At 75.6% G+C, this 55,481-nt stretch carries 56 protein-coding genes and 1 pseudogene (2 of these 57 running past the window's edge); 31 read left to right on the top strand and 26 right to left on the bottom strand.

From position 1 onward, the window contains the following. From rpe to ACQP60_RS05970, 4 genes are all read left to right on the top strand, one after another. Positions 1-514, top strand: the 3' portion of a protein-coding gene (rpe, locus tag ACQP60_RS05985) for a ribulose-phosphate 3-epimerase (protein ID WP_429729343.1). 149 nt of this gene lie to the left of the window's left edge; 514 of the gene's 663 nt are visible here — the last part of the coding sequence; its start codon lies beyond the left edge, outside the window; its stop codon occupies positions 512-514. A 147-nt stretch (positions 515-661) separates the two neighbouring features. Beyond that, positions 662-925, top strand: coding sequence for a phosphoribosyl-ATP diphosphatase (locus tag ACQP60_RS05980; protein ID WP_079575216.1), 264 nt, complete (start codon positions 662-664; stop codon positions 923-925). 117 nt (positions 926-1,042) lie between these two features. Then, positions 1,043-1,891: an ATP phosphoribosyltransferase gene (gene hisG, locus ACQP60_RS05975; RefSeq protein ID WP_429729341.1), complete on the top strand. Its 849-nt coding sequence runs from the start codon at positions 1,043-1,045 to the stop codon at positions 1,889-1,891. Positions 1,892-1,952: 61 nt separating this feature from the next. After that, entirely contained in the window at positions 1,953-2,399 is a 447-nt protein-coding gene (locus tag ACQP60_RS05970) for a PH domain-containing protein (protein WP_429729339.1), read from the top strand. 91 nt (positions 2,400-2,490) lie between these two features. Here the strand turns inward: ACQP60_RS05970 and ACQP60_RS05965 are convergent, their stop codons facing one another. Beyond that, positions 2,491-4,359, bottom strand: coding sequence for a DEAD/DEAH box helicase (locus ACQP60_RS05965; protein WP_429729338.1), 1,869 nt, complete (start codon positions 4,357-4,359; stop codon positions 2,491-2,493). Positions 4,360-4,592: 233 nt separating this feature from the next. Here ACQP60_RS05965 and clsA point away from each other — a divergent pair, with 233 nt between their 5' ends. The 8 genes from clsA (at position 4,593) to ACQP60_RS05925 (ending at position 10,688) form a co-directional block, all read left to right on the top strand. Further along, positions 4,593-5,204: a cardiolipin synthase ClsA gene (gene clsA / locus ACQP60_RS05960; RefSeq protein ID WP_429729337.1), complete on the top strand. Its 612-nt coding sequence runs from the start codon at positions 4,593-4,595 to the stop codon at positions 5,202-5,204. Further along, positions 5,201-6,148: a DUF881 domain-containing protein gene (locus tag ACQP60_RS05955; protein WP_429729335.1), complete on the top strand. Its 948-nt coding sequence runs from the start codon at positions 5,201-5,203 to the stop codon at positions 6,146-6,148. The genes clsA and ACQP60_RS05955 overlap by 4 nt, the downstream gene beginning before the upstream one ends. After that, a complete protein-coding gene (locus tag ACQP60_RS05950) occupies positions 6,145-6,477 on the top strand; it encodes a small basic family protein (RefSeq protein WP_079575212.1) in 333 nt (110 codons plus the stop codon). The genes ACQP60_RS05955 and ACQP60_RS05950 overlap by 4 nt, the downstream gene beginning before the upstream one ends. A gap of 7 nt (positions 6,478-6,484) precedes the next feature. Continuing rightward, positions 6,485-7,774 (top strand): DUF881 domain-containing protein, encoded by a 1,290-nt coding sequence (locus ACQP60_RS05945; RefSeq protein ID WP_429729333.1) that lies wholly within the window; start codon positions 6,485-6,487, stop codon positions 7,772-7,774. Between the two features lie 222 nt (positions 7,775-7,996). Further along, a complete protein-coding gene (locus tag ACQP60_RS05940) occupies positions 7,997-8,473 on the top strand; it encodes an FHA domain-containing protein (RefSeq protein WP_429729332.1) in 477 nt (158 codons plus the stop codon). Next, positions 8,470-9,213, top strand: a complete 744-nt coding sequence (gene ftsR, locus ACQP60_RS05935) for a transcriptional regulator FtsR (protein ID WP_429729330.1) — start codon at positions 8,470-8,472, stop codon at positions 9,211-9,213. The genes ACQP60_RS05940 and ftsR overlap by 4 nt, the downstream gene beginning before the upstream one ends. Positions 9,214-9,331: 118 nt before the next feature. Further along, positions 9,332-9,865: a bifunctional nuclease family protein gene (locus tag ACQP60_RS05930; RefSeq protein ID WP_429729967.1), complete on the top strand. Its 534-nt coding sequence runs from the start codon at positions 9,332-9,334 to the stop codon at positions 9,863-9,865. A gap of 235 nt (positions 9,866-10,100) precedes the next feature. After that, on the top strand, positions 10,101-10,688 hold the full coding sequence (locus ACQP60_RS05925; protein WP_429729328.1) for a MerR family transcriptional regulator: 588 nt from the start codon (positions 10,101-10,103) through the stop codon (positions 10,686-10,688). Positions 10,689-10,757: 69 nt separating this feature from the next. Here ACQP60_RS05925 and ACQP60_RS05920 read toward each other — a convergent pair whose 3' ends face one another. The 3 genes from ACQP60_RS05920 to ACQP60_RS05910 all read right to left on the bottom strand — a co-directional run bounded on the left by ACQP60_RS05920 (position 10,758) and on the right by ACQP60_RS05910 (position 13,879). Then, positions 10,758-12,035 (bottom strand): phospholipase D-like domain-containing protein, encoded by a 1,278-nt coding sequence (locus ACQP60_RS05920; RefSeq protein ID WP_429729326.1) that lies wholly within the window; start codon positions 12,033-12,035, stop codon positions 10,758-10,760. Between the two features lie 14 nt (positions 12,036-12,049). Next, entirely contained in the window at positions 12,050-13,213 is a 1,164-nt protein-coding gene (locus tag ACQP60_RS05915; protein ID WP_429729324.1) for a tyrosine-type recombinase/integrase, read from the bottom strand. Between the two features lie 108 nt (positions 13,214-13,321). Then, complete coding sequence (locus tag ACQP60_RS05910) at positions 13,322-13,879, bottom strand: methylated-DNA--[protein]-cysteine S-methyltransferase (protein WP_429729322.1); 558 nt, start codon at positions 13,877-13,879, stop codon at positions 13,322-13,324. A 1,191-nt stretch (positions 13,880-15,070) separates the two neighbouring features. Here ACQP60_RS05910 and ACQP60_RS05905 point away from each other — a divergent pair. Beyond that, positions 15,071-16,912, top strand: a complete 1,842-nt coding sequence (locus ACQP60_RS05905) for a glycoside hydrolase family 3 protein (protein WP_429729320.1) — start codon at positions 15,071-15,073, stop codon at positions 16,910-16,912. 44 nt (positions 16,913-16,956) lie between these two features. On the opposite strand, the gene ACQP60_RS05900 is transcribed toward ACQP60_RS05905, so the two are convergent. The 3 genes from ACQP60_RS05900 to ACQP60_RS05890 all read right to left on the bottom strand — a co-directional run bounded on the left by ACQP60_RS05900 (position 16,957) and on the right by ACQP60_RS05890 (position 19,749). Continuing rightward, positions 16,957-17,751, bottom strand: coding sequence for an SDR family NAD(P)-dependent oxidoreductase (locus tag ACQP60_RS05900; RefSeq protein ID WP_429729318.1), 795 nt, complete (start codon positions 17,749-17,751; stop codon positions 16,957-16,959). An 89-nt stretch (positions 17,752-17,840) separates the two neighbouring features. Beyond that, positions 17,841-18,650 (bottom strand): GNAT family N-acetyltransferase, encoded by an 810-nt coding sequence (locus ACQP60_RS05895; RefSeq protein WP_429729316.1) that lies wholly within the window; start codon positions 18,648-18,650, stop codon positions 17,841-17,843. Between the two features lie 52 nt (positions 18,651-18,702). Then, on the bottom strand, positions 18,703-19,749 hold the full coding sequence (locus tag ACQP60_RS05890) for a nitronate monooxygenase (protein ID WP_429729314.1): 1,047 nt from the start codon (positions 19,747-19,749) through the stop codon (positions 18,703-18,705). Between the two features lie 130 nt (positions 19,750-19,879). Here ACQP60_RS05890 and ACQP60_RS05885 point away from each other — a divergent pair, with 130 nt between their 5' ends. Then, entirely contained in the window at positions 19,880-20,554 is a 675-nt protein-coding gene (locus ACQP60_RS05885) for an ATP-binding protein (protein ID WP_429729312.1), read from the top strand. A 10-nt stretch (positions 20,555-20,564) separates the two neighbouring features. Then, entirely contained in the window at positions 20,565-21,023 is a 459-nt protein-coding gene (locus tag ACQP60_RS05880; RefSeq protein WP_429729310.1) for a pyridoxamine 5'-phosphate oxidase family protein, read from the top strand. A gap of 3 nt (positions 21,024-21,026) precedes the next feature. Here ACQP60_RS05880 and ACQP60_RS05875 read toward each other — a convergent pair whose 3' ends face one another. Next, a complete protein-coding gene (locus tag ACQP60_RS05875; protein WP_429729308.1) occupies positions 21,027-22,046 on the bottom strand; it encodes an LLM class flavin-dependent oxidoreductase in 1,020 nt (339 codons plus the stop codon). Positions 22,047-22,158: 112 nt separating this feature from the next. Between ACQP60_RS05875 and ACQP60_RS05870 the strand changes: the two genes are divergently transcribed. Beyond that, positions 22,159-22,962, top strand: a complete 804-nt coding sequence (locus ACQP60_RS05870; RefSeq protein WP_429729306.1) for an alpha/beta fold hydrolase — start codon at positions 22,159-22,161, stop codon at positions 22,960-22,962. A 36-nt stretch (positions 22,963-22,998) separates the two neighbouring features. Here the strand turns inward: ACQP60_RS05870 and ACQP60_RS05865 are convergent, their stop codons facing one another. Next, positions 22,999-23,799, bottom strand: a complete 801-nt coding sequence (locus ACQP60_RS05865) for a sulfite exporter TauE/SafE family protein (RefSeq protein ID WP_429729304.1) — start codon at positions 23,797-23,799, stop codon at positions 22,999-23,001. A gap of 356 nt (positions 23,800-24,155) precedes the next feature. On the opposite strand from ACQP60_RS05865, the gene ACQP60_RS05860 reads away from it, so the two are divergent. The 3 genes from ACQP60_RS05860 to ACQP60_RS05850 all read left to right on the top strand — a co-directional run bounded on the left by ACQP60_RS05860 (position 24,156) and on the right by ACQP60_RS05850 (position 26,693). After that, a complete protein-coding gene (locus tag ACQP60_RS05860) occupies positions 24,156-25,178 on the top strand; it encodes an ArsR/SmtB family transcription factor (RefSeq protein ID WP_429729302.1) in 1,023 nt (340 codons plus the stop codon). A gap of 81 nt (positions 25,179-25,259) precedes the next feature. Then, positions 25,260-25,790, top strand: coding sequence for a GNAT family N-acetyltransferase (locus ACQP60_RS05855; RefSeq protein ID WP_429729300.1), 531 nt, complete (start codon positions 25,260-25,262; stop codon positions 25,788-25,790). 9 nt (positions 25,791-25,799) lie between these two features. Next, entirely contained in the window at positions 25,800-26,693 is an 894-nt protein-coding gene (locus ACQP60_RS05850; RefSeq protein WP_429729298.1) for an alpha/beta fold hydrolase, read from the top strand. 4 nt (positions 26,694-26,697) lie between these two features. Here ACQP60_RS05850 and ACQP60_RS05845 read toward each other — a convergent pair whose 3' ends face one another. Next, positions 26,698-27,309 (bottom strand): Lrp/AsnC family transcriptional regulator, encoded by a 612-nt coding sequence (locus ACQP60_RS05845; RefSeq protein WP_429729296.1) that lies wholly within the window; start codon positions 27,307-27,309, stop codon positions 26,698-26,700. 157 nt (positions 27,310-27,466) lie between these two features. On the opposite strand from ACQP60_RS05845, the gene ald reads away from it, so the two are divergent. Next, positions 27,467-28,579 (top strand): alanine dehydrogenase, encoded by a 1,113-nt coding sequence (gene ald, locus ACQP60_RS05840; RefSeq protein WP_429729294.1) that lies wholly within the window; start codon positions 27,467-27,469, stop codon positions 28,577-28,579. Between the two features lie 36 nt (positions 28,580-28,615). On the opposite strand, the gene ACQP60_RS05835 is transcribed toward ald, so the two are convergent. Both ACQP60_RS05835 and ACQP60_RS05830 read right to left on the bottom strand, forming a co-directional pair. Next, complete coding sequence (locus ACQP60_RS05835) at positions 28,616-29,602, bottom strand: ribonuclease Z (protein ID WP_429729292.1); 987 nt, start codon at positions 29,600-29,602, stop codon at positions 28,616-28,618. Positions 29,603-29,621: 19 nt separating this feature from the next. Further along, entirely contained in the window at positions 29,622-29,876 is a 255-nt protein-coding gene (locus tag ACQP60_RS05830; protein ID WP_429729290.1) for a hypothetical protein, read from the bottom strand. Positions 29,877-30,076: 200 nt separating this feature from the next. On the opposite strand from ACQP60_RS05830, the gene ACQP60_RS05825 reads away from it, so the two are divergent. Then, complete coding sequence (locus tag ACQP60_RS05825) at positions 30,077-30,436, top strand: hypothetical protein (RefSeq protein ID WP_429729288.1); 360 nt, start codon at positions 30,077-30,079, stop codon at positions 30,434-30,436. Between the two features lie 12 nt (positions 30,437-30,448). On the opposite strand, the gene galE is transcribed toward ACQP60_RS05825, so the two are convergent. The 3 genes from galE to ACQP60_RS05810 all read right to left on the bottom strand — a co-directional run bounded on the left by galE (position 30,449) and on the right by ACQP60_RS05810 (position 33,394). Further along, the gene (galE, locus tag ACQP60_RS05820; protein ID WP_429729286.1) at positions 30,449-31,471 is read right to left on the bottom strand and encodes a UDP-glucose 4-epimerase GalE; all 1,023 of its coding nucleotides are present in this window, start codon (positions 31,469-31,471) and stop codon (positions 30,449-30,451) included. Positions 31,472-31,559: 88 nt separating this feature from the next. Next, positions 31,560-32,213, bottom strand: a complete 654-nt coding sequence (locus tag ACQP60_RS05815; RefSeq protein WP_429729284.1) for an FMN reductase — start codon at positions 32,211-32,213, stop codon at positions 31,560-31,562. Beyond that, complete coding sequence (locus ACQP60_RS05810) at positions 32,210-33,394, bottom strand: LLM class flavin-dependent oxidoreductase (protein WP_429729282.1); 1,185 nt, start codon at positions 33,392-33,394, stop codon at positions 32,210-32,212. Before ACQP60_RS05810 ends, ACQP60_RS05815 begins: the two co-directional genes overlap by 4 nt. 377 nt (positions 33,395-33,771) lie before the next feature. Here ACQP60_RS05810 and ACQP60_RS05805 point away from each other — a divergent pair, with 377 nt between their 5' ends. Then, positions 33,772-34,116, top strand: a complete 345-nt coding sequence (locus ACQP60_RS05805; protein ID WP_225566476.1) for an RNA polymerase-binding protein RbpA — start codon at positions 33,772-33,774, stop codon at positions 34,114-34,116. 131 nt (positions 34,117-34,247) lie between these two features. On the opposite strand, the gene lnt is transcribed toward ACQP60_RS05805, so the two are convergent. The 9 genes from lnt to ACQP60_RS05760 form a co-directional block, all read right to left on the bottom strand. Beyond that, the gene (gene lnt / locus ACQP60_RS05800; protein ID WP_429729280.1) at positions 34,248-36,092 is read right to left on the bottom strand and encodes an apolipoprotein N-acyltransferase; all 1,845 of its coding nucleotides are present in this window, start codon (positions 36,090-36,092) and stop codon (positions 34,248-34,250) included. Between the two features lie 124 nt (positions 36,093-36,216). Continuing rightward, entirely contained in the window at positions 36,217-37,881 is a 1,665-nt protein-coding gene (locus ACQP60_RS05795) for an amidohydrolase (protein ID WP_429729278.1), read from the bottom strand. 121 nt (positions 37,882-38,002) lie between these two features. Next, a complete protein-coding gene (locus ACQP60_RS05790; protein WP_429729276.1) occupies positions 38,003-40,990 on the bottom strand; it encodes a DEAD/DEAH box helicase in 2,988 nt (995 codons plus the stop codon). Between the two features lie 126 nt (positions 40,991-41,116). Next, entirely contained in the window at positions 41,117-42,172 is a 1,056-nt protein-coding gene (locus tag ACQP60_RS05785; protein ID WP_429729274.1) for a diacylglycerol/lipid kinase family protein, read from the bottom strand. A gap of 46 nt (positions 42,173-42,218) precedes the next feature. After that, on the bottom strand, positions 42,219-42,959 hold the full coding sequence (gene tatC / locus ACQP60_RS05780) for a twin-arginine translocase subunit TatC (RefSeq protein ID WP_429729272.1): 741 nt from the start codon (positions 42,957-42,959) through the stop codon (positions 42,219-42,221). A 36-nt stretch (positions 42,960-42,995) separates the two neighbouring features. After that, positions 42,996-43,304 carry a Sec-independent protein translocase subunit TatA gene (tatA, locus tag ACQP60_RS05775; protein ID WP_429729270.1) on the bottom strand — a complete coding sequence of 103 codons (309 nt, stop codon included), beginning with the start codon at positions 43,302-43,304 and terminating at the stop codon, positions 42,996-42,998. 335 nt (positions 43,305-43,639) lie between these two features. Continuing rightward, positions 43,640-44,035: a hypothetical protein gene (locus tag ACQP60_RS05770; protein ID WP_429729269.1), complete on the bottom strand. Its 396-nt coding sequence runs from the start codon at positions 44,033-44,035 to the stop codon at positions 43,640-43,642. Between the two features lie 5 nt (positions 44,036-44,040). Further along, positions 44,041-45,066, bottom strand: a complete 1,026-nt coding sequence (locus ACQP60_RS05765; protein ID WP_429729267.1) for a helix-turn-helix transcriptional regulator — start codon at positions 45,064-45,066, stop codon at positions 44,041-44,043. Further along, complete coding sequence (locus ACQP60_RS05760) at positions 45,059-46,177, bottom strand: helix-turn-helix transcriptional regulator (RefSeq protein WP_429729265.1); 1,119 nt, start codon at positions 46,175-46,177, stop codon at positions 45,059-45,061. Before ACQP60_RS05760 ends, ACQP60_RS05765 begins: the two co-directional genes overlap by 8 nt. 130 nt (positions 46,178-46,307) lie before the next feature. Here ACQP60_RS05760 and ACQP60_RS05755 point away from each other — a divergent pair, with 130 nt between their 5' ends. From ACQP60_RS05755 to ACQP60_RS05720, 8 genes and pseudogenes are all read left to right on the top strand, one after another. Beyond that, entirely contained in the window at positions 46,308-47,507 is a 1,200-nt protein-coding gene (locus ACQP60_RS05755; RefSeq protein WP_429729965.1) for a DUF3866 family protein, read from the top strand. A gap of 9 nt (positions 47,508-47,516) precedes the next feature. Beyond that, positions 47,517-48,254 carry a DUF4129 domain-containing protein gene (locus tag ACQP60_RS05750; protein WP_429729263.1) on the top strand — a complete coding sequence of 246 codons (738 nt, stop codon included), beginning with the start codon at positions 47,517-47,519 and terminating at the stop codon, positions 48,252-48,254. Continuing rightward, positions 48,251-48,802 carry a hypothetical protein gene (locus ACQP60_RS05745; protein WP_429729261.1) on the top strand — a complete coding sequence of 184 codons (552 nt, stop codon included), beginning with the start codon at positions 48,251-48,253 and terminating at the stop codon, positions 48,800-48,802. Before ACQP60_RS05750 ends, ACQP60_RS05745 begins: the two co-directional genes overlap by 4 nt. Beyond that, entirely contained in the window at positions 48,799-49,785 is a 987-nt protein-coding gene (locus ACQP60_RS05740) for an AAA family ATPase (protein WP_429729259.1), read from the top strand. The genes ACQP60_RS05745 and ACQP60_RS05740 overlap by 4 nt, the downstream gene beginning before the upstream one ends. Before the next feature lie 7 nt (positions 49,786-49,792). Continuing rightward, positions 49,793-51,136: a DUF58 domain-containing protein gene (locus tag ACQP60_RS05735; protein ID WP_429729257.1), complete on the top strand. Its 1,344-nt coding sequence runs from the start codon at positions 49,793-49,795 to the stop codon at positions 51,134-51,136. Beyond that, positions 51,133-51,720: a hypothetical protein gene (locus ACQP60_RS05730; RefSeq protein WP_429729255.1), complete on the top strand. Its 588-nt coding sequence runs from the start codon at positions 51,133-51,135 to the stop codon at positions 51,718-51,720. Before ACQP60_RS05735 ends, ACQP60_RS05730 begins: the two co-directional genes overlap by 4 nt. Before the next feature lie 51 nt (positions 51,721-51,771). Beyond that, a pseudogene (locus ACQP60_RS05725) lies at positions 51,772-52,326 on the top strand (Dps family protein); the annotation flags it as partial. A 216-nt stretch (positions 52,327-52,542) separates the two neighbouring features. Continuing rightward, on the top strand, positions 52,543-53,232 hold the full coding sequence (locus ACQP60_RS05720; RefSeq protein WP_429729253.1) for a GNAT family N-acetyltransferase: 690 nt from the start codon (positions 52,543-52,545) through the stop codon (positions 53,230-53,232). Between the two features lie 125 nt (positions 53,233-53,357). On the opposite strand, the gene ACQP60_RS05715 is transcribed toward ACQP60_RS05720, so the two are convergent. Further along, on the bottom strand, positions 53,358-54,080 hold the full coding sequence (locus ACQP60_RS05715; protein ID WP_429729251.1) for a tyrosine-type recombinase/integrase: 723 nt from the start codon (positions 54,078-54,080) through the stop codon (positions 53,358-53,360). A 75-nt stretch (positions 54,081-54,155) separates the two neighbouring features. On the opposite strand from ACQP60_RS05715, the gene ACQP60_RS05710 reads away from it, so the two are divergent. Further along, positions 54,156-54,851 carry an IMPACT family protein gene (locus tag ACQP60_RS05710; protein ID WP_429729249.1) on the top strand — a complete coding sequence of 232 codons (696 nt, stop codon included), beginning with the start codon at positions 54,156-54,158 and terminating at the stop codon, positions 54,849-54,851. Between the two features lie 91 nt (positions 54,852-54,942). Here ACQP60_RS05710 and ACQP60_RS05705 read toward each other — a convergent pair whose 3' ends face one another. Continuing rightward, positions 54,943-55,481 carry the 3' end of a UTP--glucose-1-phosphate uridylyltransferase gene (locus ACQP60_RS05705; protein ID WP_429729247.1) on the bottom strand. Its footprint extends 889 nt past the window's final position, so only the last 539 of its 1,428 coding nucleotides appear in the window; its start codon lies beyond the right edge, outside the window — the gene reads right to left on this strand; its stop codon occupies positions 54,943-54,945.

Raw genomic sequence — 55,481 nt, 5'->3', positions numbered from 1 at the left:
CGAGCGCCTGGCGCAGATCTCGCCGGTGCCGCTCGACGCGCACCTGATGATCGAGGACCCGGACCGCTGGGCGCCCGCGTACGCGGAGGCCGGTGCCGCCTCCGTGACGTTCCACGCCGAGGCCGCCACGGCCCCGGTGCGCCTCGCGCGCGAGCTGCGGCGCCTGGGCGCACGGGCGGGCGTCGCGCTGCGGCCCGCCACTCCCGTGGAGCCGTTCCTCGACCTCCTGCCGGAGATCGACATGATCCTCGTCATGACCGTGGAGCCGGGCTTCGGCGGCCAGTCCTTCATCGAGGGCACGCTGCCCAAGATCCGGCGGGCCCGGCAGGCGGTGGGGGAGTCGGGGCTGGACGTGTGGATCCAGGTCGACGGGGGAGTGTCACGCGACACGATCGAGCGCGCGGCGGACGCCGGGGCGAACGTCTTCGTCGCGGGCTCCGCGGTGTACGGGGCGGAGGACGTCCCGGCGGAGATCGAGGCTCTGCGCGGCCTGGCGTCGGCGCACGCCCACTGATCTCTCGAGGTGGTCGGACGGTGGGCGATCCGTCTCTCGACTTCTTCTGAAAAATAGTGTGCCAAGCGCCTTGGACATCCAGGACTCACCGTCCCGAGGACCGGAACCCGGCCCGGAGCCCGGGGTTCCGGCGTCTAGGCTGAGCGGGTGAAGACGTTCGACTCCCTGTTCGCCGAGCTGACCGAGAAGGCCACGACCCGCCCCGCCGGGTCGGGGACCGTGGCCGAGCTGGACGCCGGCGTGCATGCGATCGGCAAGAAGATCGTGGAGGAGGCGGCCGAGGTCTGGATGGCCGCCGAGCACGAGACCGACGAGGCCGCCGCGGAGGAGATCTCGCAGCTGCTGTACCACCTGCAGGTGCTCATGCTGGCCAAGGGGCTGACGCTCGAGGACGTGTACGCGCATCTGTGAGCGCCCGGACCGGGGCCGCACCGTCCGCGGTGCGGCCCCGTCGTCCGTCGCGCGCGCCCGGTCGCCCGACACGTCCCGCCCTGAACCACCAGCCCTGATCCGAGCGAGGTAACCGCAGTGCTCCGTATCGCCGTCCCCAACAAGGGGTCCCTCTCCGTCCCGGCCTCCGACATGCTGCGCGAGGCGGGCTACCGCCAGCGCCGTGACACCCGCGAGCTCGTGCTCGCCGACCCGGACAACGGCGCCGAGTTCTTCTTCCTGCGTCCGCGTGACGTCGCGGTGTACGTGGGGTCCGGCACCGTCGACGTCGGCATCACGGGCCGCGACCTGCTGCTCGACTCGGGCGCCGACGCCGTCGAGCACCTGCCGCTGGGCTTCGCCGCCTCGACGTTCCGCTTCGCCGCACCGGCGGGCACGATCACCGACGTCGAGCAGATCAACGGTCGCCGGGTGGCGTCGTCGTACGACACGCTGGTGCGCTCGTACCTGCGCGAGCGGGGGATCGAGCCGTCGGCGGTGGTGCACCTGGACGGCGCGGTCGAGAGCTCCGTGCGCCTGGGCGTCGCGGACGTCATCGCCGACGTCGTCGAGACGGGCACGACGCTGCGTGCAGCCGGGCTCGAGGTGTTCGGGGAGCCGATCCTGCGCTCCGAGGCGCTGCTCATCCGCCGCAAGGACGTCACCGAGCCGGCGGGGCTGGACGTGCTCACCCGTCGCCTGCAGGGCGTCATCACCGCGCACGAGTACGTGCTGATGGACTACGACGTTCCGATGGAGCTCGTGGACGCCGCCGTGGCGGTGACCCCCGGGTTCGAGTCGCCCACCGTGTCGCCGCTGCACAACGGCGAGTCGGCGGCGGTGCGGTCGATGGTCAAGCGCTCGGAGACCAACCGTGTGATGGACGCCCTGTACGAGGTGGGGGCGCGCGGCATCATCGTGACCTCCATCCACGCCAGCCGGCTGTGACCGGCCGGGTCGGCGCCCGCCGGCCTGTCGAGCACGCACCGGCGGTGGCAGCGTGGTGCGCATGAGCACGCCGCAGTTCCGTACCTTCCGCCCGCTGTGGGGGCAGGTCGCCGCCTGGTTCGTGTGGGTGGTGGCGGCCGTGGGCAGCGTGGTCGTGGGCCTGGCGTCGAACGGGCCCATGGGCGCGGCCGCGGTGAACAAGGTCTCGTTCGTGGTCTTCGCCCTCGCGGTCACCTGGCTGCTGTGGCGGCTCGGCGGCGTGCACGCCGTGCCGTCGGAGGAGGGCCTGCGGGTGCGCAACCTCGTGCGTTCGCGGACGCTCGCGTGGCCGGAGATCGTCGAGGTGCGGCTCGGCCCGAACGACCCCTGGGTGCGGCTCGACCTCGCCGACGGCGGCACGATCGCCGTCATGGGCATCCAGCGCGCCGACGGCGAGCGCGGGATGGCGGAGGCGCGGCGGCTGCGGTCCCTCGTCGTGAGCCTCGGCGAGGCGCCGGACCGCTCCTGACCCCACGTCGGCGCCGCCGGAACGGACGACGCCCCGCGAGCCGTGCGGCTCGCGGGGCGTCGTGGTGTCTCGGGCCGTGCGCCCGGCGTCGTCAGGCCGTGCGGGCCGGGCGGCGGTCGGTGCGGGGCCGCTCGGTGCGCGGGGCGCGCCGCTCGGGGGCGCCCTTGTCGACGGAGATGCGCAGCGCCTTGCCGGCCACGTGGGCGCGGCCGATGCGGTTCATGTCGGCGTCGTCGAGCGGCCGGGTGATGTCGACCAGCGAGAAGTTGCCGAAGATGTCGATCTTGCCGATGTCGCTGCCGGACAGGCCGCCCTCGTGCGTCAGCGCCCCCACGATGCCGCGCGGCTGCGCGCCGTGCGAGTGCCCGACGGAGATCCGGTAGCGGGTGCCGGCGGCGGGACGGCGGATGCCGCGGCCACGGTCGTCCCGGTCGCGGTCGGAGCGGGGGTGGCGGCCGGTGCGGTCGCCGTCGCGCTCGGTCCGCTCGGCGCGGTGCGTCTCGCGCGTGCGCCCGCCCTTGGCCTCGGCCCGCTCGCGCTCGTGCTCCTCCTGCGCGGCGCGCTGCTGGGGGCCGTCGTCCCCGACAGCGAGCGCCAGGAGGGCGGCCGCGACCTGCAGGGCGTCGTCGGTGCCCTCGGCGGGGGCGGGTGCGCCGTCCTCGCCCTGGGCGGTGGTGGCGGCGCGCTCCTGGAGCATGCGGGTGTACAGGTCGAGGCGGCCGGCCTCGATGCGCGTGCCGACGGCGTCGAGGAGGCGGCGGGCGCGGTGCTCGGAGACGTCGCGCGGCGAGGGGATCTCGACCTCGGTGAGCGTGGTGCGGATGGTGCGCTCGATGTGCTTGAGCTTGCCGCGCTCGTGGGGCGTGACGAACGACAGGGCACGGCCGGTGCGTCCGGCGCGGCCGGTGCGTCCGATGCGGTGCACGTAGGCCTCGGGCTCGCGGGGGATGTCGAAGTTGACGACGAGGCCGATGCGGTCGACGTCGAGGCCGCGGGCGGCGACGTCGGTGGCGACGAGCACGTCGAGGGCGCCGGACTTGAGGCGCTCGACGATCTTCTCGCGCTCCTTCTGGGCGACGTCGCCGGAGATGGTGGCGGCGGAGGTGCCGCGCTCCACGAGGGCGGCGCCGACCTCCTCGGCGTCCTTGCGGGTGCGGGTGAAGACGATGGTGGCGTCGGCGTCGGAGGTGGCGAGCACCCGGACGAGGGAGCCGATCTTGTGCCGGAAGGGCACGACGGCGTAGGTCTGCTCGACGGTCGACACGGTGGAGGACTGCCGGGAGACGGCGATCGCGACGGGGTCGGTGAGGTGGGTCTCGGCGACGGCGCGGATGGCGGGCGGCATGGTCGCGGAGAACAGGGCGACCTGTCGCTTCGCGGGGGCCTGCCCGAAGATCGTCTCGACGTCCTCGGCGAACCCCATGCGGAGCATCTCGTCGGCCTCGTCGAGGACGAGGAACTTCACGCCGTCGAGGGAGAGGGTGCCCCGCTCGAGGTGGTCCATGACGCGGCCGGGGGTGCCGACGACGACGTGCACGCCGTCGCGCAGGGCGCGCTGCTGGGGCTGGTAGGGGGAGCCGCCGTACACGGAGGTGACGCGCACTCCGGGCAGGTGGGTGGCGAAGGACTCGACGGCCTCGGCGACCTGGAGCGCGAGCTCGCGGGTGGGTGCGAGGACGAGGGCCTGCACGTGCCCGCCGGCGACGGGGGCGTCCGGGTCGAGGGCGGCGAGCAGCGGGATGCCGAACGCGGCGGTCTTGCCGGTGCCGGTCTGGGCGACGCCGGTGATGTCGCGGCCGGCGAGGAGCTCGGGGATGGCGCGGGCCTGGATGGGCGACGGCGTGGTGAACCCGAGGTCGTCGACGGCGGCCTGCAGCGGTGCGGGGAGGCCGAGGTCGGCGAAGGTGGGGTCCTGCCCGGCGGGCTGTTCGGTGGGCAGGGTGGAGTCAGGGGTGCTCAAGAGCGGTCACCGTTCTGTGGGTGGTGGGGGAGGAGTCCTGCGCCGCCTGGGGCGGCGCGGTCGCTCGGTCCCGGACACACACCAGCCCCGCTCTGAGCGGGGCACAACGAACACGCGGGAGGCACGACGAACTCCGAAGGTGGTCCCAGTCTACCGGCCGGGGCCGGGTGAGGTCCGGCGGGGGCCGGTGAGTTCGGCCACTGGGTGCGGGGCGCGTGCGTAGGATGTGGCCCGTGCAGGAGGGCCAGGAGATCAGCAGCCGGGTCTTCACGATCCCGAACCTGGTGAGCTTGCTGCGTCTGGCGATGGTGCCGGTGTTCGCGGTGCTGATCGTGGTGGGCGAGGACGTGTGGGCCCTGGCCGTCCTGGCCTTCTCCGGCTTCACGGACTGGCTGGACGGGGTGCTCGCGCGGCGCCTGCACCAGGTCACGCGGCTGGGGCAGATGCTGGACCCGGCGGCGGACCGCCTCTTCATCTTCGTCACCCTGGTCGGCCTGACCTGGCGGGACGTGATCCCGCTGTGGATCCTCGTGGTGATCGTGGCCCGGGACGTGATGCTCGCGTGCCTGCTGCCGGTGCTGGCACGGCACGGGTACGGTCCGCTGCCGGTGAGCTTCGTGGGCAAGGCCGGGACGTTCGCGCTGCTGTACGCGTTCCCGCTGCTCCTCCTGGCGACGGTGCCGGGCGGGGTCGGTGCGGCCGCGCACGTCGTGGGCTGGGCGTTCACGTGGTGGGGCGTGGGCCTGTACTGGGTGGCGGGCGTGCAGTACGTGCGGCAGGCGCGCGAGCTGCTGGGGTCCGCGAGCGCCGGGCCGGCCGTCGGGGGCACGGAGGGCGACGCGTGACGGCGCCGGTGCGCACGCCGGGGCGCCGCCGCCCGGACGAGTCGATGACCCTGCTGGTCGAGGTGATGGAGAAGCCTCTGGACCCGGGGTACGCGGAGGAGGCCGAGCGGCGCGCGGAGGCGGCGCGCGCCGGACGTCCGACGGGGCGCCGGGGATACTCGGTCGTGCTCCTGCTGCTGCTGGCGGCCCTGCTCGGTCTGCTGACCGTGTCGGCGGCGCGGCAGCTGCGTGCGCCCCAGGCCGACGTGGCGGCCGCGCGCGAGGTGCTCGAGAACCAGATCGTGGACCGGCGCGCGGAGGTGGACGCGCTGCAGGCGCGGTCGGTCGCGCTGAGCGACGAGATCGAGGAGCTGCAGCACACCGCGCTCGCCAGCGAGGACCCGGGCCTGCTGCAGACGCTGCAGCGCGACGGCGTGGTGAGTGGCTCGGCGGCGGTGAACGGTCCTGGGCTGGTGGTCTCCTTGTCGGACGGCGACGCGGCGCAGTCGGAGTCGGCCCCGGACGCGAGCGCCCGGGTGCGGGACGCGGACGTGCAGACCGTGGTGAACGCGCTGTGGGCGGCGGGTGCCGAGGCGATCTCGGTGGACGACCAGCGGCTGACGTCGCTGTCCGCGATCCGGAACGCGGGGGACGCCATCCTGGTGGACCTCGTGCCGCTGCCGGGGCCCACGTACACGATCCGCGCGATCGGCGACCCCGACGACCTGCAGACCGCGTACGCTCGCTCCGGCGCCCCGGCGTACCTGCAGCTGCTGGGGTCGCGCTACGGGATCCAGTCGAGCGTGACCCCGCAGAGCGACCTGTCGCTGCCGGGCGTGGGGAACCAGACCCTGCGGTACGCGTCGCCGTCGGGTGCGGGGGAGTCGTCCTCGCAGCCGGGTGACGGTGCGCAGGAGACACCGCAGGGGACGTCGTCGTCCGACACCGAGGAGGAACGCTCATGATCGCCGCGATCGGGCTCGTGATCGGCGTGATCGCCGGTCTGGTGCTGCAGCCGACCGTGCCGGTGGCGTTGCAGCCCTATCTGCCGATCGCGGTGGTGGCCGCGCTGGATGCCCTGTTCGGGGGCCTGCGCGCCAAGCTGGACGGGCTGTTCGACGACAAGGTGTTCCTGGTGTCGTTCCTGTCGAACGTGGTCGTCGCGGCGTTCATCGTGTTCCTCGGCGACCAGCTGGGCGTGGGTGCGCAGCTGTCGACGGCGGTCGTCGTGGTGCTGGGCATCCGGATCTTCTCGAACGCGGCGGCGATCCGTCGCCACCTGTTCAAGGCGTGAGCGGCGGATGAGCGACCCGAAGGGCGACCGCCCCGACACCCCCGAGATCCCTGACGGCCCCGTCGGCGAGGGGGCCGAGGACGTGACTGCCGGGACGCCGTCGTCGGACGGCCCGGACACGGACGACACGACTGAGGTCGGCACGGACGCTGGCGCGAGCGCCGAGCCCGCGGGCGCGACGGACGACACCTCCTCGGAGCCTGCCGCGGCAGAGGCCCCGGCGTCGTCGGAGCAACCGGAGCACGTGGGCGCGCCTGCTGGCGGCGACTCCACCGCGGGTGCCGACGCTCAGGAGGGCGCTCAGGAGGGCTCGGTCCCGTCCGAGGAGACCGCGGCAGACGTCGAGCCGCCCACCGCCACGGGCCCGCCGCCCGCGGAGGTCCCGGACGCCGTCGACGGTGACGGTGATGAGGGACAGCCGTCGCAGGAGGATCCGACGCCCGCCGGACCGGTGGACCCGGCGCCCGACGACGCCCCGGTGGGCGAGGGCCTCCGGACCGTTCCCCCGGACGAGCGAAACGGCGACCGGGACGAGGACCAGACGGACGCGGACGGCCCGGTGGCGGCGCCCGCCGCACCGAGCGGGTGGCGTCGGCTCGGGGCGGCGCTGCGCCCCCGGGCGAGCCGGTCGCAGGTGCTGGCGGGCGTGCTGTGCGCGGCGCTGGGGTTCGCGCTGGTGGTGCAGGTGCAGCAGTCGGCGTCGGACCAGCTGTCGTCGGCGCGGCAGGAGGACCTGGTGCGCCTGCTCGACGAGGTGACGGACCGTGCCCAGCAGCTCGGGGACGAGGTGTCCGGGCTGGAGGCGACGCGCGACGAGCTGGAGTCCGGGTCCGGGCAGGCGCGGTCGGCGCTGGAGCTCGCGGAGCAGCGTGCCGAGTCCGAGGGGATCCTGTCGGGTCGGCTGCCGGCGCAGGGCCCGGGGGTGCGGGTCACCATCCAGGACCCGGAGGGCGCGCTCAAGGCCTCGCAGATGTTCAACGTGCTGGAGGAGCTGCGCAACGCCGGCGCGGAGGTCGTCGAGCTCAACGGGGTGCGTCTCGTCACGTCGACCTGGTTCGAGGACGAGGGTGGCGCGATCGTCGTCGACGGGACCGCGCTGTCCTCCCCGTACGAGTGGACCGTCGTCGGCGACCCCGAGACGATGGACCGCGCCCTGGAGATCCCCGGCGGCGCCCTGGCCACGGTGCGCACCGCGGGGGCGGAGGCGTCGACGGCCCTCGAGGACGAGGTGAAGATCACGGCGGTCGCGCCGCCGCAGGAGCCCGAGTACGCCCAGCCGGAGCGCGGGCGCGACTGACGCGTCCCGCGCGGTGCGTCCGGACTGGTCCGACGCGTGACCGACGTGCGGTCCGACGTGCCCGCCGGCGGTGCGCGGGCTTCCCGCCCGTGCCCCGGTCGGGGTAGGTTTGTCGGACGACGGCGCACGTCGGACGCACGGTCGGCCATCCGGGGGCACCGGTCTCCCGGGCCCGGTCGGCAGCGTCGCCCGACCCACCGGCCCGACCTCACAGGAGGACTGATGACGGACCCCCGCTCTCTTCCGCCGCACCAGGCGGCCGCGGACACCACCGCGCACCTGGGGCGCGTGGGCGCGCCCGCGGAGGAGCAGGCGTTCCGGATCCCGCTGACCGCGGAGGAGGCGGCCGCCGTCGCGGCGCTGCCGCGGCACTCGGCGCTCCTCGTGGTGCAGTACGGCTCCGGCGCCGTGGGGGAGCGTTTCCTGCTGGACTCCGACCGGGCGGTCGCGGGTCGCAGCGAGCAGGCGGACATCTTCCTCGACGACGTGACCGTGTCCCGCAAGCACGCGGAGTTCGCCCGCGAGGGCGACCGCTTCGTCGTCCGCGACATCGGCTCCCTCAACGGCACGTACGTCAACCGGGAGCGCATCGACTCGGCGCCGCTCACCACCGGTGACGAGGTGCAGATCGGCAAGTTCCGCATGTCGTTCCACGCCAGCCCGCAGGCGCCGCGGGACCCGCAGGCGCCCGCGTCGTGACGGCGGCGCAGGCCGCGCAGGGCGAGGAGCCCGCGGGCGCGCCCGAACCCTGGCCGCGGGGGATCTCGCGTCAGGCGACGATGCGGATCTCCGACGTCCTGGGCCAGCTGGGCCCGGAGTTCCCGTCGGTCTCCCACTCCAAGCTGCGGTTCCTCGAGGACCAGGGCCTCATCGACCCGGTGCGCACGCCGTCGGGCTACCGGCAGTACAGCCCGGCCGACGTCGAGCGGCTGCGCTTCGTCCTCACCGAGCAGCGGGACTCGTACCTGCCGCTGAAGGTCATCAAGGAGCGCCTCGCCGAGATGGACGCGGGGGAGCCGGCGCCCGGTCCGGCGCCGCGGCTCGCGGACGCCGCGGCGGTCGCCGAGGTGTCCCGCCGGCGGTGGACGGTGGAGACCGTCGCGGAGGCGACCGGCACGTCCGCCGCGTTCGTCCACGAGCTCGTGTCCGCCGGTGTGCTCCAGGCCCGCGCAGGCAGCCGGCTCGACGACGGCGCACCCGACGTGGTGCGCATCGCGGCCCGGCTCGCGGAGCACGGCATCGAGCCGCGGCACCTGCGGTCGCTGCGGGCGTCGGCGGACCGGCACGTGGGCCTCGTCGACCAGCTGGTGGCCCCGTACCGCAGCCAGCAGACGCCGTCCGCGCGCGCCCAGGGCGCGGAGCTAGCCGCCGAGGTGGGTGAGCTGCTCGCTCGGCTGCACTCGACGTGGGTGCGGCAGGGGTCCAACGACCTCGTCTGAGGCACCCGCGGCGGCCACGTCGGGTCTCGTGACGATCCGGCACCCTCCCCGGGCGACGTGCGGCACCTTGCGGACGTACCGTGGATCGGTGGACGCCGACGACGCGAGCGACGCACCGATGGTCCCCGTGGAGGTCCTCGGGGTGCGGCAGCAGCAGCACGACCAGGAGATCGTGGTGCTGCTCCTGGACGCCGCCGCAAACCTCGCGGTCCCCATCGTCATCGGCGCGCGCGAGGCGTCGGCCATCGCGATGGCGCAGGCCGGGCTGGTCACCCCCCGCCCCATGACGCACGACCTGCTGCGCGACCTGCTCGGCGCGGTGGGCGTGGAGCTCGACCGGGTCGAGATCGTGGCGCTCGACGGCGGGGTGTTCTTCGCGGAGCTGGTGCTGTCGAACGGCACCCGGCTCGACTCCCGCGCGTCGGACGCGATCGCCCTCGCGGTCCGCACGACCAGCCCGGTGCTCTGCTCGGCCGAGGTGGTCGCCGTCGCCGGCGTGGAGGTGGTCGACGTCGAGCAGCAGCGCGAGGTGGAGAGGTTCCGCGACTTCCTCGACCACGCGACCGCCGCCGACTTCACCGCCCCGGGAGGTCCGCACGAACCCGGCACCCCGCCCAACGGTGGGGAGCGACCGGACGACGCCCCACCCTGACGGGGTCGCCCGCCACGCCCGGACGGACCCTCGACCTCCGGTTGACGGTCAGACTCGGCTACCGTAGGAGTCGAACCCTCAAGTCGTGGTCGAAAGTTCGGCCGGCGGTCGAGGGAGGGGCGCGACGCCCCCGGGGCGGGGGCAGGGCGCCGCGACACGCGGTCCCGCTCGGCGCCGACGTCGTTGACGACCCCCCAGGGGCGTCCTAGCGTGGAGTCGAACACCAGGAGGCACAGTGAACAGCAGCGGTGAGGCAAGCGTCCCCACGGGTGCTTCGGTGCCGCACGGCGCCCAGGGGCTCCTCTTCGGCGAGGACCTCACGGAGCAGGACGCCGCCACCGGGTACCGCGGCACCACGGCGTGCCGGGTCGCGGGGATCACCTACCGCCAGCTCGACTACTGGGCCCGCACCGGCCTCGTGGAGCCGTCCATCCGGCCCGCGACGGGCTCGGGCACGCACCGCCTGTACAGCTTCCGCGACATCCTCGTGCTCAAGGTGGTCAAACGGCTCCTCGACACCGGGGTCTCGCTGCACCAGATCCGCAGCGCCGTCACCCACCTGCGCGAGCGCGGCGTGGAGGACCTGGCGCAGATCACGCTCATGAGCGACGGCGCGTCCGTCTACGAGTGCACGTCACCGGACGAGGTCGTGGACCTCGTCCAGGGCGGTCAGGGCGTGTTCGGCATCGCCGTCGGCCGCGTGTGGCGCGACATCGAGGGCACCCTGTCCGAGATGCCGACCGAGTCCCTCGAGGACGAGGAGCCCGCCGCGCACGAGGGCGACGAGCTCGCCGCCCGCCGTCGCGCCCGCTCCGCCGGCTGACGTCGCGCCCGCATCGACGCACGCCCTCGGTTCACGGTCCTCAGCCCGTGAACCGAGGGCGTGCGTCTGTCAGAGGAAGGGGCGCAGCGGCGACATCAGGCGCTCGGCGACCTTCGACAGCGGGTGCCGGCGCCGCCACTCGTCCAGGGTCAGCTCGCGCGAGTTGGACTCGTCCATGCGGAACGCGTCCTCGAGCTGGCCCGCGAGCCCGTCGTGGACGACCTCGAGGTTGATCTCGTAGTTGCCCGTGAGGCTCAGCCGGTCGATGTTCGCGGTGCCGACCGTGGTCCAGCGCCCGTCGATCGTCGCGGTCTTCGCGTGGATCATCGCCCCCTGGTACAGGAAGATCCGCACCCCGCCGCGCAGCAGCGTCGAGTAGTGGCCGCGGGCGAGCCAGTCCGCCACCACGTGGTTCGACCGCTCGGGCACGAGGACGCGGACGTCGACGCCGCGCGCCGCGGCCGCGAGGAGCCCCGCCTGGATGTCCTCGTCGGGGATGAAGTACGCCTGCGTGATGTACACGTGCGAGCAGGCACGGTCGATCGCGTCGAGGTAGATGCCCCGGATGGGGAAGACCAGCTCCGAGGGCGCGTTGCGCGCGGCCCGCAGCTCGGGCAGCCACAGGGACGACCCGACGTCCTGCAGCACCGGCAGCCGCGGGCCGCGCCACCGGTTCCAGAAGTCGACGAACGCGTTCCGCAGCTCCCACGCGGAGGGCCCCGTGAGGCGCAGGTGCGTGTCCCGCCACTGCGTCGCGTAGAGCGAACCGATGTTGTAGCCGCCGACGAACGCCGTCTCGTCGTCGACGACGAGGATCTTGCGGTGGTCGCGACCCGAGCGGCGCACGTCGAGCATCAGCAGCCCCGGCCGCATCGCCGGGAAGCGCAGCACGTGCACGCCGGGCAGGTCGTAGAAGCGTCGCGAGACCACGAGGTTCGCGAAGCCGTCGTAGACGACGTACACCGCGACGCCGCGGGCGGCCGCCTCGACGAGCGCCTGCTTGAACTGGCCGCCGACCTCGTCGTCCTTCCAGATGTACGTCTCCAGGAAGATCTCCCGCTGCGCGCCGCGGATCGCCTCGAGCATCGCGTCGTAGAGGTCCGCGCCGTACGTGTAGAGCGTCGCCGTGGTGTCCTCGACCTCGGTCGACGACGGCGGGGCCGTCGGGAACGGCTCGTCCAGCGGGTACTGGTGGCGGCGGAAGCGCTCGAGCCCCATCACCGTGGCCGCGGCCGCCACCGGGACCGCCGCGGCGAGCACCGCGCCACGGGTCGCGTACCGGCGCAGGGCGGGCCAGTCGATCTGGACGCGGACGGGCTTGCGGAGGCGGGGGAGGCGAGGCGGCACGAGGCTCACCGTAGTCAGGGCGCGTCCGCGCCGCGCGCCGAACTGTCGGGTACGTCGCTGATGTCACCCGTCGCCGGGGCCTCGGCCGCGGACGTCGTCGGTGCGGCGAGGCCGGCGGAGAGCGGGTGCGACCGGATGGCCGCCGCGAGCTCGCCCTCGATCCGGTCGAGGTACACGCCGGTGGTGGCGATGGACCGGTGCCCGAGCAGCTCCGCGACCACCTTGACGTCCCACCCCTCGGCCACCAGCAGCGTGGCCGTGGTGTGCCGCAGCGCGTGCGGCGTCGCCGGCCGGCGGTAGGGGGCGGGCATCCGCTCGACGGCGCGCGCGAGCAGGGCGCGCACCGCCTGGGTGTCGACACGGCGCCCCCGCCAGGTCAGGAGCAGGGCGCGCTGCGCGTCCGGGTCGTCCGGCCGGCGCGCGGCGAGCCGGGGTCGCAGCTCGTGCAGGTAGTCCTCGAGCGCCGCGGCGAGGGGCGGGGAGAGCGCGACCGTCCGGATCGACCCGCCCTTGCCGACGATCCGCCAGCGCGTCTCCTCCGGCTCGCGGGTGAAGTCCGCGACGTCGGCGCGCGCCAGCTCCGACACCCGGGGCCCGAGCACGAGGAGCAGCGCGACGACCAGGCGGTCACGCAGCGCCAGCGCCTGGTCCGACCGTGCGGCGCGCGTCCCGGAGCCAGCCGCGGTGGCGGGCCGGTCGGGCACCGCGGACGCCTGCAGCAGGGCGCCCGCCGCCGACGCCGACAGCGCGGTCCGCTCCACCCGCAGCCGGTCGCGGGAGCGGGCGGGCGGCGCGGCCCACTGCATCGGGTCCGCCTGGACCCAGCACTGCCGGGCGGCGTGCGCGAAGAACCGGCTCACCGACTGTCGGAACCGGTTGACCGTGGCGACCGACCGCCCGGGAGCGCCCTTGCGGCCGGGGTCGCTGTACCGGCCGTCGGGGCTGGCCTGGTAGCGCACGAGCGCGTCGTCGACGTCCTCGCCCGTGACGTCGTCGAGCACGCGGTCGCCCCCGACGAGGGCGGCGAACTCCCGCACGTCGCGCTCGTAGCTGCGCGCCGTGGCGGGGGAGAGGACGCCGCGCACGCTCTCCACCCGGACCGAGGCCAGGTACCGGTCGACGGCGGTCGCGACGGCGACGCGGTCCAGCCGGGGCGGGGCGACCATCACGTCCTCCATGGCGTCTGATGCGAACGGGTGCGGACCGTCCGCACGCACGTGACCTGCGGCGACGCCCGCCGCACGGCCCGCCCCAGCGTAGGCGCGCGCACCGACAGCCCGGACCCGTCAGACGTCGAAGAGGGTGGGGTGCTCGAGGTGCACGCCCTCGGCCTCGAGCATGCGCAGCTTGGTGCGCCGTCCGCCGCGTGCGGAGAACCCGCCGACCTGACGGCCCGCGGCGAGCACGCGGTGGCAGGGCACGATCGGCGGGAACGGGTTGCGGCCGAGGGCCTGGCCGACGGCCTGCGCCGCGCCCGGGGCTCCGAGCCGTGCGGCCACGTCGCCGTAGGTCAGGGTGGCGCCGGCGGGGATGTCGCGCACCACCTCGTACACCCGACGGTCGAACGCGGGGACGGCGGCCAGGTCGAGGTCGACGCCGGACAGGTCGCCGGTGCCCGTCTCGAGCAGGTCGGCGACCTGGGCCACGACCGCGGCGACGTCGGCGCCCGGGGTGGACTCGCGGGCCTCCGGGTACCAGCGCGCGACGGCGGCACGCGTGCTCTGCGGCGAGCCGTGGGGGAGCGCGGAGCCCACGACGACGCCCGGCTCCCGCCACACGAGAGCGCAGTGCCCGATCGCGGTGGGGAAGACGCAGAACTCGAGCCCGCCGGGGGGAGTGGCCATGGTGCTCACGGTAGCCACGCCGTCCGACAGCCGGCGCGGAGCCCTGGGGCGAGCGAGGGGCGACGTCACGCCGTGCTGCGCGAGACCACTGTGTTGTGCCATACACAATGGTTTGGGCCTAATGTCCGAATCAGCCTATCGCGAGCAGGCACCCTTGGCCAGGGCCGGCCGGGCGATCCGGGTGAACGTTCGTGCCACGTACTGGCGGCCTCGACGGCGTTGCCGGGCGCGCCGGTGTGGCGGACGGAGGGCCGTCCCGGGGGATCGGACGGTCGCGTCCAGGGTGCACCAGAGGCGGCACGGGCCCACGAGGCGTCGCTGGTGCTGAAGCGCGTCGGGCGCACGAGGCGACTCGGCGAGCCCGAGGCGGATCGTCCAGGACGTCGCGCACGAGCTCAGCATGCGCGCGACGTCGCACGCCGGGCGCGCCGACCTCGCCAGGCGGCGTCAGGTCGGCCGCGGCAGGTCAGCGTCGGACGCCGCCGTCGAGGAGACTCCGTCGGCGCGGGCTGTGGGCAGCCACGGGGCGCACGCAGACCGCTGCGAGGCGTGCGACGACGAGCGTCCGGGCTGCCTCGTGAGGGAGGGGGCCTCAGGGCGTCCGTTCCGCACGTAATGACATAATGTGCATTATCGGTTCACCCACAGAGGCCCGCACAGCGACCCGGAGTGCTGGATCCGCCCGGCCGGATCTCCGTATTCAGGCGTTCTCAGCGACGACACCCTGGGTGTCGCCGGGCGTGTCCGCGTCGGGCGGTGCTGTCACGACGACGCCCCGGGCCGCTACCGCCGTCGGTGTCCGCGGTGGCGACGACGGGCCGTCGGGACGCGCTGCCTCCGGGCCTGAGCTCTATCTCTGCCGGCCAGGCTTCGACGGCCGCACCGGGCGCGTTCTCGCTCGACGGCCCCGAGCCGAATCGTCTTTCCGCCATACGAAATAGAGGGGGCCCCGGCGTCAGAGGGCGCCGCTCCCCTGCCGCGCGAGCCGATGGGCGAAACCGCGGGCGCCGCGTACACGACGGGCATGTCGCCCGCCCGGGCATCCCATGAAACTTCCTTCACTAAGCAGGGCTGCCTGTGGCAACCCTTGACGTGACCACGGGGCGGTTCTAGCGTCCAGCACAGGCGCACCGGGACAACGACGTCCCCACGGTCTCGCACCGTCGCGCCGTCCGCACCGAGGAGGACCTCGTGAAGGATCCAGGAGCAAGGCGCCTGGTGCGCGCCACGGCGGCGGTCGCGGGCGCGGGCCTGCTGCTCGCCAGCGTGACGCCCGCCCAGGCGGGCACGGTCCACACACCGGCCAGTACTCCGGCCGGGACCCCGAGCGCCGACATCGGCGCGATGGTCGACGCGATGACGCTCGACCAGAAGATCGGCCAGATGACGTGGACCCACGTCTACGGCTCGTCCGCCGACGACACGTCGATGGCGGCGAGCAACCGGGCCCGTTACGGCGTGGACACCCCGGCGCAGGTCGTGCAGAAGTACGACCTCGGCGGCGTGCTCTACTTCGCCTGGTCGGGCAACACCGCCAACCCGCAGCAGGTCAACGGGCTGTCCAACGGGCTCCAGGACGCTGCGCTGGCCGACGACGGCCCCGGCATCCCGCTGGCCGTCACGATCGACCAGGAGGGCGGCCTCGTGGCCCGCGTCGGACCGCCGGCCACAGCATTGCCCGGCAACATGGCCCTCGGTGCCACGTTCGACGTCGGGCTCGCTCGGGCGCAGGGCGACGTCCTCGGCTCCGAGCTCGCGGCGATGGGCGTCAACGTCGACTTCGCCCCGGTGCTCGACCTCAACACCAACCCCGACAACCCGGTCATCGGTATCCGCTCGATGGGCGCCGACGCCGACGCCGTGAGCGAGCTCGGCGTCGCGCAGATCGAGGGCCTCCAGCGGCACGTCGCCGCCACCGCGAAGCACTTCCCGGGCCACGGCGACACCGAGACGGACTCGCACTACGGCCTGCCCGAGGTCACCTACGACCGGGCCACCCTGGAGAAGCACCTCCAGCCGTTCCAGGCCGCGATCGACGCGGGGATCGACATGATCATGACGGCGCACATCGTCGTCGACGCGATCGACCCCGACCTGCCCGGCACCCTCTCCCCCAAGGTCCTCACCGGCCTCCTGCGGGAGGAGATGGGCTTCGACGGCATCATCACCACCGACGCGCTCGACATGGAGGCGATGACCGACAACTGGTCGCAGGAGGAGATGTCGGTCATGGCGATCCAGGCCGGCTCCGACATCCTGCTCAACTCCCCCGACGTCGACGCCTCGATCGCCGGCGTGAAGCAGGCCGTGGCCGACGGGACGATCACCGAGGCGCGGCTCGACGAGTCCGTGACCCGCATCCTCGAGTGGAAGGAGGAGCGGGGCATCCTCGCCGACCCTTACACCGACCCCGCGCAGGTCGGTGACGTCATGGGCTCCCCCGAGCACCTCGCGACGGCGGCGACGATCGCGGACCGTTCCATGACCCTGGTGCGCAACGAGGACCGTTCGCTGCCGCTGCGGCCGGGCGAGGACTCCGTGCTCGTGGTCGGCGCGGGCGCCGCGTGGCCCGAGCGGCTCGCCCCGAGGCTCGCCGACCGCGGGTTCGACGTCACCACGGAGCTCGAGAACGGCACGTCGCCGTCGCCGGCCTACCGGGCCCGGGCGGTCGCGGCCGCCGCGAGCGCCGACGCGGTGGTGTTCACGTCGTACAACGCGAGCGGCAACGCGGCGCAGCAGGCGATGGTGCAGGCGCTAGCCGACACGGGCAAGCCGTTGATCGTGGTGGCGGCGCGCAACCCGTACGACGTCAACGTGCTGCCGGGCGCGGACGCGGTGCTGAACAGTTACGGGTACGGGGTGGTCAACTACGCGGCGGTGGTGCGTGCGGTCGCTGGTGACATCAACACCCTGGGCAGGCTCCCGGTGGCGGTGCCGACGGCGGAGGGCGACGAGGTGCTGCTGCCGCTCGGGTTCGGGCACCGGTACCCGGGGTGGCCGCACGTGCCCGGGTCGGGCAGGCCGGGACGCTGAGGGGACGCGCCCGTCGGTCGTCGTGCACGGCCGACGGGCGCGGTTCAGCGTTCTTCCCCGCCTCCGAGGGACTCGAAGCGGGCGAGCGGTCCGGCGAGGACGCCGCCGTCGACGGGCAGCGTGACGCCGGTGATCCAGGCGGCGTCGTCGGAGGCGAGGAACGCGATGGCGGCGGCGACGTCGTCGGGCTCGCCGATGCGGCCGAGGGGGTAGAGGGTCGCGAGCCGGTCGGGGTCGGAACGTTGGTCCCAGGAGCGGGTGCGGACGGTGCCGGGGGCGACGACGTTGATGCGCACTCCCCTGCTGCCGAGCCGTATCGCGAGGTTCTGCGCGAGGGAGACGAGCCCGGCCTTCGCGGCGGAGTAGTCCTCGTCGCCGAAGGCCTGGAGGCCGTTGACGGAGCCGACGAGCACGATCGCTCCCCCGCGCGGCAGGTGCGGGGCGGCGGCGCGGACGCAGCGGGCGGGGCCGGCGAGGTTGAGGTCGACGCCGGCGGCCCAGGTGGCGTCGTCCATGCCGTCCAGGAGGCCGGGGTGGACGCCGGTGCCTCCCGCGACGCCGACGAGCACGTCGAGGCGGTCGTGCCGCTCGAGGGTCGTCGCGACGGCGGCCTCGACCGACGTCGTGTCGGTGATGTCGCACGCGACGGCGGAGGCGGGCGGCCCGCCGGCGGGGAGGTCGGCGACGGCGCGTCGGGCGGCGTCCTCGTCGAGGTCGGCGACCACGACGGTGGCGCCCTCCGCGTGCAGGCGTCGTACCGTGGCCGCGCCGATCCCGTGCGCGCCGCCGGTGATCAGCGCCACGCGGCCGTCGAGGCGTCCTGCCGAAGGTCCTGTCACGTGTCCGTCCTCCTCGTCGAGTCGTGGGTCGTCCCGGTCACCGCGCGTCAGGGCATCGCGTGGCGTCGCGTCAGAACGTGAGCCGGTAGTCAGAGCGTGAGCCGGTAGTAGTGCTCCTCGCCGTACCGGTCGAACCCTGCGCGGCGCAGGAGGCGGGCGGAGGTGCTGACGCGGCCCTTGACGAGGGCGAGCGACGCGCCGGCGGTGGCCGCCAGGCGCAGGCGCTCCTCGAGCACGGCTCGGTAGGCGCCGCGGCCGCGACGGTCGGGCATCGTGCCCGCGCCCCAGAGCCGTGCGACGGTGCCCAGGTCGGGGCGGGGCGCCGGGGCGAGGGTGACGCCGGCGGACGCCACGGGCTCGCCGTCCTGGTACGCCACGACGCGGAGCTCGCGGCTGTCGTCGGCCAGGAGGGTGCGCGCGGCGTCGGCGAGGCGGTCGTCGTCCAGGGGCTGCTGGTCCCACACCGCGGTGTCGACGCGGTCGGCGTCGCGCAGCCCGGCCACGTCGGTCACGCGCCGCACGACGAGGCGTCCGTCGCGGGCCGGTGCTTCGCGGGGCTCGGGCTCGAGTCGATCGACCGGGAGGGCGAGCACGTCCACGGAGTCCTCGAGCCGGGCGCCACGGTCGAGGAGCAGGTCGGTGAGGTCGGGGGTGCTGCTGCCCGAGACCCAGACGCCGAGGGTGTCGCTGCCCCAGCCGCGCGCTCGCTCGACGGCGTCGCGCAGGACGTCCTGGGGCGCGCGCTCGGACGCGAGCCCGGTGAGCACGACGCGGCCCTGCGCCCAGGCGGGCCACCGGGTGAGGGTGACGTCCGTGACGACGCACTCCGCGTCGGGAGGCACCCACGACCACTCGGCGGCGGCGCGCAGCACGGTCGGCGGGTCCCAGGTGGCGGTCATGACGGCAACGTAGCGAACGGGCACCGCGTCGCGGCGGTGCCGCGCGCGGGGGTCACAGGTCGGCGGCGAGGGCGCGGACGACGTCGGCCGCGGGACCGGTGGCGGCGTGACGGTGCCCGGTCCCGGCCCACAGGTGCAGCCGTTCGGCGTCCCCGGCGGCGGCCGCGCGGCGGCGCAGCTCGCGGGTGAGGTGGTGCACCTGCGGGTAGGCGACGGGGGCGTGCCCGTCGTGCCGGGTGAGGAAGCCGTTGACGAGCGCGCGGGCGGGGCGGCCGGTGAACGCGCGGGTCATCGCCGTCGCCCCGTACCGCGGGTCGGCGAGGGCGCCCCGATGGGTCGGGGAGGTGCCGGCCTCGTCGGTGCGCAGCAGCAGCGTGCCGACGGCGACCGCCTGCGCCCCGGCCCGCAGCAGCCGGGCGACGGCGGCGGGGCCGTCCACTCCCCCGGCGGCCACGACCGGGAGGCTCGTGCGCGCGACGACCGCCGCGACCACGTCCTCGGTCGTGCCGTCGACGACGGTGCGACCCGGGTCCCACGTGCCGCTGTGGCCGCCGGCCCGCGGGCCCTGCACGACGAGGCCGTCGGCCCCGAGCTCCTCGGCGGCCGCGGCCTCCTGCGGGGTCGTGACGGTGACGAGGACGGCGGAGCCCGCCGCGCGCAGGGCCGCGACGTCGGCGGCGGGCGGCGGCCCGAACGTGCACGACACGACGGGCACCGGGTCGCGGAGCAGCAGGTCGACCTTCGCCGCCCAGCCGTCGTCGTCGTCGACCGGGACCGAGGGCAGCAGGGCGTCGAGGTCGACACCGTGTGCCGCGGCGTCCGGAGCGATCTCCCGTGCGTAGGCCGCGAGCGCCGCGGGGTCGGGGCGGGGTGCTGAGGGTGGCGCGGGGACGAAGAGGTTGACGCCGAACGGGCGGTCCTGGCGGTGGGCGCGGCGGACCTGGTCGGCGAGGGTGTCGGGTTGCTGGTAGCCGCCGGCGAGGAAGGCGAAGGCTCCGGCGTCGGTGGTGGCGGCGAGGAGGCCGAGCGTGGTGGCGCCGCCGGCCATGGGGGCGGCGACGAGGGGCAGGTCGGTGCCGAGGAGGGTGGTGCGGGCCATGTCGTGCATCGTCCCACCGGGCGGGCACCGTCTTCGGGACGGTCTCATCTGGCCCTCATGCGGGCCTGGCACGCTGGGCGCCCCGCCGGACGGCGGTGGAGGTCGCGGCAGGAAGGGGTGTGGTCGCCGCATGACGGCGGTGGTGCGGGAGCGTGGGACGGCGCGCTCGGCCGGGGTGGGGACGTTCGTGCTGGTGGGCGGTGTGCCGGGGGCGGGCAAGAGCACGGCGCTCGCGCGGGTGGCGGGGTGTCGTCCCGGGGTTCGGGTGCTGGACAGCGAGGCGGCGCGGCGTGACCTGCGGGGGCGGGTGCCGCGCGGGGTCCCGTACGGGGTGTACCGGCCGGTGGTGCACGTGCGGCACCTGGCGGGGGTGGTGCGGGCGGTGCTGTCGGGCCCGGGGTGCGGCGTGGGCTGCGCGGACGGTGCCGGCAGTGCCGGCAGTGGAGACGACGGCGCGGGCGTGCTCGTGGTGCACGACCCGGCGACGTCGCGGGCGCGGCGGTGGTGGTGGGCGTGCCTGGCGCGCCGGGCGGGGTGGCGTCCGGTGCTGGTGATGGTGGACGTGGGGCGCGGCGAGGCGTTGTCCGGGCAGGAGGCGCGGGGCCGGGTGGTGCGGGCGCGGGCGTTCGCGCGGCACTGGCGGCGGTGGGCGGCGCAGCGTGCGGGCCTGGTCGCGGTGTCCGGCGGGTCCGCCCCGTACCGCGGGTGGGCGCAGGTGCACGTGGTGGGTCGGCGGCAGGCGGTGGCCGCCCTGGTGGGCGTGGTGGACGCGGCGGCGCCGGTCCGGGCGGGTGACGCCCGCTAGGGTCGCGGTCATGACGACGTCGGGCCTGTCGGGTGGGGCGCTGGAGCGGGTGGTCGGGCACGTGCGCGGCGTGGGCGACGGGGTGGTCTCGACGCTCGGCCCGGACGGTGGCCCCCAGGCGGCGTACCTGACGCTCGCGGTGACGGTGCGCGGCGAGCTGGTCTTCGACGCGCGGGAGGGGTCGCGCAAGGTGGCGAACCTGCGGCGCGACCCGCGGGTGGCGGTCGTGGTGGGCGGCGCGGACGGGACGACGTTGCAGGTCGAGGGGGTGGCGGACGTGCCGGTGGGCGTGGACCGGGCCCGGTGCGCGGAGGCCTACGCGGAGGCGTTCCCGCGCTTCGCGGCGTCGTTGGTGGACCCGGGGATCGTGGTGGTGCGGGTGGTGGTGCGGTGGGCGCGCTGGGGCGACTACCGCACCTCTCCCCCGGTGGTGGAGCGCCTCGTGGGCGACGCGGGTGGTGCGGGCTGAGTGTCAGCGCCAGCCGAGGGCGGGCGCGACGTGCCGGACGACGTTCTCGATGACGTGCGCGTTGTACTCGACGCCGAGCTGGTTGGGCACGGTCAGCAGGAGGGTGTCGGCGGCGGCGACGGCCTCGTCCTCGGCAAGGTCCGCGACGACGTCGTCGACCTCCCCGGCGTACGTCTTGCCGAACCGGGCGCGGACGCCCTCGAGGACGCCGACCTGGTCGGTGCTGGCGGTCTCCATGCCGAAGTAGGCGCGGTCGCGGTCGTCCGTGATCGGGAAGATGCTGCGCGATACGGACACCCGGGGCTCCCACTCGTGGCCGGCGGCGGCCCACGCGTCGCGGAAGCGCTGGATCTGCTCGGCCTGCAGGCGGTGGAACGGCACGCCCGTGTCCTCGGACAGCAGGGTGGAGCTCATGAGGTTCATCCCCTGGACGGCGGCCTGTTCGGCGGTGGCGCGGGTGCCGGCGCCCCACCAGATCCGCTGTCGCAGGCCTTCGGAGTACGGCTCGACCCGGAGCAGGCCGGGCGGGTTAGGGAACATGGGCCGCGGGTTCGGCTCGGCGAAGCCCTCGCCGTCGAGCACCTCGAGGAGGCGGGCGGTGTGCCGGCGGGCCATGTCGGCGTCGGTCTCCCCCGCTTGAGGCTCGTGCCCGAAGTGGCGGAACCCGTCGATCACCTGCTCGGGTGACCCGCGGCTGATGCCGAGCTGCAGCCTCCCGCCGGCGATGAGGTCGGCGGCGCCGGCGTCCTCCGCCATGTACAGGGGGTTCTCGTAGCGCATGTCGATGACGGCGGTGCCGATCTCGATGCGGCTGGTGCGCGCGCCGACGGCGGCGAGCAGCGGGAACGGGGACGCGAGCTGGCGGGCGAAGTGGTGCACGCGGAAGTACGCGCCGTCGGCGCCGAGCTCCTCGGCCGCGACGGCGAGGTCGATCGACTGCAGCAGGGCGTCGGACGCCGAGCGGGTGGCGGACTGCGGGTGCGGCGTCCAGTGGCCGAAGGACAGGAATCCGAGGTGCTTCACGGACAGGTCAACCTCCTGCGGGTCACGGTGCTTCCCGGGGCGTCACCCCGATACTCGCCGTGGGGGCCCGCGCTCGCCCGCCGGGCCGCACCGCCCGGTCTAGCCTGTGCGCATGACTCTCGCGCACGACGTCGCCGGCGACCCCGGCGCCCCCGCCGTCGTCCTGCTCCACGCCGGGGTGGCGGACCGGCGCATGTGGGACGCCGTCGCCCCCGCGCTCGCGCACACGTTCCGCGTGGTGCGACCGGACCTGCGCGGCTTCGGGGACTCCCCGCTGCCGCTGGACGGCGGCCCGTACACGAACGCGGGCGACGTCGTCGCCCTGCTCGACGGGCTCGGGATCGCGGACGCCGCCGTCGTGGGGTCGTCGTTCGGCGGGAAGGTCGCGCTCGAGCTCACGACCGCGCACCCCGACCGGGTGCGCGAGCTCGTGCTCCTGTGCCCCGCCGCGCCCGGCGTGCCCGACACGGAGACGTCCGACGCGTTCGACGCCGAGGAGGGCCGCCTGCTGGCCGCGGGCGACGTCGACGGTGCGGTGCGGCTCAACGTCACGACCTGGCTCGGCCCGGAGGCCGGGCCGGACGCGGCGGCGGCGCTCGCCGTCATGCAGCGCCGTGCGTTCGACGTGCAGCTCGCCGCCGACGCGGCCGCGAGCGCCGCCGGCCTGCCCGAGCCGGGCCCGGACGGAGTGGAGGTGGACCTCGCGGGGATTCACGTGCCGACGTTCGTCGTCGAGGGGGCGCACGACATGGACGCGCTGCGGGCGTGCGCGCGGCACGTGGCGGCGTCGGTGCCGGGGGCGGAGCTGTCCCTGCTGGACTGGGCGGGGCACCTGCCGGTGCTGGAGCGGCCGGACGCGGTCCTGGCGCTGCTGCTGGACGTGCTGCGCGACGACCCCACCGTGCACGCGCCCTGACCCGCGACGGGGCACGGCCGGTCGGCCCCGGGGTCGTCAGGCGGCGAGCCACTGGTCGTGGGCGATCTTCGCGACGAGGGCGACGACGACGAGCAGCAGGACGGCGCGCACGAACCCGCCGCCGCGGGACAGGGCGGTGCGGGCGCCGACGATGCCGCCGGCGACGTTGGCGACGGCCATCCCCGCGCCGAGCAGCCACAGCACATGCCCGAGCGCGCCGAACAGGGCGAGGGCACCGAGGTCGCTGCCGATGCTCACCACCTTGGCCATCGCGGACCCGCGCAGGAAGTCGGTGCCGAGCGCGGTGACGAACAGGGCGACGAGCAGCACGCCCGTGCCGGAGCCGACCACGCCGCTGTAGAAGCCGACGGCGCTCGCGCCCCCGGCGAGCACGAGCGTGGTCCGCCGGGCGGGCGTGCAGCGGGCCGGGGCGGGTGTCCCCGCGCAGGGCGCGGCGCCGGGGCGTGCGACCACGGCCCACACCCCCACGCCCACGAGGGTGGCCGCCACGACGAGGGTGATGACGTCGCGCGGCAGGTGGGAGGCGGTGACGGCGCCGACGACGGCGGTGGGCAGGCCGAGGGCGGCGGCCGCGAGCGCCCGGCGTCGGTCGAGGCCGATGCGGCTCACGTAGGTGACGGCGGCGCCGGAGGTGCCGGTGATCGCGACGAGCTTGTTCGTGCCGAGCACGGTCGCGACCGGCACGGACGGCAGCACCAGCATGAGGGCTGGCACCTGCACCAGTCCTCCGCCGCCGACGACGGCGTCGAGCCAGCCGGCGGCGAACGCGACGGCGACCAGCAGGCAGACGGCGGTGGGGTCGACGTGCAGGCCCATGGGGTGCTCCTCGGTGCGGTCCGCTGTGGTGCGGTGTGGGTGCCGGGTGGGTGCTGCTTCGCCGGGGTCTCGAGCCTGGTCGTCCCCGCGTCCTCGCCGTGAGGCTCGGTCGGGGGGGCTCGGGGTCCACCGGTCGGTGGACGGGCGGCGGGTACGGCGTTGGCGCCGGTCGTGCGGCGTCGTCGTGCACCCTGGCGGAGGGCCGGGCCCCGGGCGGGGACACCGGCGGGGCGGACATTGCGCGTGGGTGCAAGGTGGGCGCCAGCCCGGGTGCGGGATGCCGGGGGCGACTAGCGTGGGTGGCCGACACTCAGTGGACGCTGGGTTGACCCGAGTGGACCCCGAGGTGGTGGCCCGTGCTCACGATCGACCTGTCGGCGGAGGACCTCACGCGCCTGCGCGCGCCCGGGCGCCCGGACCCGATGTGGGACACCGTGCTGAGCCTGCACCTGCTGCAGAACCGGCAGGCGGCCCTGGCGTTCGACCCGTGGCGACGTCAGGTGCGTGCGCGGATCGTGCAGGCGGGCCTCACGACGACGGTGGCCGCGCTCGCGCGGCTGGCGCCCTTCGCGTCGTACTTCCCGGACTTCCTCACCCCGACCCCGGTCGCCGGGCCGCGTCCCGACGGCAGCCGTGAGGAGGGCATCGAGGCGGCGGCCGACCGGGTGGCGGGCACCCCCCGGGCGCGGCTCGCGCGGGAGCTGGCGATGACGTTCCCGTCGGGGGCGCCGTCGTGGGTGCGGCGCATCGCCTCCGGCGAGGCGGAGGCGATGCGCTGGCTCGCGGGCGCGCTGTGCCGGTATCACGCGCTGGCGGTCGCCCCGTACGCGCCGGTGACGCGGGCGGCGCTCGCGGCCGACCAGGACGCGCGGGACGCGGCGCTGCGCCTCGGCGGGATGCAGGGGCTGATGGGCAGCTTCGACCCGTTGCTGCGGCGCACCGAGGGTCGGTGGACCGGCTGGTACCCGGTGACGCAGTCGCTGCCGTTGCGGGGGCGGCCTCTGACGGTGGTCCCGTCGGTGTTCTGCGTGCTCGCGCCGGTGGTGCTCGCGGACGACGCCCTGGACCCGGTGCTGGTGTACCCGGTGGACCCGGCGCCCGGCTGGGTGGCCCGCGGCGACGAGGCGGGCGCGCCCGACGACGGGGCGCAGGTGGCGCACCTCATCGGCCCGACCCGGGCCCGCGTCCTGGAGGTGCTGGACACGAGCCGCACGACGACTCAGCTGGCGCGCGTGCTGGGCCTCACGCCCGCGACGGCGAGCCGGCACGCGACGGTGCTGCGCGAGGCGGGCCTGGTGTCCTCCGAGCGGCAGGGCAACCGCGTGCTGCACACCCGCACCCGGCTGGGGGACGCGCTGCTGGCCGGCCACCTGGGCTGACACCTGCGCGGACACGTGCCTGGACCAGTGCCCGGAGGGTCCGGACACGTGCGCGTAACACTCCGGCGCGAGGATGCGGGGGTGATCATCGCCCCCGAGTCCCCGACCGCCGCCGACGTGCGCGCGCTGCTGGACGAGCACCTCGCCGACATGCACGCCACCTCGCCCGCGGAGTCCGTCCACGCCCTCGACCTGAGCGGCCTGCTGGCGCCCTCCGTGACGTTCCTGACCGCGCGCGACGACGACGGGACCCTGCTCGGCTGCGGCGCGCTCAGCGAGCTGGAGCCGACGACCTCGACGTCCGCCGGGCGGGGCGAGCTGAAGTCGATGCGCACCGCCCGTCCCGCGCGCGGGCGCGGCGTCGCGAGCGCCGTCCTGGAGCGGCTGGTGGCGCTGGCCCGCGAGCGCGGGTACGCGGCGGTGAGCCTCGAGACGGGGCCGCAGGAGTACTTCGCGCCCGCGCGGCGCCTGTACGCGCGGCACGGCTTCGTGCCCTGCGGGCCGTTCGGCTCCTACTCCCCCGACCCCTGCAGCGTGTTCTTCACGCTCGACCTCACGGGCACGGCGGGCAGTGCGGGGCCGGTGGGCGCCGTTGTCGGCCCCGCCGCCTAGCCTCGCTGGATGACCGACTCGACGGGTGACACGGGCACGGCGCCCCTGCTGGAGCGGCGGTTCGCGTGGCGGGGCCGCGACGTCGCGTGGACCGTGTTCGGCTCCGGCCCGCCGCTGGTGTTCTGCCACGGCACGCCGTGGTCGTCGTGGTTGTGGGAGCCGTACGCGCGAGCCCTGGCGGCCGAGTTCACCGTGCACCTGTGGGACATGCCGGGCTACGGGGCGTCGTCGAAGGACCCCGCGCACGACGTCGACCTCGGCACGCAGGGCGAGCTCTTCGCCGACCTGCTGGCGCACTGGCGGCCCACCTGGACCGACGGTGCCGACGGTGCAGAAACCGGCTCGCCGCCGCTGCCGCACGTCGTCGCGCACGACTACGGCGGGGCGGTGAGCCTGCGCGCCGCGCTGCTGCACGGCGCCCGGTACGCGTCGCTGTGCCTCGTGGACGTCGTGGCGCTGCGCCCGTGGGGCTCGCCGTACTTCGCCCTGGTGCGCGAGCACGCGGACGCCTTCGCGGCCACGCCAGCCGCCGTGCACCGGGGCGCCCTGGAGGCGTACGTGCGCACGGCGGCGCACCGGCCGCTGCGCGAGGAGCACCTGGCCGCGCTCGTCGAACCGTGGACGGACGCGGCGGGCCAGGCCGCGTTCTACCGGCAGATCGCCCAGGCCGACGAGCGGTTCACCGCGGAGCTCGAGCCGCTGCTCGGCACCCTGGACGTCCCGGTGCGCGTGCTGTGGGGCGAGGAGGACACCTGGATCCCGCCGGACCGGGCACGCCGGCTGGCGGACGCCGTCCCCGGCGCCGACGTGCGGCTGCTCCCGGGCGCCGGGCACCTCGTGCAGCTCGACGCGCCCGTCGCGCTCGGGATCGAGCTGCAGCGCTGGTTGTCCGCGGCCCGCTGACGGGTCAGTACCAGCTCGCCCGCGCGTGCTGGAAGATGAGGTTGGTCTCCGTGAGCGCCACGTCCGGGTCGGTCGACAGGTGCTCGATGACGAACTCGTTGAGGGCGTCGGAGTCCGCGGCGGCCACGTGCACGAAGAAGTCGTGCGCGCCGCCCAGCAGGAACACGTTCAGCACCCCGGGCAGCTCGGCGAGGCGCTGCAGGTAGCCGGAGAGGCGGGTGCGGGCCGCGCCGCGCATCTGCACCGCGATCATCGCCTGCAGGGGGTGCCCGGTCCGCGCCGGGTCGACGTCCGCGTGGAAGCCGCGGATCACGCCCCCCTCGCGCAGCTGGCGCACCCGCGTCAGGCACGTGGACGGGGCGACGCCCGCCCGCGCCGCGAGCGCGTTGTTCGGCAGGCGTGCGTCGTCCGCGAGCGCCGCGAGGATCCGCTGGTCGACGTCGTCCAGCCGCGCCGGCGCCGGGCCGCGTCGTTCGAGGCCCCACGACGGGTCCGGGCGGGCGTCCGCCGGTCGCACCTCCTGCGTGCGGACGTCCGGGCCGCGCCGCTCCCCGGATCGAACATCCTTCGCGCGCGGCTGGCGTGGCACGGGCTGAGACGGGTGTCGTGTCGACATCCTGGCAATCTACCGAAGGATGTACGGATTCGTGGCGCAGCGCCGAATCCGCCCGTCAGACTGGGACGTGAGCGGGGTCACACGCCCCGCGCCACGCACCCGCCGTCCCCCTGCCACGAGCCGGGGGCCGGTGCCGAGCCACGAAGGCGGACTCACCATGCGCATCGGCGTCCCGAAGGAAGTCAAGAACCACGAGTACCGGGTGGCGATCACGCCGGCCGGCGTGCACGAGCTGGTCTCCCGGGGGCACGACGTCGTCGTGGAGGCGGGCGCCGGCGCAGGGTCCGCGATCACGGACGACGAGTTCCGCACCGCCGGCGCGGACGTCGTCGCCGACGCGGACGAGGTGTGGGCCGGCGCCGAGACGGTGCTGAAGGTCAAGGAGCCGGTCGCGCAGGAGTACCACCGCCTGCGGCCGGGGCTGGTGCTGTTCACCTACCTGCACCTCGCGGCCGACAAGGCGCTCACCGAGGAGCTGCTGGCCCGCGACGTGACCGCCGTCGCGTACGAGACGGTGCAGACCCCCGACGGGCGCCTGCCGCTGCTGGCCCCGATGTCGGAGGTCGCGGGGCGCCTCGCGCCGCAGGTCGGGGCCGCCACCCTGCTGCGGGCCGCGGGCGGGCGCGGCGTCCTCCTCGGCGGGGTACCCGGCGTGCCGGCCGGGCACGTGGTGATCGTCGGCGCAGGCGTCTCGGGCATGAACGCCGCCCGGATCGCGGTCGGGCTGGGCGCGCGCGTCACCCTCCTGGACACCAGCGCGGACGCGCTCAAGGCCGCCGACCGCGAGCTCGGCGGCCGGGTGCAGACCCTCGCCTCGAACCGGCTCACCCTCACCGAGGCCGTGCTCGAGGCCGACCTGGTGATCGGGGCCGTGCTGGTCCCCGGCGCCAAGGCGCCCGTGCTGGTGCCGAACGACGTGGTGGCGCGCATGCGTCCGGGCGCCGTCCTCGTGGACATCGCGATCGACCAGGGCGGCTGCTTCGAGGACTCCCGCCCCACCACCCACGCCGACCCCACGTTCCGGGTGCACGACACGGTCTTCTACTGCGTGGCGAACATGCCCGGCGCGGTGCCGCGCACGTCCACGTACGCGCTGACCAACGTGACGCTGCCGTACGCCGTGGCGCTCGCTGACCACGGCTGGCGCGAGGCGCTGCGCCGCGACCCGGTGCTCGCCCGCGGCCTCAACGTGCACGACGGCCGCGTCACCAACGCGGGCGTCGCCGAGGCGCACTCGCTCGAGCACGTGGACGTGGCCGCCGTCCTGTAGCCCCTCCTCGAGGTCGTCGCGGGCGCCCCCGCCGGCTCAGGGGCGGCGGCGCGGCGGGAGCGGGACGCGGTCGAGGTCGGCCGCGACGGTGAGCCCGCCGTCGAACACCTCGCGCGCCTCGCGCTCGAACTCGTCGGGCAGCTCGTCCGGCACGCGGTAGCGCTGGGAGAAGTGCGTGAGCACGAGGTGGCGCACGCCGGCCCGGGCGGCGACGATCGCGGCCTGCCGGCACGTGAGGTGCGCCCAGCGGGCCGCGAGGTCCGCGTCGCGGTGCAGGAACGTCGACTCGACGACGAGCAGGTCGACGCCGTCGGCGAGGGCGAGGACCGCGTCGCACAGGCGGGTGTCCATGACGAACGCGACCGACTGCCCGGGCCGCGGCACGGACACGGCCTCGCGGCGCACGGTGCGCCCGTCGTCGAGCACGAGGACGCCGTCGCGCAGCAGCCGCCCCACCGCCGGGCCGGACGGGACGCCCGCGGCCGCGAGCGCCGCCGGGTCCAGGGACACGCCGTCCGGCTCGTCGAGGCGGTACCCGACGGCGTCGACGCGGTGGTCCAGCGGGCGGGCGGTGAGGACCGGTGCGCCGGTCGCGTCGCCGCCCGCGCCACGCTCGCCGTCGACGCGCGGCAGGGTCACGACGCGAGCCCCGGCCGGGAACGCCACGGGCTGCAGGGCGACGCGCTCGTGGTGGTCGTAGGCGCTGGCGTCGAGCAGGTGGCGCACCCACGGCTCGCCGGAGGCGGGGAAGGAGATCGGCACCGTGTGGCGCACCTGGTCCCCGGACAGCCGCTGCGCCACACCGGCGAGGCCGAGGGAGTGGTCGCCGTGCAGGTGGGTGATCGCGATGCGGGTGAGGTCGGTGGCGGAGACGCCCGCGAGCGTCATCTGCCGCTGCGTGCCCTCGCCCGGGTCGAACAGGATCGCGGTGTCGTCGAAGAACAGGACGTACCCGTTGTGGTTGCGGTGGCGGGTGGGCACCATGCTCGCCGTGCCGAGCACGACCAGCTCGCGTCGTGACACGTCCAGGCGCGCCCGGCGCTCAGCGGCCCAGGGCGCGCCCGACGACGCGCACCAGGCCCGTGGTCACGTGCTGCACGGGCCGCCACAGGTCGCGGTCGAACACGGCCGTGCGGGCGACCGGGCCCCGGCGCAGCCGCCCCGCGAGGCAGGTCGTGGCGACGGTCGGCGCGACGGGCGCGGGCTCGAGGGACGGCAGGCCCGCGAGCGCGGACGGCCGGTACCGGGCCCCCGGGTCCCACCGCTGGTGGGGGCGCTGCGTCGCGTCGTCGGGCATGGGGTCATCCTCGCCCGCCGCGCCGGGGCCCGCAAGGGGCCGCCGGGGCGCCCCGAGCCCCATCCCCATTCCCACGAACCTCTCAGGCTCGCACCAGGTCGGGGCCAGCCGGCGTCGACAGGGTGGCCCCAGGGCGAGCGTCGACGGAGAGGCTCCCCGCCGGGCACCACGGCCCGGTCCCCTCGACATGGAGGCAGCGCATGAGCACCCTCAAGGCAGTCGCCGGGTGGGCCGGGATCGGGGTCACCGGGGCGTGCGGCGTCGTGCTGCTCGGCGGTGGCAAGATCTGGTCGGGCACGCTGCTGATCGCGACGACGTTCCTCATGGTCCTGCCGGTCTGGCGCCGGGTCCCCCGCTGGGCGCGGCTCGCGCTGCTCGTCGCAGTGGTCGCCCTGGTGGTCGCGAACATCTCCACCACGCAGCTCCCGGGCCCGTCGACCGGGATGGTCACCCGGTGCGGCGACGAGGAGGCCGCCACGTTCACGCCGACGGGCATCCGGTTCCTGGACCAGCTGCGGTACATCCTCGGCAGCTTCCTGACCCAGGCGGCGCCGTCCTAGACCGCCTCGGGCTCAGGCGTCGGGGAAGCCCTGCGGGTTCTCGGACTGCCAGCGCCAGGTGTCCGCGCACATGTCGTCGATCGTCTTGACGGCGCGCCACCCCAGCTCGGTCTCCGCGCGCGTCGGGTCGGCCCAGAACGCGGCGAGGTCGCCCGCGCGGCGCGGCCCGATCTCGTACGGCAGCTCGCGGCCCACGGCCCGCTCGAACGCGTGCAGCATCTGCAGCACGGACGTGCCGGTGCCGGTGCCGAGGTTGAAGGCGCGCACGGGCTCCGCCATCGCGTCCAGGTGGTTCAGCGCGGCCACGTGCCCGGCGGCGAGGTCCTCGACGTGCAGGTAGTCGCGCTCGCACGTGCCGTCGGCGGTCGGGTAGTCGTCGCCGAAGATCACGAGCTTGTCCCGCTTGCCGACCGCGACCTGCGCCAGGAACGGCATGAGGTTGTTCGGGATGCCCTGCGGGTCCTCCCCGATCCGGCCGGACGGGTGCGCGCCCACCGGGTTGAAGTAGCGCAGCAGCGCGACCTTCAGCCCGCCGACGGCGACCGCGGCGTCGGCCATGATGCGCTCGATCATCACCTTCGTCTGCCCGTACGGGGACGACGAGGACAGGTACTCGTAGTCCTCCCGGTACGGCACGGGCGCCTTCTCCCCGTACACGGTGGCCGAGGAGGAGAACACCAGGCGCGGCACGTCGTGGCGGCGCATCGCCTCCAGCAGCGACAGCGTCGAGTCGAGGTTGTTGCGGTAGTACTCCAGCGGCTTGGCCACCGACTCCCCCACGGCCTTGAAGCCCGCGAAGTGCACGACGGCGTCGAACCGCTCGTGCGCGAACAGCCGCTCCGTCTTCTCCGCGTCCGTGAGGTCGATCGCGTGCACCGGCACGTGCGCCCCCGACAGCGACTCCAGGCGGCCCATCACCGTGGGCTTGCTGTTCGAGAAGTCGTCCACCACGACGACGTCGTGCCCGGAGGCGACGAGGGACAGGACCGTGTGGGAGCCGATGTAGCCGGCGCCGCCGGAGACCAGAACGCGCATGGCCCCAGCCTAGGGCGTCGGTCGCCGTCGTCGGACGGGCGTCCGCACCCCGGGCCGGGGCCGAGCGTGTCGCTGGACCGAGCTGCTCTCAGCTCCCGCCGAGGAGCTCGGTGAAGCTCGGCGTCGCGGCGAACGGGTCCACCGGGCCGTCGTTCTCGCGGCGGGCCACCCGCTGCGCCAGGTCGCGCCCGGCGCGGGCGATCCGCTTCGGCAGGCCCGCGCCCGGGTCGTCGGCGCTCGCGGCCCAGTCGTCGGTGGCGGCGAACACGCTGGTCGGCACGACGTCGGCGCGCAGGTAGGTGAACAGGGGTCGCATCGTGTACTCGAGCGCCAGGGAGTGGCGGGCGGTGCCGCCGGTGGCGCCGAGCAGGACCGGCATGCCGGTGAGCGAGTCCGGGTCGACGACGTCCCAGAAGGACTTGAACAGCCCCGAGTAGCTCGTGGTGAACACGGGCGAGACGGCGATCAGGCCGTCCGCGCCCGTCACGGTCTCCAGCGCCCGGGCCAGGTCGCCGGTCGGGAACCGGGTGAGCATCGCGTCGACGACGGCGTGCGCGAGATCGCGCAGCTCGATCGTCTCCACCCGCACCGTGTGACCGGCGTCCTCCAGCTCCCGCACCGTGGCGTCCGCGAGCCGGTCGGCCAGCAGGCGCGTCGACGACGGCTGGGACAGGCCCGCCGACACGACGGCGAGGGTGCGGGTAGGGGTCTGGATGCCCGAGGGCCCCGAGGACATGGTCATGCGCGTGCCTCCTGCGATGCGGCGGGCTGGGTGCCCTCGGCAACGGTACCGGTGTAGGGGTCGGCGGTGTCGCCGACGTGGGTGGCGCCGGCCTCGCCCGCCGCGCGGGCGGCGGCGACGCGCTCGGCGTGGGTCGGCGGGTTCAGCGGGACGTCGTCGGCGGGCCGCTTGGCCTCGACGATCTTGCGCAGCTCGGGCACGACCTCCTCGCCGAGCAGGTCGATCTGCTCGAGCACCGTCTTCAGGGGCAGGCCGGCGTGGTCCACGAGGAACAGCTGGCGCTGGTAGTAGCCCACCTCGTCCACGAACGACGCGTACCGGTCGATGACCTGCTGCGGCGAGCCCACCGTCAGCGGCGTCTCCCGCGTGAAGTCCTCCATCGACGGGCCGTGCCCGTACACGGGCGCCTCGTCGAAGTACGGCCGGAACTCGTTCCACGCGTCCTGCGACCGCTTGCGCATGAACACCTGCCCGCCGAGGCCGACGATCGCCTGGTCGGCGCGCCCGTGACCGTAGTGCTCGAAGCGCTGGCGGTAGAACCGCACCATCTGCCGGGTGTGGTGCATCGGCCAGAAGATGTTGTTGTGCAGGAACCCGTCGCCGTAGAACGCGGCCTGCTCGGCGATCTCGGGGCTGCGGATGGAGCCGTGCCACACGAACGGCGGCACGCCGTCCAGCGGGCGCGGGGTGGAGGTGAAGCCCTGCAGCGGGGTGCGGAACTTGCCCTCCCAGTCCACGACGTCCTCGGTCCACAGCCGGCGCAGCAGCGCGTAGTTCTCGATCGCGAGCGGGATGCCCTGGCGGATGTCCTGCCCGAACCACGGGTACACGGGGCCCGTGTTGCCGCGGCCCATCATGAGGTCCATGCGCCCGTCGGAGATGACCTGGAGCATCGCGTACTCCTCGGCGAGGCGCACCGGGTCGTTGGTCGTGATCAGCGTCGTCGCCGTCGACAGCGTGATGTGCTTCGTGACGCCGGCCAGGTAGCCGAGCATCGTCGTGGGCGACGACGCCACGAACGGCGGGTTGTGGTGCTCGCCCGTGGCGAAGACGTCCAGGCCCGCCTCGTCGGCGTGCCGGGCGATGGTGAGCATGTTGCGCACCCGCTCGGTGTCGTCCGGGGTGTGGCCCGTCGTGGGGTCGGTGGTGACGTCGCTGACGGAGAAGATTCCGAACTGCACGGCTGCGCTCCCTGCTTCGTGGTGGCTCGTGGTGGTGCGTGAGGCTCGCGAGGGGCCCGAAGACCTCACCCGATCCTAGTTCCATGCGTTTGCATGTACATGCCGGTGAACCGTGCACCCCTCCCGGTTGTTCCCGGCCCGCTCGCGCCGTCGCGGGTGACGTCGCGCACAAAGGACCCCGCAGCGGCGGTCTCGAGTTGCGCACGGCGCGCCGACTGGCGAGCCTGGGGTGGCAACCGCCGCGTCCACCGCCACCGCCTGTCTCCGGCACCGGCGTGGACCGTGCTTCACGGGACCTTCACGGACCGCCGGAACATCCCCCGGCAGGGCCGCGTTGGAACCTCAGGCCCCTTCCCACCGACCTCCAGGAGGACGACATGCCCGACCGGTCCCTGCGCGGCATGAGCATCGGCAGCAAGAGCATGGAGTCCGACGAGGGCGTGGACTTCGCCCCCCGGTTCCAGGCGCACTACGACTGCCCCAACGGCCACACCATCATCCTGCCCTTCTCCACCGAGGCCGAGGTGCCGCCGGTGTGGGAGTGCCGGTGCGGCGAGGAGGCGCTCCTGCGCGACGCCGAGAAGCCGGAGCCGAAGGCCACCAAGCCGCAGCGCACCCACTGGGACATGCTGCTCGAGCGCCGCACCGTCTCGGAGCTCGAAGAGCTGCTCGACGAGCGCCTCGAGCTGCTGCGCGCCGGCAAGCTGCGCCGCAGCGCCTGACGCTCGGACGTCCGAACCACGCCGAAGGGCGGGCACCCGGTGGGTGCCCGCCCTTCGTGCATCCCGGGCCCGTCCCGGGTTCCTCGCAGTTCGTCGCGGCTCGGATCGCCCCGACCCGTGGCTCCGACGGCTCAGCGGCGTCGCGCCCGGGCCGCGGACACGATGCCCCCGACGACGAGGACGACCGCCGCCGCCCCCACGACCCACCCCGGCCAGTAGCCCGCCCGCACCGCCGGCGTCAGCTCCGTGCGCAGCGGCAGGTCCGCCACCCAGTGGTCGGGCGTGAACAGCTGCGTGCGCGCCACGAGCGTCCCGTCCGGCGCGACGACGCCGCTCACCCCCACCGTCGACACCTGCACCGCCGCCCGGCCCGTCGTGATCGCCTGCAGGCGCGTCATCGCGAGCTGCTGCGTCGACTCCGCCGTGTACCCAAACGACGCGTTGTTCGTCGGCACCACCAGCACCTGCGCGCCGCGCTGCACCGCGTCCCGGACGATCTCGTCGTACGCCACCTCGAAGCAGATCACCGTCGCCATCGGCACCGTCGTGGGCCCCGTGCCGCGGCCGATCGCCGCGCCGTCGACCGGCAGCCCGACCACCGCCGGCGCCGTGCCGGGGATCATGTCCGTCGTCACCCGGTCCACCTGCGCGCTGAACAGCCGCACGAAGGACCGGATCGGGATGTACTCCCCGAACGGCGCCGGGTGCTGCTTCGCGTACCGCTGGGTCACGCCCTTCCCCGGCTCCCACAGCAGGGCCACGTTGTACCGCCCGCCCGTGGCGGGGTACTCCTGCGCCCCCACGAGGATCGGCGCCCCCACCGCGCGGGCCGCGTCGTCGATCGCCGCGCCCACCTCCGGCGTCGTCTGCGGGTCCAGGTCCGAGCCGTTCTCCGGCCACAGCACCACGTCGACGGCGTCGCCCGGGGCGTCGCCGAACGCGCCCGACGCCTGCTCGTCCGCGATCGCGTACGTGCCCTCCAGGTGGTTGTTCAGCACCTCCGCCCGGTTCGCGAACGACCCCTCCCCCGGCTCCGACACGTTGCCCTGCACCGCCCCGGCGCGCAGCACGCCCGACTCCGCGGTCCCGGTGCCCGCATCCACCACCGTGCCCGCGCGCCCCGGGTCGGCGGCGTCCGTCACCTCGCGCGTCCCCGGATCGTGCGCCAGCGGCAGCAGCAGCGGCGCGACGACGAGGGCCGCCGCGGCCAGGACGAACGCGCCGGCGCTCGCGGCCGACCGGGCGCGACGCCCAGCGTCGCGCCACGGGGCACGCAGCAGGCGCCCGACGGCGAGCGCGAGCAGCACGCCCGCCACCGCGACCAGCAGGGACACCAGGGTGGTTCCTCCGAGCCAGGCGGCGCGCCCGGTCGGCGCGCCCGCCATCGCCCACGCGAGGCGGCCCCACGGGAACCCGCCGAACGGGATCTCGGAGCGCCACTGCTCCACCGCGACGAACAGGACCGCGAACACGGCGGCCTGCGCCACGGCGTGCCCGCGCACCCAGCCCCACCGGCGCGCCCACGTCCACAGCGACCCGAACGCGGCGAGGAACAGCGTCTCCAGCACCGACAGCGCCACCCAGGGCACGGTGTCCGTGGCGAAGTTCGCCCACCAGATGTGCGGCAGCCAGAACGTCAGGCCGGCGACCAGGCCGACCAGGAAGTTCCAGCCGGCGGCCCGCCGGCCGTCGCGGCGCAGGGCGGCGAACAGCAGCGCGACGCCGACGAACGCCAGCGGCCACGCCCCGACGTCCGGGAACGAGGCCCACAGCGCCGCCCCGGACGCGACCGCGAGCAGCAGGGTCGCGGGGCGGCTCGCCCACCGGTCCGTGGGCGTCGTCGTGCGCGGCGCGCCGGCCTCGGCGCGGCCGCCGTCCCCTCTGCTCTCCCGGGCGCCGTCGGCGTCCGGTCCGGCGCCGGGGCCGGTTCCACCGTCGCGGGGCTCGCCGACCGGGCTCGGGCTCACGTGCAACACCCCCGCAGGGTACGTGACCGCGGGCGGTCGCCGGGCTCTCCGCCTGCGGTCGAGCGAGCGACCCGTCGCGGCGTCCTCGCGGTTGCCGCGACGGAACGCTTGCTCGACGGCATCGGCGGGGGCGTCAGTCGAACGTGTCGTGCAGGACGACGCCGTCGCGCACGGTCTGAAGGCACACGGGGTCGGGCTCGCCCTCGGACAGGTCGGGCAGGAGCGGCTGGCCGGCGCGCGCCTCGGGGTTCCACGCGGACAGCCGGTCCCCGGGGGCCTGGACGGACAGGGTGTCCGCGCGCCAGACGGCCAGGTGCGCGGGGGCACCGACCCGCAGCTCGCCCGCGCCGGTGTGGTCCAGCCCGGCGAGCCGCCACCCGCCGCGGGTGTGGGCGCGGAACGCGGCCCGCGCGGAGATGCGCTGCATGGCGTCCTCGTGGGTGAGGGTCGCGCGCACTGCCTGCCAGGGGTCGAGCGGGGTGACGGGGGTGTCGGAGCCGAACGCGAGCGGCACGCCCGCCCCGGCGAGGTCGGCGAACGGGGACAGGGTCGACGCGCGGCCCGGCCCGAGCCGGGCGGCGTACATGCCGTGGCTGCCGCCCCACGCGGCGTCGAACGCGGGCTGCACCGACAACGCCACCCCGTACAGCAGCAGCGCGGCGAGCGCGGACGCGTCCACGAACAGGGCGTGCTCGAGCCGGTGGTGGCCCGAGCGCAGCAGGCTCGCGCCGTGCTCGGTGGCGGCGAGCTCCAGCCCACGCACCACCTCGTCCATGGCCCGGTCCCCGATGACGTGGAACCCGCCCTGCGTGCCCGCGGCCGAGCAGGCGGCGAGGTGCGCGGCGATGTCCTCGCCGGTGAGGAAGAGCCTGCCCGTGGACTCGGCGCCGCCCGGCGCGGCGAGCAGGTCGCTGTACGGGTGGCGCAGCGCCGCGGTGCGCGAGCCGATCGACCCGTCGGCGCACAGGTCGCCGGCGATGCCGGTGAGGAACGGCAGCTCGGCGAGCATCTGCCGGGCGTCGTCCGCCGTGGCGCACAGCTCGCCCCGGTAGGCGACGACGTGCGGCAGCGCCCCCGCCGGGTCCGCGGTGAGGGCGACGAGCTCCGCGAGCCCCTCGCGGGTGTCCATGTTCGGCTCGCTCATCTCGTGCACGCCGACGATGCCGCGCGCGGCCGCGTCGGCGAGGGCGCGCCGGTACGCGCGGGTGCGGCGCGCGGGCGAGACCTGCCGCACCGCGGCGGCCGCGGCGTGGTGGGCGTCGGAGGTGACCATCCCGGACGCCTCCCAGCCGACGACCCGGTCGATGCCCACGGCGCGGGCGAACGACCCGGACACGACGGCCGAGTGGCCGTCGACCCGCGCCGCGTACACGCGCCGGCCACCGCAGGCCGCGTCGAGCTCGTCCGCCGTCGGGGCGCGTCGCTCGGGCCAGGTCTGCTCGTCCCACCCGAACGCGAGCAGCACCTCCTCGCCGCCGGGGTCGGCGGCGTCGAGCTCGCGCGCCCCCCGGGCGAGGGCCTCGAGCGCCGCCGCGAGCGACGTCGCGCCGCCCGCGGCCGTGAGGTCGACGGACTCGGCCGCGAGGCCGGTCTCCAGCAGGTGCACGTGCGCGTCGACGAACCCGGGCGCCACGAGCGCGCCGTCCAGGTCGATCACGCGGTCGGCCCGGGCCGCGAGCCCGGCGGCGGTGTCCTCCGCGCCGAGCCACGTCACGACGCCGTCGTCGACGAGCAGGGCCTCGGCGAAGGGGTCGGCGGGCGAGTGGACGACTCCGTTGCGGTACAGGGTGGACGTCACGGCCTGCACTCTATGGCACCGCCGCGCGCGGACGCCCACCACGCCGCCACACCGGCCGCACGGATCCCTCACATCCGGGCCTCACTTCCGGCGTCACACGCCGGAGGTCACACGCTGGAGGTCACACGCTGGAGTAGGCGACGACGCCGCGCAGGACGGCGGTCTGCGCCTTGCGGGCCGTGGCCCGCAGGGCCGGGCGCGGCGCCGCCTTGGCCAGCTGGTCCAGCACGTCGAGCACCTGCTTGCACCAGCGCACGAAGTCGCCCGCCGCCACGTCCGTGCCCCGCAGCACCGCGTCGAGGTTCTTCCCCGACGCCCACCGGTGCACCGGCGCCACCAGACCCAGGTCCAGCGGGCCCGTCGCCTCCAGCCGGTGCTCCGCCTCGAGGTCCGTCACCTGGGACCACGCGCGCGTCGTGGCGTCCAGGACCTGCGCGAGCCGCCCGTGCGGACCGCCCGGCACGAACGGCTCGGACGCCTCCTCGCGGCGCCCCGAGTACACGACCGTCGACACCGCCGCGGCCAGCCCGGGCGCGTCCAGGTCGTCCCAGATGCCGCGGCGCAGGCACTCCGCGAGCAGCAGGTCGTCCTCCGCGTACAGGCGGCCCAGCCACCGGCCGTCGTCCGTGACCGCGAGCGAGCCCGGGGCCGCGCCCTGGCGCGCCCCGTCGGTGCGCGCCAGGTAGCCGAGCCGCTCCAGGACGTCGCAGGTGCGGTCGAACGTCCGCGCGATCGACCCGGTGCGCCCCTCGACCCGCCGCACCAGCTGCTCGTGCTCGGCGCGCAACCGCTCCCACCGCTCCGCCCACCGGGCGTGCTCGTCCCGGTCCGGGCAGCCGTGGCAGGGGTGGGCGCGCAGCGCCGCCCGCAGCCGCTGCAGCTCGGCGTCGGACGCCGCGTCCGAGCGCCGTCCCCCCTGTGCTCCCCCGTGACCGCCCGACCCGCCGCGTCGCGCGCCCGGGTGCCGGCCGGAACCGCCGTCCCCCGAGAACGCCCCGAGCGCGTTGCGCAGGCTCGAGGCCAGGTCGCGCCGCTGGTCGGGGCGGCGCGGGTTGAACCCCTTCGGGATGCGCACCGTCGTCACCACCTGCACGCCGTTCGGCGCGTCCGCGAGGGTGAGCTTCTTGACCTGCTTCTCCTGGGTGAGCACGGTGGGCCGCGGGCCGTCGAAGCCGCGGTCGTCGCGCCCCGGGTCCAGGACGACGACGTACCCGCGCCGCCGCCCGGACGGCACCTCGACGACGTCCCCGCGCCGCAGCTTCTCGAACGACGCGACCGCGTCGGCGCGCCGGGCCCCGGACGCCGCGCGCGACAGCTCCTTCTCCCGGTCCTTGATGGCCCGCCGCAGCCCCATGTACTCGGCGAAGTCGCCCCGGTCGCACGCCATCGCCTCGGCGTACCCCTCCATGGCCTCCGCGTGCGCCTGCGCCTGCTTCGCCAGGCCCACCACGCCCCGGTCGGCCTGGAACTGCGCGAAGCTCGTCTCCAGCACGTCGCGCGCCCGCTCCCGACCCACCTGCCCCACCAGGTTGACCGCCATGTTGTACGTGGGGCGGAAGCTGGAGCGCAGCGGGTACAGCCGCTTGGACGCGAGCCCCGCCAGCGCCACCGGGTCCAGGCCCGTGTGGTCGACGACGACGGCGTGCCCCTCGACGTCGATCCCCCGCCGCCCGGCGCGCCCGGTGAGCTGGGTGTACTCGCCCGGCGTCACCGGCTGGTGGGCCGTGCCGTCCCACTTCACCAGCTTCTCCAGCACCACCGACCGGGCCGGCATGTTGATGCCCAGCGCCAGCGTCTCGGTCGCGAACACGACCTTGACCAGGCCGCGGGAGAACAGCTCCTCGACCGTCTCCTTGAACACCGGCAGCATGCCCGCGTGGTGCGCCGCGATGCCCCGCGACAGGGACTCCGCCCACGCCCAGTACCCGAGCACGTCGAGGTCCTCGGTGGGGATGGTCGCGGTGCGCTCCTCGACCACCCGCCGGATCTGCGCCTCCTCCTCGCCGTTCGTCAGCCGCAGGCCCGCGCGCAGGCACTGCTGCACCGCCCCGTCGCAGCCCGCGCGGGAGAAGATGAAGTAGATCGCGGGCAGCAGCGCGTCCGCGTCCAGGGAGTCGACGACGGCGAACCGCGGCGGCGTGCGGCGGTGCGCCACCGGCCCGCCCGCCCCCGGCCGCTTGCCCCCGCGCCCCCGGTAGCCGCGGTCGCCCCGCCCCCGGTGCCCGTGCCGCCCGTGCGCGGACTCCGCGCGCGCCGAGACGCGGAACATCGCCTGCAGGTCCGGGTTGATCGGCGGGTTCGTGCCCGGGTCGGTCGGGTCCACGTGCCCCGCGTACAGGTCCATCAGCCGCGGCAGCCCGCGCGGCTCCGGGGCCGAGACCACGACGTGCTGCCACAGCGGCACCGGCCGGCGCTCGCTGACCACCACGGCCGTGTCGCCGCGCACGGTGGCGAGCCAGTCGCCGAACTCCTCCGCGTTCGACACCGTCGCGGACAGGGACACGAGCTGCACGTGGTCGGGCAGGTGGATGATGACCTCCTCCCACACCGGGCCGCGGAACCGGTCGGCGAGGTAGTGCACCTCGTCCATGACGACGTACGCCAGCCCGTCGAGGGCGGACGACCCCGCGTACAGCATGTTGCGCAGCACCTCGGTGGTCATGACGACCACGGGCGCTCCGGCGTTGACCGACGTGTCCCCGGTGAGCAGGCCGACGTTCGCGGCGCCGTGCCGGGCGACGAGGTCGGTGTACTTCTGGTTGCTGAGCGCCTTGATCGGCGTCGTGTAGAACGCCTTGCCGCCGCGCGCGAGCGCGAGGTGGACGGCGAACTCCCCCACCACCGTCTTGCCCGCGCCCGTGGGGGCGGCGACCAACACCCCGCGCCCCTCCTCGAGCGCGACGCACGCGTCCACCTGGAACGGGTCGAGCTCGAACCCGACCACCTGGCGGAACAGCCGCAGCTCGCCCTCCGCGTCGGCCTTGTCGCGCGCGCTGCGCTCCCGCGCCGCGGCGTACCGCTCGGCGGGGCTGGGGGTGTCGGTGCCGGACGCAGAGCCGTCAGGCGTGCCGGCGCGTGAGCCGGAGCCGGGACGGGAACGGGGGGTCATGCCGTCAGCCTAGGCGTCGTCGCCCCGGGGACCGTGCGCGGGTCCACGGTGATTCGCGGCGGGTGGTGCGCGGTGGGTGACGTGAGACGGGCGACGCGTGGCACGACCGCTCAGCGGTGCTCGACCTCAGCGCGCCTCGACGAGGACCTGCAGGGCGCGGGCCCGCGCCTCGACGCGCAGCGGCAGGCCCCCGAGGCGCTCGCCGTCCGCGTGCGCGACCGGCAGGGGGCGCTCGCCGGCCACCCAGGCCTCCGGCCCGGGCTCGATCGTCACGGCGCGCGCCCGCACGACGTGCACCTTGCGGCGGCGCACGTGCCCGCCGGTGAACATGCTCGGGAAGACGGCGAGGGCGCCCGCCTTCGACAGGTCGGTGGCGACGAGCACGTCGAGCAGGCCGTCGTCGAGGGACGCCGACGGTGCGACACGGATGCCGCCGCCGATCTGCGGCCCGTTCGCCGCGGTGACGAGGGCCGCCCGGCCCGTCCAGGTCGCGGTGCCCGCCGGGCCGGGGCGCAACCGCAGCCCGGCACCCGCGTCCGACGTCGCCGGGGCGACGCCGTCGAACGTGAGCCGGTACGACCAGGGCCGGTAGCGCACCAGCTCGATCGCGGCGGCCACGGTGTACCGGGCGCTGCCGCGCGGGTGCCGCAGCCGGTTGGCGCGCGCGTTCACCGCGGCGTCGAGGCCCGCCGAGACGGCGCCGGCCACCCAGCGGGGACCGGCGGCCGTGCTCGCCGCAGCCCCTACCGATGTGCCCGCGGAGGTGCCCGCGGCGAGGCCGGGACCGGTGACGAGCGCCGCGTCGACGCGACGGATCCCGGCGGCGCCGGCGTCCAGCGCCCGGCACAGGGCGGCGCCCGCCGCGGCGGGGTCGCGCACGGGCAGCCCGAGCGTGGCGGCGAAGTCGTTCCCGGTGCCGACGGGGACGATCCCGAGCGGGACGTCGGTGCCGGCGACGGCCTGCGCCCCCAGGTGCACCATGCCGTCGCCGCCCACGACGACGAGCGCGTCGACGGGGTCCGCCGGTCCGCCCGTGCCGTCGACCGCCGCCCGCGCCCAGGCGAGCGCGGCGTCGGCGTCCGGTCCGGACAGGTCGACGGCGTCGTGCCCCGCCCGGCGCAGCCCGGCCAGCACCCCCTCGCCGGCGTACGCGGCCCGCCCCTTGCCCGCGGTGGGGTTCACGACCACGCCCAGGCGCAGCGGGCGGCTGCCCCCGGGCGCGTTCCCGTCAGACAGTGGGGGCGACCCTGCGCTTGTCGACGCGCCGGTCGTGCAGCACGCACACGCCCAGGGCGCCGAAGTACAGCACGCAGATCGGCAGGGCCACGAAGATCATCGTCAGCGCGTCGGGCGTCGGCGTCATCACGGCCGCGAACACGAACGCGACGAGCACCGCCCACCGCCAGCCCTTGGCGAGGGTCTCGTGCCGCAGCACCCCGGCCATGTTGAGGCCGACGAGGAACACGGGCGACACGAACGCGATGCCGAACGCCAGCACCAGGCGCATGACGAAGCTGAGGTACCCCTGCGCGTCGGTGAAGTTCACCGCACCCTCGGGCACGAACCCGGCGAGGATGTCCACGGCGTGCGGCAGCACCCACCACGCCAGCGCGGCGCCGCCCAGGAACAGCGGGACGGCCGCGCCCAGGAACCCGTAGGCGTACCCCTTCTCCCGACGCGTCAGCCCGGGGGTCACGAAGGCCCACAGCTGGTAGAGCCACCAGGGGCACGTCACGATCACGCCGAGGAACAGCGAGACCTTGATCTTCATGTCCAGCGCCGACGCCATGCCGGTGAAGTTCAGGGCGATCGTCTTGCCCTGCTCCTCCGCGGCCGCCGACAGGGGCGCCTGGAGCGCGGCGAGCAGCGGTTCGTACAGGACCCATCCGGCGACCGCACCCACGACGAGGCCGCACGCGGCGAGGAAGAGCCGCTTGCGCAGCTCCAGCAGGTGCTCGCGCAGGGGCATGCGCCCCTCGGGGTCCCGGGTGTTTCCGGGCACCGACTACGCCCGCGGCTGCTTCGGGTCGATGAGACCCGGGATCTGCTCCTGGCCGCCCGCGGACGCCGGCGGCGCCTGCGTGGTGGACTGCGTGGAGGGCGTGGCAGGACCGGACGTCGACGGCGTCGTCGAGTCGTCGGACGTCGGCTCGTTCGAGTCGTTGAGCTTGCCGTCGTCCGTGAGGTCCTTGACCTCCTTCTTGAAGATCTTCAGCGACTGGCCGACGCTGCGCGCCAGGTCAGGGAGCCTGCGCGCCCCGAACAGCAGCAGGATCACGACCACCAGCACGATGATGTGCCAGGGCTTGAGCATGCCCATGAGAATGGCTCCTCGTTCTCGTCCGCCCGGTGGGCGGGGTGTGTCGGGGTCAACCCTAGTGGGTCCCCGGGGACGTGAAGGTGACGTTCGGGTGACGACCTGGCCCGTCGGACGCCCTGACGAGCGCTCCGGTCGGGGATCTGGTGGGGGATCGGGTCGGGGATCGGGTCAGAACGGGTACCCCTGCACCCGCGACTGCACGGTTACCCGCTGCGTCTCGGTGAAGGCCTCCACGCCGAGGTACGCGGCGCCGTCCCCGGGTCTGCGGTGCGAAGAACGTCATCGTTCCCTCCCGGGGTGAGGCAGCGGGTGTGCTGCGAGTGGGGAGGCTAGCGCCTCCGGGCGGGGGTGCGGGACCTCAGGCCCGCGTGCGCCGCCTTGTCGGCCGTGCGTGCGACCAGCCAGCTCTCGGTCTGCCACCGGCGCCACGTCGCGGCCCGGCGCTCGCGGCGGGCCGCGGCCCGCTCGGCCGTGCGGCGACGACGCTCGGCCACGCGTTCGCGCAGCACGACGGGGTCGTCGAAGAGGGTGGGCGAGGTGTCGACGCGGTGCGCCTCCGCCTCGGCGACGGCGGCCGAGATGCGGTCGGTCGCGGACCCGAGCACCTCTCCGGTGCGGGACGCCTCCCGCAGCGTGCGCATCCCCGCGCGCCACAGGTGTCGCCCCAGGAAGAACGCGCCCACGAGGGTCGCGACGACCAGTCCCGCCCAGATCCAGCCCCACATGCCGGTCAGCCTACGGTCTCGCCGGCGCCGGACACCGCCCCGCCGTCCTGCGCGGCGGTCGTGGCGTAGGCGGCGAGCGCGGCCCGCGCGGACTGCGCGACGTCGCGGGCGACGTCGGGCGGGTCGACGGCGACGACGTCGGGCGCGTTGGCGAGCAGCAGGCGGCGCAGCCAGGCGGGGTTCGTGACGCGCAGCCGCACCTCGACGGTGCCGTCGGGCAGATCGCGCACGGACTCGGCGGGCACCTCCTCCGCGACCCATCGGGCCGCCGACGCGAGCCGCAGCGTCGCGGCCGGGGCGCCCCGGTGCGCGACGGACGCCCACACGTCGGCGCCCAGGTCGCCCGCCACGGCGACGTCGCGGTCGGCCACCGGCTCGTCGAGCACGCGGGCGTCGAGGATGCGGTCGACCCGGAACGTGCGCCGACCGTCCACGCGCAGGCACCAGCCCACGAGGTACATGGCGCCGTCCTGGGTGAGCAGGCGCAGCGGGTCGACGTCGCGCTCGGTGGTGACGTCGGCCGCGTTGACGTACCGCAGGTGCAGGCGGCGGCCCTCGGCGAGCGCGGACGTGACGGCGGCGACCACCCGCGGGTCGCCGTCGCCCTCGAGCTGCACGTCGACGGCGCCCGCGGCCTCGCCGGTCGCGGCGGTCAGCTTGTCCAGGGCTGAGGCGACGACGGCGGCCCGTCGCCGGTCCGCCTGCACCGCCGGGGAGGCGTGCATCGCGCGGAGCGCGGCGACGAGCGCGACCGCCTCCCGGGTGCCCAGCCGCAGGGGGCGGGTCATGCCGCGCGCCTGCGTCAGGGTCACGACGCCGCCCTCGAGGGAGAACGCGTCGAAGTCGATGAGGTCGTCCGGCATGTACCCGGGGGTGCCGGACACCCACAGGGCGTCCACGTCCTCGCGCACCTGCTGCGGCGTCACCCCGAACCGGTCGGCGAGCTCCTCCACCCGCACGGGACCCGCGCCGTCGAGGAACGCCACCAGGCCCAGCAGCCGCACCAGCCGGTCGTCGGCCCGCTCAGCCATGCGTCGTCTCCCCCGCTGCGTCGTCCGTCGTGCCCTCTGTCGTCCCCCGGTCCGCGGCGTCGAGCCCCGCGGCCGCCTCCAGGCGGCGCAGCACGTCCGCGCGCAGCTGCGGCGGCGCCAGCACCACGACCGCCGGCCCGTACCCGGCCACCTCGTCCGCGAACGCCGACAGGCTGCGGAACTCGACCTCCAGCAGGTCGCGCCCGTCGTGCCGCGCAGGCGGCCGGGCAGCGTCCCCGCCGTCCCCGCTCGGGTCCTCCGCGGGCACCGCGCGTGCCCGCAGCGCCTGCGCGCGCTCGGGCACCACGGCCAGCCGCGCCCGCTGCAGCACCCCGACGCGCGCGCCGAGCATGGCGTCCACGTCCACCGCGTCGGGTACGTCGAACGCGCCCGCCTGCGACCCGACGCGCACCTTGCCCGCGATCCGCGACAGCCGGAACACCCGCGCCGCGCCCCGCGCCCGGTCGAACCCCACCAGGTACCAGCCGCTGCCGCGGGCCGCGATGCGCCACGGCTCCACGTGCCGCGTCAGCTCCTGACCCGTGCTCGCCGCCCGGTACCGGAACGACACGTCCCGCCGCTCCGAGACCGCCTCCAGCAGCGGCACGTACGCGTCCCCCGCGGCCCGCACCCGCGGCGCCAGGCCCGCCACCGCGTCCGCCGCGACCTCGCCCGCGCCCGCCGCCCGCAGCTTCGTCATCGCGCGCGACATGTCCGTGCGCAGCGTCTTGTCCGACCACAGCTGCGCCGCCAGCGCCACCACGCCCAGCTCCGCCGGGGTGAGGTCCACCGCGCCCAGCGCGTACGCGTCGTTGTCGATCCGGTACCCGACCTCGTCGCTGTGCCCGCCCGCGTCCACCGTGACGATCGGGATGCCCAGCGCCCGCAGGGTGTCCTTGTCCCGCTCGAACATCCGCTCGAACGCCTCCGTCGACGGCGCGTCGCCGTACCCCGCCACCCCGGCGCGCACCTGCTGCTTCGTCATCGACGCGCTCGTGTTCACCAGCGCGATGACGAGGTTCAGCAGGCGCTCGGCGGGCGGGGTGCCCCGCGACGACGGGGCAGGGTCGGAAGGCGCGGCGGCAGCCGGGTCCACGGGGTTCGCAGGCATCGGCACCAACGTAGTCGCCGGTAGCCTCTCGTGGGTGACGACAGCGCCGAACCAGCCCGAGCCCCGCACCGCCCGCGACACCCCCACCGGGCAGGACACCCCGCAGGCGACCTCGCACGGGACCTCCCACGTGACATGGCGCACCGGCACCGTCACCGCCCGCGGCGCCACCTGGACCGGCGCCCGCGAGGTCACCCTCCGCCTCGACACCCCCCTGCCCGCCCGCGACCTCACCACCGCCCCCTGGGAGGTCCGCGGCCTCGCCTACACCGCCCTCGTCGGCGACCCCGCCGTCGGCGACCGCCTCCTGGTCAACGTCTCCGCCCTCGCCCGCGGCCTCGGCACCGGCGGGTACGCCCTCGTCGTCGGCCCCGCCGGAGACGCCACCGCCCTGCCCGCCGACCCCCACCCCGGCCCCGGCCACCTCGTCAAGGCCCGCTACACCCCCCTGCAGGCCATGGTCCTCGGCGTCGACGAGCAGGAGTCCGCCCACCACGACACCCTCCGCGACGCCGACGACCTCGCCGGCCTCCCCGTCGTCGTCGCCGACCTGCACTCGGCGCTGCCCGCCATCGTCGCCGGCGCCCGCCACGCCGCCGACCTCGCCGGACGCCCCCACCCCCGCGTCGCCTACGTCATGACCGACGGCGGCGCCCTGCCCGCCGCCTTCTCCCGCACCGTCGCCACCCTCCGCGACACCGGCTGGCTCGACGCCACCGTCACCGTCGGCCAGGCCTTCGGCGGCGACCTCGAGGCCGTCACCGTGCACACCGGCCTCCTCGCCGCCCGCCACGTCGCCGACGCCGACCTCGTCGTCCTCGCCCAGGGCCCCGGCAACCTCGGCACCGGCACCCGGTGGGGCTTCTCCGGCGTCGCCGCCGGAGAAGCCGTCAACGCCGCCGCCACCCTCGGCGGCCGCCCCGTCGCCTCCCTGCGCGTCTCCGGTGCCGACCCCCGCGACCGCCACCGCGGCGTCTCCCACCACAGCCTCACCGCCTACGGCCGCGTGGCGCTCGCCGCCGCCGACGTCCCCGTCCCCACCCCCACCGGCGACCTCGAGAACCTCCCCGCCTGGGGCGCCGAGCTCACCCGCCAGGTCCACGACCAGGCGAGCACCCTCGCCCCCCGGCACCACCTCGTCGACGTCCCCGCCGACGCCGCCCTCCTCGACGCCCTGCGCCGCTCCCCCGCCCGCCTGTCCACCATGGGACGCTCCCTCGACGGCGACCCCGCCTCCTTCGTCGCCGCCGCCGTCGCAGGCGTGCACGCGGAGCAGCTCACGCACCTCGCCCACGAGCACCCCGCCCACGAGGAGCCCACCAGCCGATAGCGTCAGCGCATGGCCCCACCGACGCGGACCCGGCACGCGGCACGCCGCACCCTCGCCCCCCTCGCCGGGGCCGCGCTCGCCCTCCTCGTCGTGCTCGGCGCCGCCACCGCCACCCCCTGGCGGTTCCGCCTCCCCGACGTCGCCCTCCCCCAGCCCACGGCCTCCGACCCCGTCCAGCCCCAGATGCCCGGCGAGCTCGTCCCCAGCGACCAGACCCCACCGTCCTACGACGTCATCACCTGGATCGTCGTCGCCCTCTCCGTCGCCGGCGCCCTCCTCGTCGCCGTCCTCCTGTGGCTGCTCGCCCGCCGCGTCGCCCGCGCCCTCGCCACCCCCGAGGACGACGACGCCGACGACCTCACCCCCGGCCACGCCACCACCGCCACCACGACCGACCTCCCCCTGCCCGAGCTCCAGGACGCCGTCGCCACCGCCCTCGCCCGCGTCGACGACGCCGCCACCCCCCACGACGCCGTCGTCGCCGCCTGGGTCGCCCTCGAGGACGCCGCCGCCCGCCACGGCGCCCGACGCGACCCCGCCCAGACCGCCACCGAGTTCACCGCCACCCTCCTCACCGGCCACCGCCAGGACGGCCGCACCGTCCCCGCCCCCGACGTCGACACCCTCCGCCGCCTCTACCAGCACGCCCGGTTCACCGACCGACCCGTGCACCCCGACGACGTCCACGCCGCCCGCACCGCCCTGTCCCGCATCGCCCGCGCCCTCGACCCCGCCCCGCACGCATGACCCCCACCCGACCACCTCGCCCCTCGCCCCAGCGCGCCCTTCTCACCGTCGGGCTCCCGGCGCTCGCGGCCTGGGCGGCGCTGACCCTCGCCGGGGTGCTCGACCCGCTGCACGCCGCGCTGCTCGTCGTCGTGGTCGCGACGGCCGTCGCCCTGTGGCGGCGCCTCGACGACGGCGAAGAGGCCCTGTGGCCGGACGTCGTCCAGGACCGCCGCGAGGGCGCGCGCAACGACGTCAGCGAGCTGGGCTGGGCCACGTTCACCCGCAGCGGCGCCGTCGGCGACCGCGTGCTGCGGCGGGTGCGCGACCTCGCGGCCGCACGGCTCGCCGAGCGGGGCGTCGACCTCGCCGCGCCCGGCGGCCCGGAGGCGGCCGCACGCCTCCTCGGCCACGACGTCGTCGACGGGCTCGTCGCCCGCCGCCCCGTGAGCAGGACCGAGGTGCACCGCTGGCTCGACGCCCTCGACACGCTGCCGGCCGCCTCGTCGTCCGCCGTGCCGGGTACTGCCCCGACCACCGACCGCCCCGAAGGAAGGCCCCAGAGATGACCGACGACCCCGCGCGCCCCCTTCCCGTCACCGAGGTGGCGACGCTCGGCCGGCGCGTCCTCGACGAGGTCGCCACGGCCGTCGTCGGCATGCGCGACACGCTCGAGCTCGCGCTCGCGACCGTGCTCGCCGGCGGTCACGTGCTGTTCGAGGACGTGCCCGGGCTCGGCAAGACGCTCGCCGCCCGGTCGCTGGCCACCGCCCTGGGCCTCGACTTCGCGCGGCTCCAGTGCACCCCCGACCTGCTGCCCAGCGACATCACCGGCTCGTCGGTGTTCGACCCCGCCGGCCGCGAGTTCGTCTTCCGGCCCGGCCCGGTGTTCACGGGGCTCTTCCTCGCCGACGAGATCAACCGCACCCCGCCGAAGACGCAGTCCGCGCTGCTCGAGGCGATGGCGGAGCGGCAGGTGTCGGTCGACGGGGCCAGCCGGCCGCTGCCGCGTCCGTTCCACGTCATGGCCACCTCGAACCCCGTCGAGTACGAGGGCACCTACCCGCTCCCCGAGGCGCAGCTCGACCGGTTCATGGTCCGCCTCGAGGTCGGCTACCCCGACCGCGCGCAGGAGCGGGACGTGCTGCTGCGCCGCGTCGCGCGGCGCCAGGAGGCGGCCCCCGTCCGCCCCGTCGTCGACGCCGCGACCGTGCTCGCGATGCAGGCCGGCGTCGAGACCACCGAGGTGGACCCCGACGTCGCCGGCTACTGCGTCGACCTCGCCGCCGCCACGCGCACCCACGGGGCCCTCGAGGTGGGCGCCTCGCCCCGCGGCTCGCAGAACCTCCTGCTGCTGGCCCGTGCGGTCGCGGTGCTCGACGGTCGCGACTTCGTGCTCCCGGAGGACGTCAAGCGGGTGGCGGTCCCGGTGCTCGCGCACCGCCTCACCCTCACGCCGACGGCGTGGGCGTCGGCGGTCCGTGCCCAGGACGTCGTGACCGAGCTCCTCGCCTCCGTGCCCGGCCCCGCCACGGTCGGCCGGCGGGGGTGACGCGCGCATGAGCGGACCCACCGCCCCGGGGGCCGGCACCGTCTGGCGGCGGAGCCCCCAGGCCGCCGCCGGGCTGGGCGCCGGGGTCCTCGTGCTCGGCCTCGGTCTGCTCGCCGGGCGCGCCGACGTCGCGCTGCTCGGCGTCGCCCCGCTCCTCGGCGCGCTGTGGGCCGGCCGCCCCGGGGCGTGGCGGTCGGGCACGCCCGCGCAGGGCACCGGGGTCGCGATCCACCCGACCGCCGACGCCGCCGCTCCGGGCGAGCTCACCGCCGTCCTGCGGCTCGAGCCCGCTCCCGGGACGGAGCTCGTCCACGCCCGCGTCTCCGCGCCGGGGCACCGCACGACGGGGGTCGTCGTCGCGGCGACGCCCCGCGACCTGCCGCTCACCCTGAGCACCGTGCGCACCGGGCCGCAGCGCACGTTCCACGTCGACGCGCGCGGCTACGGCCCCGGCGGCGCCACGACCGAGGACCCCGTCTCCGTCACCGCGCCCGAACGCCTCGTGCTGCCCACGGCCATGCCGCTGCAGCGCGTCCCGGTACCGCGGCGGCTGCGCGGGCTCACCGGCCCGCACACGTCCCGCCGCCTCGGCGACGGCGACGAGCTGCGCGACGTGCACCCGTTCGCGCCCGGCGACCGGCTGCGCCGCATCGACTGGCACACCACCGCCAGGCGGTCCCCCGACCTGTCGACCCAGTACGTCCGCCGCACCTACGCCACGGCCGAGGCGACGGCGGTGCTCGTCGTCGACTCGCGCGACGACGTCGGCCCGGACCTGCGCACGTGGCGCGGCACGGGGCCGCAGCGCGTCGACGAGCCGACGTCCCTCGACCTCGCCCGGCACGCCGCCGCCTCGGTGGCCGCCGCGCTCGTGAACGCCGGCGACCGGGTCGGGGTCGACGACCTCGGCCGCCGTCGCCGCCCGCTCCCGCCCGCCGCGGGCCGGCGGCACCTGCGCCGCGTGCTGCACGCGCTCGCGCTGAGCAGCCCGGTCGGTCACCCGTCCCGGCGGCTGCGCGCGCCGCAGGTGCCCGCGGACGCCGTCGTGTACCTGTTCAGCACGGTGCTCGACGACGAGCCGCTCGCGCTCGTGCGCGCGTGGCGCGCCGTCGGGCACCCCGTCGTCCTGGTCGACACCCTCCCCGACGTGCGCGGGGCCCGCGAGGAGCACATGCGCCTCGCCTGGCGCGTCACCCGCGCGGAGCGGGACGACCGGCTGCGGCGCATGGCCGCCGAGGGCGTTCCGGTGGTGCGCTGGGCCGGCGACGCGCGGCAGGAGGCCGCCCTGCGGTTCGAGGCCCTCGTGCGCGCGGACGAGCGGCATCGGCGCGGGGCGGTGGGCGCGCGATGAGTCGGTCGCTGCCCGCGCGGGTCAGGGCCTGGTGGCGGTCACGGTACGAGACCGGCCGCCCGCTGCCTGTCGTCGGCGTGCGCACCGGTCGGCGGCTGCCCGGCTGGACGCTCCGGGCCGCGTTCGTCGTCGCGGTGGCCGCGCTCGTGGTCGCGGCGGGCCTGCGGACGGACCTCGTCGTCGAGCTGGTGCTCCTGCTCGCGGGGGTGGTCACCGTGTGGGCCGCGGTCCGCCCCGGCGCCGCGCCCGCGCACGTCGCCCTCGTCGCCGCGGCGCTGGTGCTCCTCGGCTCCCGCGACGCGCCCTTCGACCCGGCGGTGCTGTGGCTCGCCCCGCTCGGGTACGTCGTGACGCGGCTCGGGTGGTGGGCGTCGCACGTCGTCGCGACGGACGGCGTGGAGGTCGCGGCGTTGCGGCGGAGCCTCGCGCGCGACGGCGTCGTCGTCGCGGTCGCCCTCGTCGTCGGGGGCGCGGCCTGGGCGCTGGTGGGCCACCGGGTGTCCTGGCTCGTGGCCCTCGGGGTCGCGGCCCTCGCCGCGCTCGCGTGGACCGCCGTCCGGCGTGACGATGGCGAGGCGCGCTGACCTCCTGGCCGCGCCGGAACGACGTCGAACGCACGAGGACGGAGACCCCCGATGGCTGACCGCAACACCCCGCGCTACACGGTGCCCTCGCTCACGACCCAGCAGGGCGCGAAGGTGGCCGCCATCCTGCAGGAGCGGCTCAACTCCCTCACCGACCTCCACCTGACCCTCAAGCACGTGCACTGGAACGTGGTGGGCCCGCACTTCATCGCGGTGCACGAGATGCTCGACCCGCAGGTGGACGCCGTCCGGGCCATGACCGACGCGGTCGCGGAGCGCATCGCGACCCTCGGCGTCTCGCCCGTGGGCACCCCCGGCGCCCTCGTCGCCGCCCGCACCTGGGACGACTACGCGCTCCGCCGCGCCTCCGCCATCGAGCACCTCGGTGCCCTGGACGAGGTCTACGAGGGCGTGATCACCGCGCACCGCAAGGCCGCGAAGGACACCGAGCCCCTCGACGACGTGACCAACGACCTCCTCATCGGCCACCTGCACGAGCTCGAGCTGTTCCACTGGTTCGTCCGCGCCCACCTCGAGAGCGCCGGCGGCGACCTCTCGACCGCGGGCGCTACGACCGAGAAGGGGGCGGCGCAGAAGGCCGCCGCGGGGACCCGGTCCACGACCACCCGCAGCGCGGCCGCCAAGAGCGCCACGACGACGGCGACGAAGGCGCCGGCGAAGGCCGCGACCAAGTCTGCTGCGGCCAAGACCGGCGGCACCAGGACGACGACGCGGAAGAAGAAGTAGGCCGCGCCCGGCGGCTCGTGCCCGGCGAGGGGCGCCCCTGCTCCGGCGGGGGCGCCCCTCCGGCATGATGACCCTGTGATCCGCCCCTACCGCGCCACCGACCGCGCGGCCGTCGCCGAGGTCTGCGTCCGTACCGCGGCCGGCGGCTCCGACGCGCGCGGCCTGTACTCGGACGACCTCCTCATGCCGGAGGTCTTCGCCCTCCCCTACGTCGACTACGCGCCCGAGCTCGCGTTCGTCGTCGTGCGCCCCGACGAGGAGCCGGCGCGTGACGCCGCCCCCACGGACCCCGCGGACGACGTCCTGCGCGTCGACGACGGCCGTCTCACCGGGTACGTCATCGGCGTCGCGGACACGCGCGCCTTCGTCGCGTGGTGGGAGCGGGCCTGGGGACCCGGCTTCGCCGAGCGCCACCCGCGGACCGGGCTCTCGCCGTCCGGGCGCGAGCCCCGGTTCTCCGAGGCGGCCCTGCTCGACGCGGGCAAGGACCCCGGCCGCATGGTGCGCGGCATCACCGCCGACGAGCTCGACCGGTACCCCGCGCACCTGCACATCGACCTGCTGCCCGAGGACCAGGGCCGCGGTCTGGGCCGGCGGCTCATGGACACGCTGCGCGCCGCGCTGGCCGGGCGCGGGGTGCCCGGCGTGCACCTCGGCATGGACCCGGCCAACGCCCGCGCCCGGGCCTTCTACGACCGGTACGGCTTCCAGGAGCTGCCGTCGCACTCCCCCGACGCGCCCCTCCTCGGCATCGCCACGGCCTGACGCGCACGACCTCCGGTCCCCGGGCCGAGGGGCAGGTCCTCGCACCCTGCGCGTCGGGGCCGTTCGCCCCTGCTTGGGGTGACGTGTGCGGGAGAGCAGCTGTGGTTTCAAGGGCGCTTGGCACACTATTTTTCAGACAAGTCCGACGACTCCCCAGGCGGCGCCACGTCCCGGCCGAGGTCCGGCACGCCCGCGTCGATCCACGCCCGGCGCACCTGCTCGAACCGCGTGGGCAGCGGCGCACGCACGGCCCCGTAGCGCGCATTGGTGCGGTGGACGAAGCGCCGCCAGGACAGCACCAGCCCCTGTCGCGTGATCGGCAGGCCGCTCGCGACCGTCGTGCCGTGGTCGTGCGTGTGGTGCACGGTGAGCAGCAGCGCGCGCGGCACGGAGCCCTCCAGCTCGGCGGCGAGCTCGGTGCGCACCACCATCCAGTGCCGCAGCAGCAGCACCACCTCGGGGGGCAGGCGGTGCTCCCGCAGGGTCCGGTGCTTGCCGTGCCGCAGCAGCACCCTCCCCTCCCCCGGGTCCCGTGTGCCCCCCACACGCCCCCGACGCGCGGCTGCGTCCGGCTCGCGGCCCAGGTCCAGGTCCTCCGCCCGCACCCGTAGCAGGTCGCCGTAGCGGGCACCGGTCGCCCGCGTGAGGCCGGCGATCACGGCCAGCCGCACCACCTCCGGCTTCCCGCCCGGGCGCAGCGCCTCGACGGACAGCTCGCGCCACACCCACTCCGCCTCGTCCAGCGTGACCGTCGGCCGGGGGTATCGGGCGACGGGAGGGGCGGCCGGGTCGTCCGGTCCCGGGGCGACCCTGTCCTCCGCGGCCGGCGACGTCGATTCACGAGTCATGGGTCGATCCTGGCGCTTGGCACACTTTTTTGTCGGACATCGTCCGGCGTGTCGCCGGCGTCGTAGCCTCGTGCGGTGAGCCGACCCGACAGCCCCGCCCCCGCGACCCTGCCTGCCGGGCTCCCGGGCACGCTCGCCGCCCCCGTGGACCACGAGCTCGTGGTGAAGAAGTCCCGGTTCCTCGCCCACCTCTCCCCGGTGAAGACCGTCGAGGAGGCGGACGCCGTCGTCGCCCGCCTGCGCAAGGAGCACTGGGACGCGCGCCACCACTGCGTGGCCCTGGTCGTCGGCACGCACGCCGACCAGCAGCGCTCCTCCGACGACGGCGAGCCCTCCGGGACGGCCGGGGTGCCCATGCTGGAGGTGCTGCGCCGTCGGGAGATCACCGACGTCGTGGCGGTCGTGACGCGATACTTCGGCGGCGTGCTGCTGGGCGCCGGCGGCCTGGTGCGCGCCTACTCCGGCGCGGTCGCCGAGGCGCTCGACGCCGCCGCCGCGGACGGTGTGCTGCGCCGGCGCGAGGTGCTCACCGAGGTCACCGTCGACGTCCCGCACGCCGACGCCGGGCGCGTCGACCACCTGCTGCGCGACTGGGCGCAGGCCCACGGCGCCGTCCTCGAGGAGCCGACGTACGCCGCCGTCGCCCGCCTGGCGCTGCTGGTGCCACCCGCCGCGCTCCCCCGCCTGCGCGACGACCTGGCCGCCGCCTCCGCCGGCACCCTCACGCCCGTCCCCGGCGCTAACCGCGTCGTCGACCTCCCCGCGGACTGAGGCGACACCCGACGACGCTTGTGAGCACGATTTCGGGGACTATGGGGCTCTCCATAGTCCCCGAAATCGTGCTCACAACGGTCGGGGGCCGTCAGTGCTGGACGCCGTCCGCGGTGACGGTCGCGCCGTCGGGCACGGTCGCGGGCTCGCCGGCGTCGGGCAGCGCCGCGTCGCCCTCCGCCCGCACGCGGGCGCCGAAGGTCCAGTCCCCCTCGACGGTGAGCGACGACGCCGAGCGCAGCGACGGCGCGCCCGCCGCGAACCGCTCGTCGAACGCCGCGATCTGCTTGTACGTCGTCGAGAGCTTCACCAAGGGCGCGTCGACCTGGGCGACGAGCCGGTAGTCGTCGGTGAGCTCGTAGACGTCCGAGCGCATGAGCAGCAGGTCGCTCGTCGTCTTCACGGGCAGGAAGCGCTCGCGCCCCACCTCGATCGCCGTCGCGCCCTCGAAGACCGCGACGGCCGCGCCCATCGCGGACTCGATCTGGACGACGGCGGGCGACGACGCGTCCGTCGGGTCCACGGTCTTCTCGTTGCGGATCAGCGGGAGCTCCAGCACGCCGCCGGTGCGGTCGAGCTCGGCCGCGAGCGCCTCGAGGTCGAACCAGAGGTTGTTGGTGTGGAAGTAGC

Origin of the sequence: Isoptericola variabilis (assembly GCF_050311655.1) — a bacterium.
GTDB lineage: Bacteria > Actinomycetota > Actinomycetes > Actinomycetales > Cellulomonadaceae > Isoptericola > Isoptericola variabilis.
This window is presented reverse-complemented; position numbering and strand designations above follow the sequence as displayed.

Bases quoted from the DNA above. Each gene is read 5' to 3' on its own strand.
- ACQP60_RS05750 (WP_429729263.1), top strand. From the start codon at position 47,517: ATGGCCCCACCGACGCGGACCCGGCACGCGGCACGCCGCACCCTCGCC.
- ACQP60_RS05735 (WP_429729257.1), top strand. From the start codon at position 49,793: ATGAGCGGACCCACCGCCCCGGGGGCCGGCACCGTCTGGCGGCGGAGC.
- ACQP60_RS05805 (WP_225566476.1), top strand. From the start codon at position 33,772: ATGCCCGACCGGTCCCTGCGCGGCATGAGCATCGGCAGCAAGAGCATG.
- ACQP60_RS05915 (WP_429729324.1), bottom strand. From the start codon at position 13,213: ATGGAGGACGTGATGGTCGCCCCGCCCCGGCTGGACCGCGTCGCCGTC.
- tatC (WP_429729272.1), bottom strand. From the start codon at position 42,959: ATGCCCCTGCGCGAGCACCTGCTGGAGCTGCGCAAGCGGCTCTTCCTC.
- ACQP60_RS05745 (WP_429729261.1), top strand. From the start codon at position 48,251: ATGACCCCCACCCGACCACCTCGCCCCTCGCCCCAGCGCGCCCTTCTC.
- ACQP60_RS05850 (WP_429729298.1), top strand. From the start codon at position 25,800: ATGACCGACTCGACGGGTGACACGGGCACGGCGCCCCTGCTGGAGCGG.
- ACQP60_RS05815 (WP_429729284.1), bottom strand. From the start codon at position 32,213: ATGACCATGTCCTCGGGGCCCTCGGGCATCCAGACCCCTACCCGCACC.
- ACQP60_RS05910 (WP_429729322.1), bottom strand. From the start codon at position 13,879: ATGGCCACTCCCCCCGGCGGGCTCGAGTTCTGCGTCTTCCCCACCGCG.
- tatA (WP_429729270.1), bottom strand. From the start codon at position 43,304: ATGCTCAAGCCCTGGCACATCATCGTGCTGGTGGTCGTGATCCTGCTG.
- ACQP60_RS05730 (WP_429729255.1), top strand. From the start codon at position 51,133: ATGAGTCGGTCGCTGCCCGCGCGGGTCAGGGCCTGGTGGCGGTCACGG.
- ACQP60_RS05715 (WP_429729251.1), bottom strand. From the start codon at position 54,080: ATGACTCGTGAATCGACGTCGCCGGCCGCGGAGGACAGGGTCGCCCCG.
- ACQP60_RS05890 (WP_429729314.1), bottom strand. From the start codon at position 19,749: ATGGCCCGCACCACCCTCCTCGGCACCGACCTGCCCCTCGTCGCCGCC.
- ACQP60_RS05770 (WP_429729269.1), bottom strand. From the start codon at position 44,035: ATGTGGGGCTGGATCTGGGCGGGACTGGTCGTCGCGACCCTCGTGGGC.
- galE (WP_429729286.1), bottom strand. From the start codon at position 31,471: ATGCGCGTTCTGGTCTCCGGCGGCGCCGGCTACATCGGCTCCCACACG.
- ACQP60_RS05895 (WP_429729316.1), bottom strand. From the start codon at position 18,650: ATGACCGCCACCTGGGACCCGCCGACCGTGCTGCGCGCCGCCGCCGAG.
- ACQP60_RS05760 (WP_429729265.1), bottom strand. From the start codon at position 46,177: ATGCCTGCGAACCCCGTGGACCCGGCTGCCGCCGCGCCTTCCGACCCT.
- ACQP60_RS05845 (WP_429729296.1), bottom strand. From the start codon at position 27,309: ATGTCGACACGACACCCGTCTCAGCCCGTGCCACGCCAGCCGCGCGCG.
- ACQP60_RS05740 (WP_429729259.1), top strand. From the start codon at position 48,799: ATGACCGACGACCCCGCGCGCCCCCTTCCCGTCACCGAGGTGGCGACG.
- ACQP60_RS05790 (WP_429729276.1), bottom strand. From the start codon at position 40,990: ATGACCCCCCGTTCCCGTCCCGGCTCCGGCTCACGCGCCGGCACGCCT.
- ACQP60_RS05865 (WP_429729304.1), bottom strand. From the start codon at position 23,799: ATGGGCCTGCACGTCGACCCCACCGCCGTCTGCCTGCTGGTCGCCGTC.
- ACQP60_RS05870 (WP_429729306.1), top strand. From the start codon at position 22,159: ATGACTCTCGCGCACGACGTCGCCGGCGACCCCGGCGCCCCCGCCGTC.
- ACQP60_RS05825 (WP_429729288.1), top strand. From the start codon at position 30,077: ATGAGCACCCTCAAGGCAGTCGCCGGGTGGGCCGGGATCGGGGTCACC.
- ACQP60_RS05830 (WP_429729290.1), bottom strand. From the start codon at position 29,876: ATGCCCGACGACGCGACGCAGCGCCCCCACCAGCGGTGGGACCCGGGG.
- ACQP60_RS05970 (WP_429729339.1), top strand. From the start codon at position 1,953: ATGAGCACGCCGCAGTTCCGTACCTTCCGCCCGCTGTGGGGGCAGGTC.
- ACQP60_RS05945 (WP_429729333.1), top strand. From the start codon at position 6,485: ATGAGCGACCCGAAGGGCGACCGCCCCGACACCCCCGAGATCCCTGAC.
- ACQP60_RS05930 (WP_429729967.1), top strand. From the start codon at position 9,332: ATGGTCCCCGTGGAGGTCCTCGGGGTGCGGCAGCAGCAGCACGACCAG.
- ACQP60_RS05880 (WP_429729310.1), top strand. From the start codon at position 20,565: ATGACGACGTCGGGCCTGTCGGGTGGGGCGCTGGAGCGGGTGGTCGGG.
- ACQP60_RS05950 (WP_079575212.1), top strand. From the start codon at position 6,145: ATGATCGCCGCGATCGGGCTCGTGATCGGCGTGATCGCCGGTCTGGTG.
- ACQP60_RS05885 (WP_429729312.1), top strand. From the start codon at position 19,880: ATGACGGCGGTGGTGCGGGAGCGTGGGACGGCGCGCTCGGCCGGGGTG.
- ACQP60_RS05765 (WP_429729267.1), bottom strand. From the start codon at position 45,066: ATGGCTGAGCGGGCCGACGACCGGCTGGTGCGGCTGCTGGGCCTGGTG.
- ald (WP_429729294.1), top strand. From the start codon at position 27,467: ATGCGCATCGGCGTCCCGAAGGAAGTCAAGAACCACGAGTACCGGGTG.
- ACQP60_RS05940 (WP_429729332.1), top strand. From the start codon at position 7,997: ATGACGGACCCCCGCTCTCTTCCGCCGCACCAGGCGGCCGCGGACACC.